The sequence below is a fragment of the Streptomyces sp. NPDC002623 genome, from assembly GCF_053592635.1.
Genome location: NZ_JBSFWB010000003.1, coordinates 168,403 through 224,800 on the forward strand (window position 1 = coordinate 168,403; position 56,398 = coordinate 224,800).

Annotated in this window: 52 protein-coding genes and 1 riboswitch (2 of these 53 running past the window's edge); of the genes, 18 read left to right on the forward strand and 34 right to left on the reverse strand. The window is 71.3% G+C overall.

Features of this window, described 5'->3' with window-relative positions:
* The 4 genes from ACWD4O_RS06480 to ACWD4O_RS06495 form a co-directional block, all read right to left on the reverse strand.
* On the reverse strand, positions 1-307 hold the 5' portion of the coding sequence (locus tag ACWD4O_RS06480) for a GNAT family N-acetyltransferase (RefSeq protein WP_451278013.1). 185 nt of this gene lie to the left of the window's left edge; 307 of the gene's 492 nt are visible here — the first part of the coding sequence; the start codon lies at positions 305-307; its stop codon lies off the left edge, out of view.
* A complete protein-coding gene (locus tag ACWD4O_RS06485) occupies positions 304-1,248 on the reverse strand; it encodes an RluA family pseudouridine synthase (protein ID WP_451278015.1) in 945 nt (314 codons plus the stop codon). The genes ACWD4O_RS06480 and ACWD4O_RS06485 overlap by 4 nt, the downstream gene beginning before the upstream one ends.
* Positions 1,249-1,338: 90 nt before the next feature.
* Positions 1,339-1,935, reverse strand: a complete 597-nt coding sequence (gene lspA / locus ACWD4O_RS06490; protein ID WP_451278017.1) for a signal peptidase II — start codon at positions 1,933-1,935, stop codon at positions 1,339-1,341.
* A 67-nt stretch (positions 1,936-2,002) separates the two neighbouring features.
* A complete protein-coding gene (locus ACWD4O_RS06495; protein ID WP_451278019.1) occupies positions 2,003-2,968 on the reverse strand; it encodes a TraR/DksA family transcriptional regulator in 966 nt (321 codons plus the stop codon).
* 603 nt (positions 2,969-3,571) lie between these two features.
* On the opposite strand from ACWD4O_RS06495, the gene ileS reads away from it, so the two are divergent.
* Positions 3,572-6,715 (forward strand): isoleucine--tRNA ligase, encoded by a 3,144-nt coding sequence (gene ileS / locus ACWD4O_RS06500; RefSeq protein ID WP_451278021.1) that lies wholly within the window; start codon positions 3,572-3,574, stop codon positions 6,713-6,715.
* A 267-nt stretch (positions 6,716-6,982) separates the two neighbouring features.
* Here ileS and ACWD4O_RS06505 read toward each other — a convergent pair whose 3' ends face one another.
* The 16 genes from ACWD4O_RS06505 to rsmH all read right to left on the reverse strand — a co-directional run bounded on the left by ACWD4O_RS06505 (position 6,983) and on the right by rsmH (position 25,030).
* A complete protein-coding gene (locus tag ACWD4O_RS06505; protein ID WP_451278023.1) occupies positions 6,983-8,305 on the reverse strand; it encodes a DivIVA domain-containing protein in 1,323 nt (440 codons plus the stop codon).
* Positions 8,306-8,357: 52 nt separating this feature from the next.
* Positions 8,358-8,642 (reverse strand): YggT family protein, encoded by a 285-nt coding sequence (locus ACWD4O_RS06510; RefSeq protein WP_037668845.1) that lies wholly within the window; start codon positions 8,640-8,642, stop codon positions 8,358-8,360.
* Positions 8,643-8,712: 70 nt separating this feature from the next.
* Positions 8,713-9,354, reverse strand: coding sequence for a cell division protein SepF (locus ACWD4O_RS06515; protein WP_351910992.1), 642 nt, complete (start codon positions 9,352-9,354; stop codon positions 8,713-8,715).
* A 127-nt stretch (positions 9,355-9,481) separates the two neighbouring features.
* Positions 9,482-10,201 carry a YggS family pyridoxal phosphate-dependent enzyme gene (locus ACWD4O_RS06520; RefSeq protein ID WP_451278026.1) on the reverse strand — a complete coding sequence of 240 codons (720 nt, stop codon included), beginning with the start codon at positions 10,199-10,201 and terminating at the stop codon, positions 9,482-9,484.
* A 6-nt stretch (positions 10,202-10,207) separates the two neighbouring features.
* On the reverse strand, positions 10,208-10,936 hold the full coding sequence (gene pgeF / locus ACWD4O_RS06525) for a peptidoglycan editing factor PgeF (protein WP_451278028.1): 729 nt from the start codon (positions 10,934-10,936) through the stop codon (positions 10,208-10,210).
* Complete coding sequence (gene ftsZ, locus ACWD4O_RS06530) at positions 10,933-12,129, reverse strand: cell division protein FtsZ (RefSeq protein ID WP_451278030.1); 1,197 nt, start codon at positions 12,127-12,129, stop codon at positions 10,933-10,935. The genes pgeF and ftsZ overlap by 4 nt, the downstream gene beginning before the upstream one ends.
* A 278-nt stretch (positions 12,130-12,407) precedes the next feature.
* A complete protein-coding gene (locus ACWD4O_RS06535; RefSeq protein WP_451278032.1) occupies positions 12,408-13,211 on the reverse strand; it encodes a cell division protein FtsQ/DivIB in 804 nt (267 codons plus the stop codon).
* A 27-nt stretch (positions 13,212-13,238) separates the two neighbouring features.
* Entirely contained in the window at positions 13,239-14,336 is a 1,098-nt protein-coding gene (gene murG, locus ACWD4O_RS06540; protein ID WP_351910997.1) for an undecaprenyldiphospho-muramoylpentapeptide beta-N-acetylglucosaminyltransferase, read from the reverse strand.
* A 6-nt stretch (positions 14,337-14,342) separates the two neighbouring features.
* Positions 14,343-15,713 carry a putative lipid II flippase FtsW gene (ftsW, locus tag ACWD4O_RS06545; RefSeq protein WP_451278034.1) on the reverse strand — a complete coding sequence of 457 codons (1,371 nt, stop codon included), beginning with the start codon at positions 15,711-15,713 and terminating at the stop codon, positions 14,343-14,345.
* A 93-nt stretch (positions 15,714-15,806) separates the two neighbouring features.
* Complete coding sequence (gene murD, locus ACWD4O_RS06550) at positions 15,807-17,225, reverse strand: UDP-N-acetylmuramoyl-L-alanine--D-glutamate ligase (RefSeq protein WP_451278036.1); 1,419 nt, start codon at positions 17,223-17,225, stop codon at positions 15,807-15,809.
* Positions 17,207-18,280, reverse strand: a complete 1,074-nt coding sequence (mraY, locus tag ACWD4O_RS06555; protein WP_451278038.1) for a phospho-N-acetylmuramoyl-pentapeptide-transferase — start codon at positions 18,278-18,280, stop codon at positions 17,207-17,209. Before mraY ends, murD begins: the two co-directional genes overlap by 19 nt.
* Complete coding sequence (locus ACWD4O_RS06560) at positions 18,277-19,692, reverse strand: UDP-N-acetylmuramoyl-tripeptide--D-alanyl-D-alanine ligase (protein WP_451278040.1); 1,416 nt, start codon at positions 19,690-19,692, stop codon at positions 18,277-18,279. Before ACWD4O_RS06560 ends, mraY begins: the two co-directional genes overlap by 4 nt.
* 4 nt (positions 19,693-19,696) lie before the next feature.
* Positions 19,697-21,379, reverse strand: a complete 1,683-nt coding sequence (locus tag ACWD4O_RS06565) for a UDP-N-acetylmuramoyl-L-alanyl-D-glutamate--2,6-diaminopimelate ligase (protein WP_451278042.1) — start codon at positions 21,377-21,379, stop codon at positions 19,697-19,699.
* Between the two features lie 95 nt (positions 21,380-21,474).
* Positions 21,475-23,442, reverse strand: a complete 1,968-nt coding sequence (locus ACWD4O_RS06570; RefSeq protein WP_451278044.1) for a peptidoglycan D,D-transpeptidase FtsI family protein — start codon at positions 23,440-23,442, stop codon at positions 21,475-21,477.
* Positions 23,443-23,447: 5 nt separating this feature from the next.
* Positions 23,448-24,029, reverse strand: coding sequence for a septum formation initiator family protein (locus tag ACWD4O_RS06575; RefSeq protein WP_451278046.1), 582 nt, complete (start codon positions 24,027-24,029; stop codon positions 23,448-23,450).
* Positions 24,030-24,073: 44 nt separating this feature from the next.
* A complete protein-coding gene (gene rsmH / locus ACWD4O_RS06580; protein WP_451278048.1) occupies positions 24,074-25,030 on the reverse strand; it encodes a 16S rRNA (cytosine(1402)-N(4))-methyltransferase RsmH in 957 nt (318 codons plus the stop codon).
* Positions 25,031-25,261: 231 nt separating this feature from the next.
* Between rsmH and ACWD4O_RS06585 the strand changes: the two genes are divergently transcribed.
* The 4 genes from ACWD4O_RS06585 (at position 25,262) to ACWD4O_RS06600 (ending at position 31,029) form a co-directional block, all read left to right on the forward strand.
* Positions 25,262-25,870, forward strand: a complete 609-nt coding sequence (locus tag ACWD4O_RS06585; protein WP_398418400.1) for a beta-class carbonic anhydrase — start codon at positions 25,262-25,264, stop codon at positions 25,868-25,870.
* A 271-nt stretch (positions 25,871-26,141) separates the two neighbouring features.
* Complete coding sequence (locus tag ACWD4O_RS06590; RefSeq protein WP_451278051.1) at positions 26,142-27,176, forward strand: AAA family ATPase; 1,035 nt, start codon at positions 26,142-26,144, stop codon at positions 27,174-27,176.
* Positions 27,176-28,558 carry a DUF58 domain-containing protein gene (locus ACWD4O_RS06595; protein WP_451278053.1) on the forward strand — a complete coding sequence of 461 codons (1,383 nt, stop codon included), beginning with the start codon at positions 27,176-27,178 and terminating at the stop codon, positions 28,556-28,558. The genes ACWD4O_RS06590 and ACWD4O_RS06595 overlap by 1 nt, the downstream gene beginning before the upstream one ends.
* On the forward strand, positions 28,555-31,029 hold the full coding sequence (locus ACWD4O_RS06600; RefSeq protein WP_451278055.1) for a transglutaminase TgpA family protein: 2,475 nt from the start codon (positions 28,555-28,557) through the stop codon (positions 31,027-31,029). Before ACWD4O_RS06595 ends, ACWD4O_RS06600 begins: the two co-directional genes overlap by 4 nt.
* 262 nt (positions 31,030-31,291) lie before the next feature.
* On the opposite strand, the gene ACWD4O_RS06605 is transcribed toward ACWD4O_RS06600, so the two are convergent.
* The 3 genes from ACWD4O_RS06605 to ACWD4O_RS06615 form a co-directional block, all read right to left on the reverse strand.
* Entirely contained in the window at positions 31,292-31,702 is a 411-nt protein-coding gene (locus ACWD4O_RS06605; RefSeq protein WP_351912509.1) for a DUF3040 domain-containing protein, read from the reverse strand.
* 275 nt (positions 31,703-31,977) lie between these two features.
* The gene (locus tag ACWD4O_RS06610) at positions 31,978-32,748 is read right to left on the reverse strand and encodes a methyltransferase (protein ID WP_451278057.1); all 771 of its coding nucleotides are present in this window, start codon (positions 32,746-32,748) and stop codon (positions 31,978-31,980) included.
* Between the two features lie 211 nt (positions 32,749-32,959).
* The gene (locus ACWD4O_RS06615; RefSeq protein WP_450946708.1) at positions 32,960-33,523 is read right to left on the reverse strand and encodes an SAV_6107 family HEPN domain-containing protein; all 564 of its coding nucleotides are present in this window, start codon (positions 33,521-33,523) and stop codon (positions 32,960-32,962) included.
* 177 nt (positions 33,524-33,700) lie between these two features.
* On the opposite strand from ACWD4O_RS06615, the gene ACWD4O_RS06620 reads away from it, so the two are divergent.
* From ACWD4O_RS06620 to ACWD4O_RS06640, 5 genes are all read left to right on the forward strand, one after another.
* Positions 33,701-34,489, forward strand: a complete 789-nt coding sequence (locus tag ACWD4O_RS06620; RefSeq protein WP_451278060.1) for an ATP-binding cassette domain-containing protein — start codon at positions 33,701-33,703, stop codon at positions 34,487-34,489.
* A complete protein-coding gene (locus tag ACWD4O_RS06625; protein ID WP_451278062.1) occupies positions 34,461-36,545 on the forward strand; it encodes a YhgE/Pip family protein in 2,085 nt (694 codons plus the stop codon). The genes ACWD4O_RS06620 and ACWD4O_RS06625 overlap by 29 nt, the downstream gene beginning before the upstream one ends.
* Positions 36,546-36,589: 44 nt before the next feature.
* Positions 36,590-37,216: a TetR/AcrR family transcriptional regulator gene (locus ACWD4O_RS06630; RefSeq protein WP_351912500.1), complete on the forward strand. Its 627-nt coding sequence runs from the start codon at positions 36,590-36,592 to the stop codon at positions 37,214-37,216.
* A gap of 486 nt (positions 37,217-37,702) precedes the next feature.
* Entirely contained in the window at positions 37,703-38,317 is a 615-nt protein-coding gene (locus ACWD4O_RS06635) for a DUF4126 domain-containing protein (protein WP_451278064.1), read from the forward strand.
* 38 nt (positions 38,318-38,355) lie between these two features.
* Positions 38,356-39,891, forward strand: a complete 1,536-nt coding sequence (locus tag ACWD4O_RS06640) for a phytoene desaturase family protein (protein ID WP_451278066.1) — start codon at positions 38,356-38,358, stop codon at positions 39,889-39,891.
* 69 nt (positions 39,892-39,960) lie between these two features.
* On the opposite strand, the gene ACWD4O_RS06645 is transcribed toward ACWD4O_RS06640, so the two are convergent.
* From ACWD4O_RS06645 to ACWD4O_RS06670, 6 genes are all read right to left on the reverse strand, one after another.
* The gene (locus ACWD4O_RS06645) at positions 39,961-41,004 is read right to left on the reverse strand and encodes an SCO2102 family sporulation regulator (protein ID WP_451278068.1); all 1,044 of its coding nucleotides are present in this window, start codon (positions 41,002-41,004) and stop codon (positions 39,961-39,963) included.
* A gap of 56 nt (positions 41,005-41,060) precedes the next feature.
* The gene (gene metF, locus ACWD4O_RS06650) at positions 41,061-41,984 is read right to left on the reverse strand and encodes a methylenetetrahydrofolate reductase [NAD(P)H] (RefSeq protein ID WP_451278070.1); all 924 of its coding nucleotides are present in this window, start codon (positions 41,982-41,984) and stop codon (positions 41,061-41,063) included.
* A gap of 113 nt (positions 41,985-42,097) precedes the next feature.
* Positions 42,098-42,745 carry a thiamine phosphate synthase gene (thiE, locus tag ACWD4O_RS06655; protein WP_451278072.1) on the reverse strand — a complete coding sequence of 216 codons (648 nt, stop codon included), beginning with the start codon at positions 42,743-42,745 and terminating at the stop codon, positions 42,098-42,100.
* Between the two features lie 160 nt (positions 42,746-42,905).
* Positions 42,906-43,271 (reverse strand): Rv2175c family DNA-binding protein, encoded by a 366-nt coding sequence (locus ACWD4O_RS06660; protein ID WP_450946716.1) that lies wholly within the window; start codon positions 43,269-43,271, stop codon positions 42,906-42,908.
* 116 nt (positions 43,272-43,387) lie between these two features.
* Complete coding sequence (locus ACWD4O_RS06665) at positions 43,388-44,632, reverse strand: NAD(P)/FAD-dependent oxidoreductase (RefSeq protein WP_451278074.1); 1,245 nt, start codon at positions 44,630-44,632, stop codon at positions 43,388-43,390.
* A 46-nt stretch (positions 44,633-44,678) separates the two neighbouring features.
* Positions 44,679-45,029, reverse strand: a complete 351-nt coding sequence (locus ACWD4O_RS06670) for a hypothetical protein (protein ID WP_451278076.1) — start codon at positions 45,027-45,029, stop codon at positions 44,679-44,681.
* Positions 45,030-45,081: 52 nt separating this feature from the next.
* A riboswitch (TPP riboswitch) is annotated at positions 45,082-45,193 on the forward strand.
* On the opposite strand from ACWD4O_RS06670, the gene thiO reads away from it, so the two are divergent.
* The 5 genes from thiO to ACWD4O_RS06695 all read left to right on the forward strand — a co-directional run bounded on the left by thiO (position 45,191) and on the right by ACWD4O_RS06695 (position 50,443).
* Positions 45,191-46,366, forward strand: coding sequence for a glycine oxidase ThiO (gene thiO / locus ACWD4O_RS06675; protein WP_451278078.1), 1,176 nt, complete (start codon positions 45,191-45,193; stop codon positions 46,364-46,366). (Overlaps the previous riboswitch by 3 nt.)
* On the forward strand, positions 46,363-46,563 hold the full coding sequence (thiS, locus tag ACWD4O_RS06680; protein WP_351912485.1) for a sulfur carrier protein ThiS: 201 nt from the start codon (positions 46,363-46,365) through the stop codon (positions 46,561-46,563). The genes thiO and thiS overlap by 4 nt, the downstream gene beginning before the upstream one ends.
* Before the next feature lie 3 nt (positions 46,564-46,566).
* Positions 46,567-47,361: a thiazole synthase gene (locus tag ACWD4O_RS06685; protein WP_451278080.1), complete on the forward strand. Its 795-nt coding sequence runs from the start codon at positions 46,567-46,569 to the stop codon at positions 47,359-47,361.
* 216 nt (positions 47,362-47,577) lie between these two features.
* Complete coding sequence (gene pknB, locus ACWD4O_RS06690) at positions 47,578-49,530, forward strand: Stk1 family PASTA domain-containing Ser/Thr kinase (protein ID WP_451278082.1); 1,953 nt, start codon at positions 47,578-47,580, stop codon at positions 49,528-49,530.
* A gap of 34 nt (positions 49,531-49,564) precedes the next feature.
* The gene (locus tag ACWD4O_RS06695) at positions 49,565-50,443 is read left to right on the forward strand and encodes a deoxyribonuclease IV (protein ID WP_358807148.1); all 879 of its coding nucleotides are present in this window, start codon (positions 49,565-49,567) and stop codon (positions 50,441-50,443) included.
* Between the two features lie 8 nt (positions 50,444-50,451).
* Here ACWD4O_RS06695 and ACWD4O_RS06700 read toward each other — a convergent pair whose 3' ends face one another.
* Together ACWD4O_RS06700 and ACWD4O_RS06705 are read right to left on the reverse strand one after the other, a co-directional pair.
* On the reverse strand, positions 50,452-50,727 hold the full coding sequence (locus tag ACWD4O_RS06700) for a hypothetical protein (RefSeq protein WP_451278084.1): 276 nt from the start codon (positions 50,725-50,727) through the stop codon (positions 50,452-50,454).
* 71 nt (positions 50,728-50,798) lie between these two features.
* Complete coding sequence (locus tag ACWD4O_RS06705) at positions 50,799-51,431, reverse strand: sulfite oxidase-like oxidoreductase (RefSeq protein ID WP_451278086.1); 633 nt, start codon at positions 51,429-51,431, stop codon at positions 50,799-50,801.
* 198 nt (positions 51,432-51,629) lie between these two features.
* Between ACWD4O_RS06705 and bfr the strand changes: the two genes are divergently transcribed.
* A complete protein-coding gene (bfr, locus tag ACWD4O_RS06710) occupies positions 51,630-52,109 on the forward strand; it encodes a bacterioferritin (protein WP_351912475.1) in 480 nt (159 codons plus the stop codon).
* Positions 52,110-52,128: 19 nt separating this feature from the next.
* On the opposite strand, the gene ACWD4O_RS06715 is transcribed toward bfr, so the two are convergent.
* Both ACWD4O_RS06715 and ACWD4O_RS06720 read right to left on the reverse strand, forming a co-directional pair.
* Positions 52,129-52,353 (reverse strand): (2Fe-2S)-binding protein, encoded by a 225-nt coding sequence (locus ACWD4O_RS06715; RefSeq protein ID WP_351912473.1) that lies wholly within the window; start codon positions 52,351-52,353, stop codon positions 52,129-52,131.
* A gap of 133 nt (positions 52,354-52,486) precedes the next feature.
* On the reverse strand, positions 52,487-53,839 hold the full coding sequence (locus ACWD4O_RS06720) for a class II 3-deoxy-7-phosphoheptulonate synthase (RefSeq protein WP_451278089.1): 1,353 nt from the start codon (positions 53,837-53,839) through the stop codon (positions 52,487-52,489).
* 107 nt (positions 53,840-53,946) lie between these two features.
* Between ACWD4O_RS06720 and ACWD4O_RS06725 the strand changes: the two genes are divergently transcribed.
* Both ACWD4O_RS06725 and ACWD4O_RS06730 read left to right on the forward strand, forming a co-directional pair.
* The gene (locus tag ACWD4O_RS06725; RefSeq protein ID WP_078912442.1) at positions 53,947-54,003 is read left to right on the forward strand and encodes a trp operon leader peptide; all 57 of its coding nucleotides are present in this window, start codon (positions 53,947-53,949) and stop codon (positions 54,001-54,003) included.
* 104 nt (positions 54,004-54,107) lie between these two features.
* Positions 54,108-55,967 carry an anthranilate synthase family protein gene (locus ACWD4O_RS06730; RefSeq protein WP_451278091.1) on the forward strand — a complete coding sequence of 620 codons (1,860 nt, stop codon included), beginning with the start codon at positions 54,108-54,110 and terminating at the stop codon, positions 55,965-55,967.
* Positions 55,968-56,017: 50 nt separating this feature from the next.
* On the opposite strand, the gene ACWD4O_RS06735 is transcribed toward ACWD4O_RS06730, so the two are convergent.
* A protein-coding gene (locus ACWD4O_RS06735; protein ID WP_451278093.1) for a hypothetical protein crosses the window boundary here: on the reverse strand, positions 56,018-56,398 show its 3' end. Its footprint extends 477 nt past the window's final position; the window shows 381 of its 858 coding nt (coding positions 478-858); its start codon lies beyond the right edge, outside the window; it ends in the stop codon at positions 56,018-56,020.

A 56,398-nucleotide genomic window follows, 5' to 3' on the forward strand; every position in this document is an offset into this window, starting at 1 on the left:
GCCCGCGCGCCTCGCGGGTCACGGCGAGCCGCCCCAGCGAGCCCACCGACAGATCGCCGGCGGTCCTGGCCGCGGCCGCCTCGCCGAACAGCAGCCGCCCGGTGCCGAGCGGCACGCCGTCCTCCCGGACCGCCAGCACATGCACCGCGTCGGCGTCGTGCGTGTCGTACTCCAGGTCCTCGGGCACGCCCTGCTCGCCGACGAAGACCTCCTTGCGCACCGCGAAGCAGGCCTCCCGGTCGGCGAGGTCGTCGGCGACGCGCACCGCGTACGCGCGCGTGCCGCTCGTCCGACCCGTCCCGCTCATCCGTAGGTCTCCTCGCGGACCTGGTCCAGGGCCTTCTGCAGGTCCTCGGGGTACTCGCTGGCGAACTCCGCCCACTGCCCGTCCCCGGGGTGCTCGAAGCCCAGCCGCACGGCGTGCAGCCACTGCCGGGTCAGGTGCAGCCGCTTGGAGAGCGTCGGGTCGGCGCCGTACGTGAGGTCGCCGACGCAGGGGTGGCGGTGGGCGGCCATGTGGACGCGGATCTGGTGGGTGCGGCCGGTCTCCAGCTTGACGTCCAGGAGAGAGGCCGCACGGAAGGCCTCTATCAGGTCGTAGTGCGTGACCGACGGCTTGCCCTCGGCCGTGACCGCCCACTTGTAGTCGTGCTGGGGGTGCCGGCCGATGGGCGCGTCGATGGTGCCGCTGGTCGGGTCGGGGTGGCCCTGGACGAGCGTGTGGTAGCGCTTGTCGACCGTGCGCTCCTTGAACTGGCGCTTCAGCGACGTGTACGCCCGCTCCGACTTGGCGACGACCATCAGCCCGGACGTGCCCACGTCGAGCCGGTGCACGATGCCCTGGCGCTCGGCGGCGCCGGAGGTCGAGATGCGGTAGCCGGCCGCGGCCAGCCCGCCGATGACGGTGGGGCCGCTCCAGCCGGGCGACGGGTGCGCGGCCACGCCGACCGGCTTGACGATCACGACGATGTCGTCGTCGTCGTGCACGATCTCCATGCCCTCGACCGGTTCGGCGACGATCTGCACGGGTGCCGGGGCCTGCGGCATCTCGACCTCCAGCCAGGCCCCGCCGCTCACCCGCTCGGACTTTCCGACCACCGAGCCGTCGACCGAGACCTTCCCCGCCGCGGCGAGCTCCGCGGCCTTGGTGCGGGAGAAGCCGAACATGCGGGAGATGGCGGCGTCTACGCGCTCGCCCTCCAGGCCGTCCGGCACGGGCAGGGTACGGATCTCGGGAATCGTGCTCACCCGTCGAGTATGCCGGACAGCTCCGACACCCCCGGCCACTCGCCGCCCGGCCGGCCGTCCGCCGCTCGCCCACGAGCCCTCGGCGAGCCCTCAGTCCTTGTGGACGGTCCCGTCCGGGTCCAGGCCCTTGAAGGACAGCAGCACGATCAGGATGCCGCCGCAGACGATCGCCGAGTCCGCGAGGTTGAAGACCGCGAAGTGCTTGGGCGCGATGAAGTCCACGACCGCGCCCTCGAAGACGCCCGGCGCACGGAAGATCCGGTCGGTGAGGTTGCCCAGCGCGCCGCCCAGCAGCAGACCCAGCGCGATCGCCCAGGGCAGGCTGTAGAGCTTGCGGGCCAGCCGGGCGATCACCACGATCACGGCCGAGGCGATCACCGTGAAGATGATGGTGAAGGCCTCCCCGAAGCCGAAGGCCGCGCCCGCGTTGCGGATGGCCTCGAACCGCAGCCAGTCCCCAATGATCTCGATCGGCGCGTGGTGCTCCAGCTTGGCGACCACGATCATCTTGCTGACCAGGTCGAGCACGTACGCGAACGCGGCCACGGTGAACAGCACGGCGATACGGCGCTTGCCCTTGGGCCGTGCCCCGCTGCCCTCCTGCTCGCCCGCGCCGGACGACTCCTCCGGCTCGGAACCCGCTTCTGGGGTGTCCGGCGTACCGATGACGCGCTCCGCCTCTGCCACGTGAGTCCCTCAACCTAGGTACCTGACTGAGGACGAGGGTACGGCACGCCCCCCGGCAGCCAGGAGATCAGTACCGGCGCTCCTGCTTCTGCTTGCACTCGACGCAGAGCGTGGCCCTCGGGAAGGCCAGCATCCGGGCCTTGCCGATGGCGTTGCCGCAGTTCTCGCACAGCCCGTAGGTGCCCGCGTCCAGCCGCTCCAGGGCGTGCTCGGTCTGGATCAGCATCTCGCGCGCGTTGGCGGCCAGCGACAGTTCGTGCTCGCGCGTGATGTTCTTGGTGCCGGTGTCGGCCTGGTCGTCGCCGGCCCCGTCCCCCGAGTCCCGCATCAGGCCGACCAGGGCCGTCTCGGACGAGGCCAGCTCCGCCCGCAGCCGCTCCATCTCGGAGCTCAACTGTGCGCGGGCCTCCTCGACCTCCTCCTGCGTCCACGGCTCCTCACCGGGGCGCACCGCGAGCTCGCCCGGCTCCACCGCGGCGAGGCGTGCCTTGGGAACGGCGGTCTTCGCCGCCGTGGCCGTACCCGGAGTCTTCTTCGCAACCACCGTCGTGGCTCCCGTCTGCTCCGCGGCCGAGGCCGCGCCCACCTTCTTGGCCGTGTTCTTCCTGCCCGCACCCGTAGCGGCCACGCCCTTGGCACCGGCGACCTTCGCGGCCGCCGCCTTCCTGCCGGTGACCTTCGCGGCCGCCGCCTTCTTCCCGGTCGCCTTCTTCGCAGCCGGTTCCTTGACGGCCGCCTTCCTGGGACCCGCCTTCTTGGCGACCGTCCCCTCGACGACCGTCTCCTTGACGACCGTCTCCTTGACGACCGTCTCCTTGACGACCGTCTTCCTGGCGACCGCTTTCTCCTCGCTCGCCTTCTTCGCAGCGGTCTTCTTCACGACGGTCTTCTTCGTAGTGGCCGCCTTCTCGGCCTTCGCCCGCTTCCCCGCATTCCCCGCACTCCCGGCGGTCGCATCCCTGGCCGCGCCGCCGGAGGCACTCGGGGACCTGCCGGACGCCGACTGCTGTACGGCGGTCTTCTTCGCCACCATGGCCGCGGCCCCTTCACATATTGTGATCTTGCACGCGAATCGTGCTGGGACGATAAATCGACTTGGGGCCCGCGGCAACGGGGCACACCGCCCGATTCGCCCGCCTCGCGCACGCGACGCGGCAAGCCTGCATCCGTTGTGCCCAGCTCCCCGCCGGGTAATCCGCCGGGCCGGACGTCCCGGAATGCGAACACGCGTACCTCCGCATCCAACCACCATTCGGGGCATCTCGACCCCTGTCGCCCGCCTCGCCGGGAGGCCCCGTAAACCGGTCGGCCGCCGTCGTCGTGGAGCCGTACACTGGGCGCAGCGAAAAGCATGGATGGGGACGAGTAGCGGCGCACGCAGCCCAGAGCGACCCGGGGACGGTGGAAGCCCGGGGGCCTGCACGACGCGAAGATCACCCCGGAGCCGCCGGAAGAAGACCCGTCGAGGGTTGGTAGAACCGGCATCGCGACCCCAATGAGGGGGCTCACCGGCGCGCAGGGCGCACCGGAGGGCCAAGGAGGGTGGTACCGCGGGAGCGCGCCGCAGAAGGCGTAGACAGGCAACAAGGCTCTCGTCCCTCCGACGGAAGGCAGTACGTCCGCCGGAGGAAGATCGATGACGCAGTACCGCCAGGTGCCCGCCCAGGTCGACCTGCCCGCCCTCGAGCACGCGGTGCTCGACTTCTGGCGCGAGCAGAAGATCTTTGCCAAGAGCCTGGAGCAGTCCGAGGGCCGCCCCGAATGGGTGTTCTACGAGGGCCCGCCCACCGCCAACGGCATGCCGGGCGCCCACCACATCGAGGCACGCGTCTTCAAGGACGTCTTCCCCCGCTTCCGCACCATGCGCGGCTACCACGTGGCCCGCAAGGCCGGCTGGGACTGCCACGGCCTGCCGGTGGAGCTCGCGGTGGAGAAGGAGCTCGGCTTCTCCGGCAAGCAGGACATCGAGGCCTACGGCATCGCGGAGTTCAACGCCAAGTGCCGGGAGTCCGTGACCCGGCACACCGACGCCTTCACCGACCTGACGACCCGCATGGGCTACTGGGTCGACCTCGACGACGCGTACCGGACCATGGACCCGGAGTACGTCGAGTCCGTCTGGTGGTCGCTCAAGGAGATCTTCGACAAGGGCCTGCTGGTCCAAGACCACCGCGTCGCCCCCTGGTGTCCCCGCTGCGGCACCGGCCTCTCCGACCACGAGCTGGCGCAGGGCTACGAGACGGTCGTCGACCCTTCCGTGTACGTCCGTTTCCCGCTCACCTCCGGTCCGCTCGCCGGCGAAGCCTCCCTGGTCGTCTGGACGACGACCCCCTGGACGCTGGTCTCCAACACGGCCGTGGCCGCGCACCCCGAGGTCACCTACGTCGTCGTGACCGACGGCGAGGAGAAGCTCGTCGTGGCCGAGCCGCTGGTCGCCAAGGCGCTCGGCGAGGGCTGGGAGACCACCGGTCAGAGCTTCACCGGCGCCGAAATGGAGCGTTGGTCCTATCAACGTCCGTTCGAGCTGGTCGAGTTCCCGGCGGACGTGAAAACCCACTACGTGGTCAACGCCGAGTACGTGACGACCGAGGACGGCACGGGTCTGGTCCACCAGTCCCCCGCCTTCGGCGAGGACGACCTCAAGGTCTGCCGCGCCTACGGCCTGCCGGTCGTCAACCCGGTCCGCCCCGACGGCACCTTCGAGGAATCCGTCCCCCTGGTCGGCGGCGTCTTCTTCAAGAAGGCGGACGAAAAGCTCACCGAGGACCTCCAGCAGCGCGGCCTCCTGTTCAAGCACATCCCGTACGAGCACAGCTACCCGCACTGCTGGCGCTGCCACACCGCGCTCCTCTACTACGCGCAGCCGTCCTGGTACATCCGCACGACGGCCGTCAAGGACCGTCTGCTCCAGGAGAACGAGAAGACCAACTGGTTCCCGGACACGGTCAAGCACGGCCGCTTCGGCGACTGGCTGAACAACAACATCGACTGGGCGCTGTCCCGCAGCCGCTACTGGGGCACCCCGCTGCCGATCTGGCGCTGCGAGGACGACCACCTCACGGTCGTCGGCTCGCGCGCGGAGCTCACCGCGCTGACCGGCGAGGACCAGTCCGAGCTGGACCCGCACCGGCCGTACGTCGACGCCGTCACCTTCGACTGCCCGCAGGATGACTGCGGCAAGACGGCCACGCGCGTGCCGGAGGTCATCGACGCCTGGTACGACTCGGGTTCGATGCCGTTCGCGCAGTGGGGCTACCCGTACAAGAACAAGGACCTGTTCGAGTCTCGCTACCCGGCGCAGTTCATCTCTGAGGCGATCGACCAGACCCGCGGCTGGTTCTACACACTGATGGCCGTCGGCACGCTGGTCTTCGACAGGTCGTCGTACGAGAACGTCGTCTGTCTCGGTCACATCCTGGCCGAGGACGGCCGCAAGATGTCCAAGCACCTGGGCAACACCCTGGATCCGATCCCGCTGATGGACCGGCACGGCGCCGACGCCGTCCGCTGGTTCATGGCGGCCGGCGGCTCCCCGTGGGCGGCCCGCCGGGTGGGCCACGGCACCATCCAGGAGGTCGTCCGCAAGACGCTCCTCACGTACTGGAACACGGTCGCCTTCCAGGCGCTGTACGCGCGCACGTCCGACTGGGCGCCGAGCGAGGCCGACCCGGCCCCGGCCGACCGCCCCGTCCTGGACCGCTGGCTGCTCTCCGAACTCCACGCGCTCACCGACCAGGTGACGCAGGCTCTGGAGGCGTACGACACCCAGCGCGCCGGCAAGCTGCTCTCGGCGTTCGTGGACGACCTGTCCAACTGGTACGTCCGCCGCTCCCGGCGCCGCTTCTGGCAGGGCGACAAGGCCGCGCTGCGCACCCTGCACGAGGTCGTCGAGACGGTCACCAAGCTGATGGCCCCGCTGACCCCGTTCATCACCGAGCGGGTCTGGCAGGACCTCGTCGTGCCGGTCACCCCGGGCGCCCCGGACTCCGTCCATCTGGCCGCCTGGCCGGAGGCGGACCTGTCCGCGATCGACCCGGAGCTGTCGCGGCAGATGGTCCTGGTCCGCCGTCTGGTGGAGCTGGGCCGCGCCACGCGCGCGGAGTCGGGCGTCAAGACCCGCCAGCCGCTGCGCCGCGCCCTGATCGCCGCCACGGGCTTCGACGGCCTCGACCGCGAGCTGCACGCGCAGATCACCGAGGAGCTCAACGTCGAGTCCCTGGCGTCCCTCTCCGAGGTGGGCGGCAGCCTGGTCGACACGACCGCGAAGGCCAACTTCCGCGCCCTGGGCAAGCGTTTCGGCAAGCGCGTCCAGGACGTGGCCAAGGCCGTCGCGAACGCCGACGCGGCCGCGCTGTCCCTCGCCCTGCGCGAGGGCACGGCGTCGGTGGAGATCGACGGCGAGACGATCGTCCTCGCCCCCGACGAGGTGATCATCACGGAGACCCCGCGCGAGGGCTGGTCGGTCGCCTCCGACTCCGGCGCCACGGTCGCGCTGGACCTGGAGATCACCGAGGAGCTGCGCCGCGCGGGCCTGGCCCGTGACGCGATCCGACTGATCCAGGAGGCCCGCAAGAACAGCGGCCTCGACGTCGCCGACCGCATCGCGCTGCGCTGGACCGCGACCGACCCGGGAGCCGTCGAGGCCCTGTCCGGTCACGCCGGCCTCATCGCCGACGAGGTCCTCGCCACGGACTTCGCCCAGGGCGAGGCGGACGACACGTACGGCGCCCCGTTCACGGACGAGGGCCTGACGCTGACCTTCCGCCTGCGCAAGGCGTAAGGCCACTAGGGCGCAAGGGCGCAAGGGCGCAAGGGCGCAAGGGCGCAAGGGCGCAAGGGCGCAAGGGCGCAAGGGCGCAAGAACGGAGGGCCCGGTTCCCCCAAGGGGAGCCGGGCCCTCCGCGTTGTGCCGCCCAGGTCTCCCACTGGACACCGTCGTCACCGCTGTCAACATCGTCAACACGCGTAAAAAGGGCGGGACCCCGGATCAAAAATCCGGGGTCCCGCCCTTTGAACGCTGCCGACGCCTAAGGCGTACTAGTGGCCGTCAGTTGTCGTCCTCGTCGATGAGGAAACCGCGCATCGGCGAGGGGGCCTGGCCCATCGGCGACGGGCCCTGCGGCCGCACCGGAGCCATCGGCTGGGTCATCGCCGGGGACATCTGCTGCTGCTGACCGCCGTAGGACGGAGCGGCCGGGCTCGGAGCGCCCATGCCCGGGTTGCCGCCGTAGGACGGGGCACTCGCGCCGGCCGGAGCCATGGAAGGCGCCGGGGACGGCGGCAGCGAAGCCGCGGCCGGAGTACGCGGCGGAGCGAGCGAGTCGTCGGCCTGGGTCTCCAACTGACGCAGCTGGGACTCGAGGTAGGACTTCAGACGCGTCCGGTACTCGCGCTCGAAGCCACGCAGGTCCTCGACCTTGCGCTCCAGCGTCGCGCGGGCGGACTCCAGGGAGCCCATCGCCACGCGGTGCTTCTCCTGCGCGTCCCGCTCCAGGGCATCGGCCTTGGCACGGGCGTCGCGCTCGAGACCCTCGGCACGCGAACGCGCCTCACCGACGATCTTGTTGGCTTCGGAACGGGCCTCGGCGATCGCCTGGTCGGCGGTCTGCTGGGCCAGCGAGAGGACACGGGCGGCGCTGTCGCCACCGGGGCCCTGACCGGGGCCGCCCATCGGACCGCCCATGGGGCCGCCCATCGGGCCACCCATCTGCTGCTGCATGGGCTGGCCGCCCATCGGACCCTGGCCCATCGGACCCTGACCCATGGGGCCCTGGCCCATCGGACCCTGACCCATCGGGCCCTGGCCCATGGGGCCACCCATCTGACCGGGACCCTGCGGGCCACCCTGGCCACCGCCGGGACCTGCGGGCAGCTGCGGCGCACCGCTAGGCAGCTGGGGCGGGCCACCCATGGGGCCACCCATCTGCTGCTGCGGCGGGCCCGATATGCCGGCGGGCACCGGAGCGCCGGGACCGCGCATGCCCTGCGGAGGCATGCCCTGGGGAGGCATCCCCTGCTGCGGCATGCCCTGCTGGGGCATTCCGCCCTGCTGCATCCCGCCTTGCTGCATGCCGCCTTGCTGCATGCCGCCTTGCTGCATCCCGCCCTGCTGCTGCATCCCGCCCTGCTGCGGCATGCCACCCTGCTGCTGGTCCTGCTCCGGCGGCTTGCGCATGTTCTGCTGGTTCTGGGCAGCAGCGCGCGTGGCAGCGGCCAGCTTGGCGCGCAGATCCTCGTTCTCGCGGAGCAGGCGGGTCAGTTCGGCTTCGACCTCGTCGAGGAAGGCATCGACCTCGTCCTCGTCATAGCCTTCTCGGAGGCGGACGGTCGTGAACTGCTTGTTCCGCACGTCCTCGGGGGTCAACGGCATCTCTTCACCTCAACGTAGTCGTCGGCATCGGCAAGACGGTAGTTCACATCGCTCACAGCCGGCTCACGATCGAGATCAGGATGTAGACGATGATCATCAGTACGAAGAAGGACAGGTCGAGCGCCACGCCCCCGAGACGCAACGGCGGGATTACCCGCCGCAGAAGCTTGAGCGGTGGATCGGTGACAGTGTAGGTGGCCTCCAGAACGACCACCATCGCCTTGCCGGGCTGCCATGAGCGGGCGAACTGGAAGACGTAGTCCATGACCAACCGGAAGATGAGCACGATGAGGAAGACCATCAGCGCGATGTAGATGACATCAAGGACCACGCTCATGTTCGGTGTTTCCCTCTCCCCTGTTCCGTGCCGCTCTGTACTGCTCTGTACTGCTTTCCGGTCTTACGTCTCAGCTCTGGTTGAAGAACCCGCCCTCTGCGATGCGGGCCTTGTCCTCCGCCGTGACATCGACGTTAGCAGGCGACAACAGGAACACCTTCTGCGTCACCCGCTCGATGCTGCCGTGAAGACCAAACACCAAACCGGCCGCAAAGTCGACAAGTCGCTTCGCGTCTGTGTCATCCATCTCAGTCAGATTCATGATCACCGGGGTGCCCTCACGGAAGTGTTCCCCGATGGTACGGGCCTCGTTGTAGGTCCGGGGGTGGAGTGTGGTGATCCGGTACGGCTCTCGTTCCGACACGACCTTGGGCATGATCACCGGTGCGTTCTTCTCCAGGGACTGACGTTCTTGTGTGATGGATGCCACGGGCGCGATGCGCGCCGGACGCCCGGATTCCGCGGCTAGCGAAGCAGATCGGGCCACCGGCTCACGCGGAGCGGGCGGCTGTACGATTCGCACCTCTTCATCCCTTTGGGACTGATGTGCACCGTGAGACTGGTGCACCGGCTCGTGACGCCGGTGGTCCCGCTCGGGCTCAGGGTCGAGCTCGGGTTCGAAGTCGTCGTCGGGGTCGAAGCCCCGGCCGTCGTACCCATCGTCCTCCACGAGGCCGAGGTAGACCGCCATCTTGCGCATCGCGCCGGCCATGCTCTGAGTCCTCCGCTCTGTGGTGGATCGACTTTCGACTGCCAAGTCCCGCGATCCACGTGGCCCTTGTGCCGCCTCGCGGCGGTAATGACCATATTTTCTGCTGTGGTCCGACTTCCTGGCGACGTTACCCGAGCCTGGGGCGGACGCCGAGTACCGCGGTGCCGACGCGTACATGTGTCGCTCCGGCCGCCACGGCCTCCTCGAGGTCCGCACTCATCCCTGCCGACACCATGTTCGCAGCCGGACGGTCTCTGCGCAGGTCGGTCGACAAATCCATCAACCGCCCGAATGCTGCCCGTTGACGCCCGGCGTACTCCCCGGTCAGAGGTGCGACGGTCATCAGTCCGTCAAGCCGCAACCCCGGGGAGCCGGCGACCAGCTCGGCCAACTCCTCGATGCCGCCCGGGGCCACTCCGCCGCGCTCCCCCCGCTCGCTCAGCCCGGCGTCCAGGGCCACCTGGATCAGGCAGCCCAGTTCCCGGCCGGCCCGCACGGCCTCCTTGGACAGGGCCGTCACCAGCCTCGCGCGGTCGACCGACTGCACGACGTCCGCGTAACCGACCACGGAGCGCACCTTGTTGGTCTGCAGCTGGCCGACGAAGTGCCATCGAAGCGGCAGGTCGGCGCAGTCGGCCGCCTTGGGCGCCGCGTCCTGGTCCTTGTTCTCGGCGACGTCCTGCACGCCGAGTTCGGCGAGGATCCGCACATCGCTGGCCGGGTAGGTCTTGGTGACCACGATCAGGGTCACCTCCTCCCGCTTGCGACTGGCGGCCGCGCACGCGGCGGCGATGCGCTCCTCCACCTTCGCCAGGTTTCCGGCGATTTCGTCCCTACGGTCCGTCATGCCCCATCAGTCCAGCCAGACATATCCCGCGAGTCGCCCCGTGGAGCGGTCGCGGCGATACGAGAAGTGATCCTTCGACTCCCGAGTGCACACCGGCGACTGCTCCCGGTCGTGCACCCCGAGCCGGTCGAGCTGCGCATGCACCCCGGCGGTCACGTCGACCGCGGGAGTGCCCCAGCTCGTCTCGGCGTGCGCCGCCGGCTCGACGGCGGCCACCTCGGCGCGCATCTCCTCCGGCACCTCGTAGCACCGGCCGCACACGGCGGGTCCGGTGCGGGCGACGATCCGGGCGGGGTCGGCGCCGAGCGACTCCATCGCGTCGACGGCGGCGGGCACGATCCCCTTGACCATGCCGGGCCGTCCCGCGTGAGCGGCGGCGACGACACCGGCGACGGGGTCGGCGAGCAGCACCGGCACGCAGTCCGCCGTCAGCACGGCGAGGGCGAGTCCGCGGGTCGCGGTCACCAGGCCGTCGACCGGCGGGGTCAGCCGGGTGGTCCAGGGTCCTTCGACCTCGGCCACGTCGTTGCCGTGCACCTGGTTCATCCAGACGACCCGGCCCGGATCCAGCCCCAGCGACTTGGCGGCCAGCTCACGGTTGACGCGTACGGCGTCGGGGTCGTCGCCGACCGCCCCGCCGAGGTTGAGCTCCTCATACGGAGCGGCGCTCACCCCGCCCCACCGGTCGGTGAAGGCGAAGTGCGCGCCGCTCACGCTCTCGCGCTGTCCTATCACTTCAGGAAGTCCGGCACGTCCAGCTCCTCGGCCGCGCTGTCCGAGTACGACCGCGACGGCGGCACCGGCGGGGAGACCGGGAGGTCGGCCACCGGCTCGGGGGCCGGCTCCGGCTCCTCCTTCGGCGTGACGCTGCCGAGCGAGCCGAAGGACGGACGGCTGTCGGACTGCCGTACCGGAGTGGGCTCGTCGCGGCGGGCCGAGGCCGAGGACGAGCCGATGACGGTCTCCCGGCGGGCCGGGGGCTGCCCCCCGTCGAAGCCGGCCGCGATGACGGTGACCCGGACCTCGTCGCCGAGCGCGTCGTCGATGACCGCGCCGAAGATGATGTTGGCCTCGGGGTGGGCCGCCTCGCTGACCAGCTGGGCGGCCTCGTTGATCTCGAACAGGCCGAGGTCGGAGCCGCCGGAGATGGAGAGCAGGACGCCCCGGGCGCCGTCGATGGAGGCCTCCAGCAGCGGCGAGGAGATCGCCATCTCGGCGGCGGCCACCGCGCGGTCGTCGCCGCGGGCCGAGCCGATGCCCATGAGGGCCGAGCCGGCCTCGGACATGACCGACTTGACGTCGGCGAAGTCGAGGTTGATCAGACCGGGGGTGGTGATCAGGTCGGTGATGCCCTGAACGCCGGAGAGCAGGACCTGGTCGGCCGACTTGAAGGCGTCGAGGACCGAGACCTGGCGGTCCGAGATGGACAGCAGCCGGTCGTTGGGGATGACGATGAGGGTGTCGACCTCTTCGCGGAGTTCGGCGATGCCGTCCTCGGCCTGGTTGGCGCGGCGCCGTCCCTCGAAGGTGAACGGGCGGGTGACCACGCCGATGGTGAGGGCGCCGAGGTTGCGGGCGATGTTGGCCACGACGGGCGCGCCGCCGGTGCCGGTGCCGCCTCCCTCGCCGGCCGTCACGAAGACCATGTCGGCCCCCTTGAGGACCTCCTCGATCTCCTCGCGGTGGTCCTCGGCGGCCTTGCGGCCGACGGCCGGGTTGGCGCCGGCGCCGAGTCCGCGGGTCAGTTCGCGGCCGACGTCGAGCTTGACGTCGGCGTCGCTCATCAACAGCGCCTGCGCGTCGGTGTTGATGGCGATGAACTCGACGCCCTTGAGACCGACCTCGATCATCCGGTTGATGGCATTGACACCACCGCCGCCGACACCGATGACTTTGATGACTGCGAGGTAGTTCTGCGGTGCTGCCACGTCGAAGGCCTCTCGCCTCGAGTTACGTGTCGTCGCCTCACATGGTGATGCGATCCGACGACTGATGCCGAATGGGACGGTCCGTTTCGCCGACCCGAACCCTAACGCTGAAGTTTAGGGTTACCAGTGTGTCTGTTCCTTGAAGTCTTCTGAACAGGACACTAAGTCGACAAGTGGCGCCCGTTCAACGAACACGCCGAACCTCCCGTTTTTCTTTTCACCCTATGTGATCAGCCGTGTCAGTGCCCAACCAGGGTGCTGGCCTGCGCTGATGTGCGTCAACTCCCCGATGACGCAGGGGCGGTGGGAGCGCTGACATCGAAGTGCCGCGCGTCCGGGGCGGCTTTCATGAGAGCGGTGAGTGCACGGCCCTTCGCGGCGCCCTGCTCGGCGCTCCCCCACGCGACCGTGCGGCCGGCGGTCAACTCCAGCGAGATGTCGTCGTAGGAAAGGACCTTGACGAGGCGGGTGTCGCGGGCGACGGCGGCCGGGAGGGAGCCGGCCGCCTCGACCGCCTCCCGCACCAGCCGGCCCTCGCCGAAGCGGCGCAGGCTCGCGGCGGCGGAACGCGAGGACGAAACGGCCATTTCCAGAAGAGGAACACCTTTCGGAGCCTCGGAAACCGTGGCGAAACGGACGCCGTCGTCGTCCACTTCCACGAACTTCGACCCCTTTTGCACAAGCAGAACCGGAGTCCGCTCGGTCACTTTCAGACCGATTCCATGAGGCCAGGAACGGACCACGTCGACGGAGTCGATTCGGGGCAATTCCGTACGCAATCGCGCCTCGATCGCATCCGTGTCGACGGAAATCATCGGCGATCCGACCGGTACGGCGGCGGCTTCGCGCACCTGCTGCGGTGTCAGCACGCCCGTGCCGGAGACGGTGACGCGCTGAACCCGCAGCCACTGTGAGCCGTACAACACCCAGCCGACGCCCGCCCCGAGGAGCGCGACGACCAGCACAAGGATGATGATCACACGAAGTCTGCGCGGCCCCAACCGGCCCAACCGCCGGACGAGGGGCGGGCCGGAGGACTCCTGCTGACGTGCACCGCGCTCGGCGGTGGCGGATCCGGCCACGCTCCCCTGTCCTTTCGTCAAACGTGCCTATCGGTGTGCACGGGAGGCGGCGATCGCCTCGTACACCATGCCGACGAGCAGGTCGTCGGCGTCACGGCGGCCGAACTCGCTGGCGGCGCGGGACATCTCGTACAGCCGGTGCGGGTCGGCGAGCACGGGCAGGACGGTCTCCCGGACCCACTCGGGGGTCAGTTCCGCGTCGTCGACCAGCAGTCCGCCGCCCGCCTTGACCACCGGCTGGGCGTTCAGCCGCTGTTCGCCGTTGCCGATGGGCAGCGGGACATAGGCGGCCGGGAGCCCGACGGCGGAGAGTTCGGCGACGGTCATCGCGCCCGCGCGGCAGAGCATCATGTCGGCGGCGGCGTACGCGAGGTCCATCCGGTCCACGTACGGTACCGGGATGTAGGGGGGCATCCCCGGCATCTGCTGCACATGCGGCAGTTCGTTCTTCGGGCCGACGGCGTGCAGGATCTGGATGCCGGCCTGCTGCAGCCAGGGCGCGACCTGCTGGACGACCTCGTTGAGACGCCGGGCGCCCTGCGAGCCGCCGGAGACCAGCAGCGTGGGCAGGTTCGGGTCGAGCCCGAACATCGCGCGGGCTTCGGGGCGCGCGGCCGCGCGGTCCAGGGTGGCGATGGAGCGGCGCAGCGGGATGCCGATGTAGCGGGCGTCGCGCAGCTTGCTGTCGGGCGTGGAGACGGCGACCCGGGCCGCGTAGCGCGAGCCGATCTTGTTGGCCAGCCCGGGGCGGGCGTTGGCCTCGTGGACCACGATCGGCACGCCGAGGCGCTTGGCGGCGAGGTAGCCGGGCAGGGCCACATAACCGCCGAAGCCGACGACGCAGTCCGCCTTGGTGCGCTCCAGGATCTGCTCGGCGGCCTTGATCGTGCCGCGCAGCCGGCCCGGGACGGTGATCAGTTCAGGGGTGGGCTTGCGCGGCAGGGGCACGGCGGGGATCAGCGCGAGCTCGTAGCCCCGCTGCGGAACGAGCGTGGTCTCCAGGCCGCGCTCCGTGCCCAGGGCCGTGATCCCCACAGTGGGGTCCTGCCTGCGCAGGGCGTCCGCGAGGGCGAGCGCGGGCTCGATGTGGCCGGCGGTCCCCCCACCAGCGAGTACGACATGCACCGAAATTCACCGCTCTCCGGACGGGCGCGCCGCCGAGGCACGCCGTCGCATCGTGTTCCATCTCCGGAGGCTCCGAACGAACGCAGAGCTCCCGGTCCCCCGCTTTCTACCAAAACGGGGGTGGCGCATCGCAAGCGCCGCCCGCGCAGCGGGCTCATCGCGTGCGAAGGCGATCAGCAGCCCGATGGCGAACATGGTCGGCAGCAGGGCGGAGCCCCCGTAGGAGAACAGCGGGAGGGGCACGCCGGCGATCGGCAGCAGGCCGAGCACCGCACCGATGTTGATCACCGCCTGAGCGGTGATCCACGTGGTCACGCCTCCCGCGGCATACCTCACGAAGGGGTCCTCCGTGCGTCCGGCCACGCGGATACCCGCATAGCCTAGAGCCGCGAAGAGGGCGAGTACCGACAGCGTCCCCGCGAGGCCCAGTTCCTCACCGGTCACGGCGAAGATGAAGTCGGTGTGCGCTTCGGGGAGTTGCCCCCATTTCTCCACACTCGCACCGAGTCCCGAGCCGAAGATCCCGCCGGAGGCCAGGGCGTAGATCCCGTGCACGGCCTGCCAGCAGGCGTCGCCCGGACCGGGGTCGGTCGCGCCGATGCACTGCAGCCGGGCCATGCGGTTCGGGCTGGTCTTGATGAGGATCACGCCGATCGTGGCGGCGACCGCGAGCACCCCGGCGAACAGCCGGGTGGGCGCCCCCGCCAGCCACAGCAGGCCGAACAGGATCGCCGTCAGGATGATCGCCGTGCCCATGTCACCGCCGAGCATGATCAGCCCGAGCAGCATGAAGGCGACCGGCACCAGCGGCACCAGCATGTGCTTCCACTGGGTCAGCAGCTTCTTGTCCTGCTTGCGGGCGAGCAGATCAGCGCCCCACAGCACCAGCGCGAGCTTGCCGAACTCGCTGGGCTGGATCTGGAAGGAGCCGCCGAGCGAGATCCAGTTCTGGTTGCCGTTGACCGACAGCCCTATCCCCGGCACCTGCACCAGCGCCATCATGAAGACGGCGCCGGCCAGGATCGGGTAGGCCAGAGCGCGGTGCAGCTTCACCGGCATCCGGGACGCGACCAGCAGCAGCACGCCGCCGATGGAGGCGGCCAGGAACTGCTTGCGGAAGAAGAAGGAACCCGGCAGCGACATCTGCAGCGCGGTGATCTGGGAGGCGGAGTAGACCATCACGAGGCCCAGCACGGTGATCAGCAGGCTGCCGCCGAAGATCAGGTAATAGGCGGTCAGCGGCCGGTCCCAGGCCTTGCGGGCACGCGTGTACAGGCGTCGCAGCGGGTTGTCGCGGCGCGGCCGGGCGGTGGCGGAGGCTCCCCGGACGGTCCGGGTCCGCTGGACGGGCGGACGCCCGGTGCGGCTACCGGGCATCGGGTGCTCCGCTGCACACGGCTCGTCCGCTGCATGTCGGCCCTGACGGTCCCACGCGTCCCTCCCAAGGTCGCCCGGCAGGCGGCGGCCGGGTCAGGCGCCGAGTTCGCGAGCCGCAGATGCGAACGCGTCACCGCGCTGGTTGTAATCGGCGAACATGTCCATGGAGGCGCAGGCCGGGGCGAGAAGCACCGTGTCGCCTTCGACGGCGAGGCGCCGAGCCTCCTGGACAGCCGCGAGCATCGCCCCAGTGTCGGTCCGTTCGACGTCGACGACGGGTACTTCCGGGGCGTGTCGCGTCAGGGCTTCTCGGATCAGGGCGCGATCGGCGCCGATGAGCACGACCCCGCGAAGTCGCTTCGCCGACTTGGCGACGAGCTCGTCGAAGGTCGCGCCCTTGGCCAGTCCGCCCGCGATCCAGACGATCGACTCGTAGGCCGCCAACGAGGCTTCCGCCGCATGCGTGTTGGTCGCCTTGGAGTCGTCGACGTACGCGACGCCGTCCACGTCCGTCACATGGGAGATGCGGTGGGCGTCCGGGGTGAAGGCCCGCAGACCGTCCCGGACGGCCTTTGCGGGCACCCCGAAGGCGCGGGCGAGGGCCGCCGCGGCAAGGGCGTTGGCGATGTTGTGCGGGGCGGGCGGGTCGACGTCGGAGACGGAGGCGAGCTCCTGGGCGTTCTTCTGCCGGTTCTCGACGAAGGCGCGGTCGACCAGGATGCCGTCGACGACACCGAGTTGGGAGGGCGCGGGCGCGGCCAGGGTGAAGCCGACGGCCCGGCAGCCCTCCTCGACGTCCGCCTCGCGCACCAGGTCCTCGGTGGCCTTGTCGGCGACGTTGTAGACGCAGGCGACCCGGTTGCCCTCGTAGACGCGCCCCTTGTCCTTGGCGTACGCCTCCATGGAGCCGTGCCAGTCGAGGTGGTCGGGGGCGAGGTTGAGGACGGCGGCCGAGTGGGCGCGCAGCGAGGGCGCCCAGTGCAGCTGGTAGCTGGAGAGCTCCACGGCGAGGACGTCGTACTGCTCCTCGCCGAGCACCGCGTCCAGGAGCGAGACGCCGATGTTGCCGACGGCGGCCGTGCGCAGGCCGGCCGCCTTCAGGATCGACGTCAGCATCTGGGTGGTGGTCGTCTTGCCGTTGGTGCCGGTGACGCACAGCCAGGGAGCCGCGTCGGGTCCCCGCAGCCGCCAGGCGAGTTCGACGTCGCCCCAGACCGGCACACCGGCTTCGCGCGCCGCGGTGAAGAGCGGCTTGTCGGGCTTCCAGCCGGGTGCGGTGACGATGAGTTCGGTGCCCGCGGGCAGGGTCGCCCCGTCGCCGAGGCGCACGGTGACGCCCAGGGCCCGCAGCTCGGCGGCCTGTTCACGCGCGCGTGCGTCGTCGCCGTCGTTGACGACCGTGACCTTCGCGCCGAGCCCGTGCAGCACCTTGGCCGCCGGGATGCCGGAGACGCCGAGCCCGGCGACGGTGACGTTCTTCCCCTGCCAGTCGGTCACTTTTCTGCTGCCCATCCCGCGTAGAAGAGACCCAGTCCGACGATCACACAGATGCCCTGGATGATCCAGAAGCGGACCACGACAAGGACTTCGGACCAACCCTTGAGTTCGAAGTGGTGCTGCAGTGGCGCCATCCGGAAGACCCGCTTGCCGGTGAGCTTGAAGGAGCCGACCTGGATGACGACCGACATGGTGATGAGGACGAACAGTCCGCCCAGGAGCGCGATGAGCAGCTCGGTGCGGGAGCAGATCGCGAGGCCCGCGAGGACACCGCCGAGCGCCAGCGAACCGGTGTCGCCCATGAAGATCTTGGCCGGTGACGTGTTCCACCACAGGAAGCCGAGGCAGGCGCCCATCAGCGCGGAGGCGATGACCGCGAGGTCCAGCGGATCGCGCACCTCGTAACAGGCGTTGGGGTTGGTCAGGGTCTCGCCGTTGGCGCAGGACTCCTGGAACTGCCAGACGCCGATGAACGTGTACGCGCCGAAGACGAGGACGGAGGCGCCGGTGGCGAGGCCGTCCAGACCGTCCGTCAGGTTCACGCCGTTGGACATCGCGAGAATCATGAACAGCGCCCAGACGACGAACAGCACCGGGCCGATCGTCCAGCCGAAGTCCGTGATGAACGACAGCTTCGTGGAGGCCGGGGTGTTGCCGCGCGAGTCGGAGAACTGCAGCGAGAGCACCGCGAAGGCGATGCCGACGATCAGCTGGCCGGCCATCTTCGCCTTGGCCCGCAGACCCAGCGAACGCCGCTTGACGATCTTGATGTAGTCGTCCAGGAAGCCGACCAGGCCCATGCCGCACATCAGGCCGAGCACCAGCAGACCCGAGTAGGTCGGCGGCTTGCCCGTGATCACCTTGGACAGGAAGTACGCGGCGACGGTCGCGATGATGAAGGCGATGCCGCCCATGGTGGGCGTACCGCGCTTGCTGCCGTGCGTGCGCGGACCGTCGTCGCGGATGTACTGGCCGTAGCCCTTGCGCGCCAGCAGCTTGATCAGCAGCGGGGTCCCGATCAGCGTCAGGAAGAGGCCGATGACGCCCGCGAACAGGATCTGATTCATCATCGGGCGGCGACCTCACCCTCGGTGCCGGTCGCGAGCAGCGCCTGCGCGACGCTCTCGAGGCCGACCGAACGGGACGCCTTCACGAGCACGACGTCCCCCGGGCGCAACTCGCTGCGCAACAGGTCGACCGCCGCCTGTGCGTCGGACACGTGCACCGACTCCTCACCCCACGAACCCTCGTTATATGCGCCCAATTGCAGCCAGGCGGCTTCTCTGCCCCCGACCGCGACGAGCTTGCCGACATTGAGCCGGACGGCGAGCCGTCCGACCGCGTCGTGCTCGGCGAGCGCCTCGTCCCCGAGCTCGGCCATCTTGCCGAGCACCGCCCAGGTCCGCCGCCCCTTGCCCATGGCCGCGAGCGCGCGCAGAGCGGCTCGCATGGACTCGGGGTTCGCGTTGTAGGCGTCGTTGACGATCGTCACGCCGTCCGGGCGCTCGGTGACCTCCATCCGCCAGCGGGAGAGGGAGCCCGCCTCGGAGAGTGCGGTGGCGATCTCTTCCGCGGACATGCCCAGCTCATGAGCGACGGCGGCCGCGGCGAGCGCGTTCGACACGTGGTGCTCACCGTACAGGCGCATGGTCACGTCGCTGCACCCGGAGGGTGTGTGAAGGCTGAAGGCAGGCTGTCCGCTGTCCGTGAGTCGCACGTTCTCGGCCCGTACGTCCGCTTCGCCGGACTCTCCGAAAAAGACCACCTTCGCCTTCGTACGGGAGGCCATGGCCCGGACCAACGGGTCGTCGGCGTTGAGGATCGCCGTGCCGCCGTCGCTTTCCGGGGGCAGGCTCTCGACGAGCTCGCCCTTTGCCTGTGCGATCTGTTCGCGGCCGCCGAACTCGCCGATGTGGGCGGTGCCGACGTTCAGCACGAGGCCGATCCTCGGCGGCGTCAGATCGGCGAGGTAGCGGATGTGGCCGATCCCGCGGGCGCCCATCTCCAGCACGAGGAACTTGGTCTCCTCGGTGGCGGACAGGGCCGTCAGCGGCAGCCCGATCTCGTTGTTGAGCGAGCCGGGCGTGAAGACGGTCGGCGCCTTGCGCCTCAGCACCTGGGCGATGAGGTCCTTGGTGCTGGTCTTGCCGGCCGAGCCGGTGAGCGCGACGAGGGTCGCGCCGAGCTTGTGCACGACATGCCGGGCGAGGGCGCCGAGCGCCGTCTGGACGTCGTCCACGACGATCGCGGGGACGCCGACCGGGCGCGAGGCCAACACGGCCGCCGCACCCGCCTCGACGACCGCGGCCGCGTAGTCGTGGCCGTCCACCCGTTCGCCCACGAAGGCTACGAAGAGGCTGCCGGGCTCCACCTCGCGGGAGTCCCGGACGACCGGTCCGGTGACCTCCGCGGAGGGATCCGGTATGTCGTGCGTCTGCCCGCCGACGACTGCTGCGATCTCGGCGAGGGAGAGGGCGATCACAAGTTCATCCCTGGGTCTGCTGGATAGCTTCGCGAAGCACCTGGCGGTCGTCGAACGGACGGACGACGCCGGCGATGTCCTGGCCCTGCTCATGGCCCTTGCCCGCGACCAGCACGGTGTCCCCGGCGTGCGCGCGGGCGACGACCGCGGCGATCGCGGCGGCCCGGTCCTCGAACAGGAGGACCTCGCCGCGCTCGTGCGCGGGCACGGACGCCGCGCCCTCGAGCATGGTCGCGAGGATCGCGAGGGGGTCCTCGGAGCGGGGGTTGTCGGAGGTCAGCACGGCGGTGTCGGCGAGCCGGGCCGCCGCGGCGCCCATCGGGGCGCGCTTGGTGCGGTCCCGGTCGCCGCCGCAGCCGAGGACGACGTGCAGCCGGCCCTTGGTGACCTTGCGCAGCGCTCTGAGGACCGATTCGACGGCGTCCGTCTTGTGGGCGTAGTCGACGACCGCGAGGTAGGGCTGCCCGGCGTCCACGCGCTCCAGCCGGCCCGGCACGCCCGGCACGGCGGCGACGCCGTCGGCGGCGGTCTGCGCGTCGATGCCGGCGGCGGCGAGGGAGACGATCGCGGCGAGGGTGTTCGCCACGTTGAAGGAGCCCGGCAGCGGCGCCTTGGCGGCGACCCGCACACCGTCGGGGCCCACGACGGCGAACGTCGAGTCCATGGGGCCGATCTCGACGTCGACGGCGCGCCAGTCGGCGTCCGGGTGGCCCTCGGCGGAGAAGGTGACGACCGGGATCGTGGCCTCGCCCGCGAGCCTGCGCCCGTACTCGTCGTCGAGGTTGACCACACCGAGTTTGCTGCGTTGCGGTGTGAACAGCTGCGCCTTGGCCCGGAAGTAGTCCTCCATGTCGGAGTGGAACTCCATGTGCTCCGGGCTGAGGTTGTTGAACACGGCGACGTCGAAGACACAGCCGTCGACCCGGCCGAGGACCAGGGCGTGGCTGGAGACCTCCATGGCGACCGCCTCGACACCGCGCTCGCGCATGACGGCGAACAGGGCCTGGAGGTCGGTGGCCTCGGGGGTGGTGCGCTCGGACTTGATGCGCGTCTCGCCGATGCGCGTCTCGACGGTGCCGATGAGCCCGGTGGACCGGAGCGGCTTGAGCCCGCCCTCGACGAGGTACGCGGTGGTGGTCTTGCCGGAGGTGCCGGTGATGCCGATCTGGAGCAGTTCGCGGCCCGGCCGGCCGTAGATCGTGGCCGCCAGCTCGCCCATCCGCCCGCGCGGGTCGTCGGCCACCAGGACCGGCAGGCCGGTCGCGGCGGCGCGTCCGGCGCCGGTGGGGTCGGTCAGCACGGCGACCGCGCCGAGGCCCGCGGCCTGCGCGACGAAGTCGGCGCCGTGCAGACGGGCGCCCGGGAGGGCGGCGTACAGGTCGCCGGGGCGGACCGCGCGTGAGTCGTGGGTGATGCCCGTGACCTCGACGGCGGCGCTCCGCGGCTGCTCGGCGCCCAGCTGATCGGCGAGTTCCGCGAGGGGTGTGGCGGAGACCTGGGCCGGTCGCGGCGGTCCCGGATATGTCACGGAAGCGCCCTTCTGGGTGGTTTGGGACTGATCAGCGTGTGGCACGGCGGTGAGCGTACCGGGCGCACCCGCCCGCGGGCCAAGCGAGGGCGAAGGCGGGGGCCCGGGCGGCGACGCGGGCAGTACGTGGTTCCCGGGGTCGGGAGTGATCATGGTCACGGGCTCGGTTCCTGGCTTGTTCGGCGCTGAACAGTGGCGGACGGGGGTCGTGGGCGGACGGGGCGGACGGGGCTGGGCGGTCAAGGGCTGGGCGGTCAGGGCGAGAAGGAGACCGGGAGGTTCGCGGCCTTCGCGCCGGTCGGCGGGACCTGCAGGGTCTTCAGGGCGAACTCCATGACCTGCTTGAAGACGGGACCGCAGATCTGCCCGCCGAAGTAGCTGCCCTGGGTGGCGTTCTGGATGGCGCAGTAGACGGTGACCCGGGGGTTGTCGGCGGGCGCGAACCCGGCGAACGACGAGGTGTAGCCCTTGTAGGTGCCGGTGGCCGGATCCACGCGGTTGGCGGTACCGGTCTTGCCCGCGACGCGGTAGCCGGGGATGCGCGCCTTGCCGCCCGTGCCCTCCTCGTCGTCCACCACCGACTCCAGCATCTGGGCGAGGGTCTTCGCCGTCTTCTGGCTGACGACCCGGCTCTTCGCGGGAGCCTCGGCGGGCGTGAAACGGCCGTCCGGTCCCTTGGTGCCGCGTACCAGGGTGGGCTCCACGCGGACCCCGCCGTTGGCGATCGTCGAGTACACGGAGGCCGCCTGGAGCGCGTTGAGGGACATGCCCTGGCCGAAGGGGATCGTGTACTGCTGCGAGGTCGACCACTTGTCGGGCACGGCGAGGATGCCCTTGGTCTCGCCGGGGAAGCCGAGCCCGGTGTGGCTGCCGAGGCCGAACTTGCGCAGATAGGAGTAGAGGACCTGGTTGGCCTGGGGCTGCGTCTTGCCGAGCTGGCCGGTGGCCAGAATGGTGCCGATGTTGCTGGACTTGGCGAGCACGCCGTTGAGCGTGAGGTACCAGGTGGCGTGGTCGATGTCGTCCTGGAAGAGCCGGTCGCCGCGGTGCAGCCGGTTGGGCACGGTGACGTGCGTCAGCGGGGTGGCGGCGTTCTCCTCCAGCACGGCGGCCATCGACATGACCTTGGCGGTCGAGCCGGGCTCGTAGGCGTCCTGGACGGACGGGTTGCCCAGGTCCGCCGAGTTGGCCCGGGAGAGGTCGTTGGGGTCGAAGCCCGGCGAGTTGGCCATGGCGAGGATCTCGCCGGTCTGCGTGTCCTGGACGATGACGTAGCCGCGGTCCGCCTTGGACTCCTCCACCTGCTCGGTGATGGCGTTCTGCGCGGCCCACTGGATGTCGCGGTCGATGGTCAGCTCGACGTCGGAGCCGGGCACCGCCGGGGTCTCGGTGGAGCCCGCGGTGGGCACCTGGCGGCCGCCGGACTGGGCGTAGCGGATCTTGCCGTCCTTGCCGGCCAGGGTCGCGTTCAGCTGCTGCTCGATGCCGCCGCCGCCCTTGCCGTCGGCGTTGACCCAGCCCAGTATCCCGGCGGCGAGCTCGCCGTTGGGGTACACGCGCTTGCTGCTGGGCACCGAGAACAGGCCGGCCAGGACGTTGACCGTGCTGCGGTCCGTCTCCGCCTTGTCGGAGAGCGCGGACCGCAGATCCCTGATCTGCTTCCAGACCTGCGGGGTCTGCCGCCCGGCGAGCTTGACGTAGCGCAGGCCCTTGTCCTTGGGCCGCAGCTTCGTGACGAGCGCGGACTGCTCCTGGCCGAGGATCGGCGCGAGGAGGGCGGCCGCCCGCTCGGGCCCGTCGTCGATCTTCAACTGCGCGCGGGTGAACATCGTCGGGTCGGCCGTGATGTCGTAGGCGTCCTCGCTGGTCGCGAAGGCCACGCCGGTGCGGTCGGTGATCTCGCCGCGCTCGGCGGCCAGCACCTGGCCGACGTACCGGTTCTGCTCGGCCTTGGCGGCGTAGGTGCTCGCGTCGACGGCCTGCACCTGGAGGAGGCGGACGACGAAGGCGAGGAGCACCAGCGTCAGCGCCAGGCCGACCATGCGCAGCCGGGGCCGGGGGCTGCCGAGCCGGATGACGCGCGGGGCGGCGTCGCGGGGGGCGGGCGCCGACGGGCGGCGGGCCGGGCGGGCGCCGGGCCCCGGGCGCCGCTGGGCGGACGCGGGGCGGGAGGGCCGGGCGGGGCCGGGCACGCGCCGGCGCGGCTGTTCCCTGTCGGACACTTCCGTCACCTGCCGGGGGTCTCGGGGTCGGCTGCGGTCGGGGCGAGGGCGGCCGGGTCCGGTACGGGAGAGTCGCTCGGCACCGGATCGGCGCCGGGTACGGGTGAGGCGTCAGATACGGGCGAGGCGCTCGGATCGGGCGTCGTCGAGGACTCGATCGTCTGGGAGAACAGGATGGCCTCGGGCGGCCGTACGACGACGGGAGCGTCCGGCACGGACTGCCGGGCGGCGGGCGACGGAACGCCCTTCACACTGCCGTCGGGGTTCAGGAAGGCCGGGTCCCCGCCCGGGACCATGCCCAGTTCGCGTGCGCGGCGCTGGAGGGCGTCGGGGGCCGAGTAGGAGTCGATGTCCCGTTGGAGGGCCTGCTCCTCGTCGGTAAGGCTCTTGGTGTCCTTCTGGAGGTCGTCCATCCTGAACGAGCCCTCGCTCAGAGCGGAGTTCAGCACGAGCAGTCCGATGAGACCGCCGCCGAGGAGGAGGACCACAAGGAGGACGAACGGCGTGCGGGCCGCCTGCCGTGGGCCGGCCGGGAAGAGCCGCGCGAGCCGTGCGGCCCTCCCCTTCAGCTCGGGTTTCCTGGCCACACGCCCTCCCCCAGGTGGAATTCCGGACCCTCGGCTCACGCCCGTCATTCGATGGACTCCCTGATTCGCTCGGCCCCGCGCAGCCGCGCCGGGGCGGCGCGCCTGTTCTCGGCGACCTCTTCCTCGGTGGGAAGTTCGGCACCACGGGTGAGCAGCTTGAGTCGCGGCTGGTAGCGCTCGGGGACGACCGGCAGCCCGGGCGGTGCGGTGTTGGCGGCGCCTGCCGCGAACACCTGCTTGACCAGCCGGTCTTCGAGCGAGTGATACGACAGGACGGCGATCCGCCCGCCCACGGCGATCGACTGCACCGCGGCCGGGATCGCCCGCTCCAGGACGGAGAGTTCGCCGTTGACCTCGATGCGCAGCGCCTGGAAGGTGCGCTTGGCGGGGTTGCCGCCGGTGCGCTTGGCGGCCTGCGGAAGCGCGTCCCGGATCAGCGCGACGAGCCGGGCGCTGTTGGTGAACGGCTCCTGGCCGCGCTCGCGCACGATCGCGGAGACGATCCGCTTGGCCTGCTTCTCCTCGCCGTACGCCCGCAGGATCCGGACGAGTTCACCGGGCGGGTAGGTGTTGAGGACCTCGGCGGCGCTGACGCCGGTCGTCTGGTCCATGCGCATGTCGAGCGGGGCGTCCTGGGCGTAGGCGAAGCCGCGGTCGGCCTCGTCGAGCTGCATGGAGGAGACGCCGAGGTCGAACAGGACGCCCTGCACGCGCGCGATGCCGAGCCGGTCCAGTACCTCGGGGAGTTCGTCGTAGACGGCGTGCACGAGGGCAGCGCGCTCACCGAAGGGGGCGAGGCGCTCGCCGGACAGGCGCAGGGCCTCCTTGTCCCGGTCGAGGGCGACGAGCCTGGCCTCGGGGAACTGCGTCAGCAGGGCCTCGCTGTGCCCGCCGAGACCGAGCGTGCAGTCGACGACCACCGCTCCCGGCTCCTGGAGCGCGGGGGCCAACAGGTCCAGGCACCGCTGGAGCATCACCGGGACGTGTCGACTCTGGCTCAAGGGGCCCTCTCAGATCCGGCAGGAAGACGCACCGCCGGGTCCCCGCCCTCTCGTATGGGGAAGGCCTGCCGCGGCACGCGGGGAAGTTCAGTCCAGCAGGGAGATCGTCGCCTCCCGCTTCGCGTCACTTTAGTCCACGCTGTCTCGCGGTCAATCAACCGGCCTGCGCGGCGCGGCCCGGCACGCACACCCCTCCCGCACCCTTGTGGCTTACCTCACAAACAAGACGTGATGACGCTCTTTTTCCCTTCTCACACCAGGACCGGAACGGCCGTGACCAGTACCGTCATGGATATGACGACTTCCGCATCCGTACCCACCGAGTCCGAGGGCGCCATACGCGGCGGCACCGTGACCGACCGCCTGGTGGAGGCGAACGCGCGGTATGCCGCCGCCTTCTCCGACCCCGGCATGGACGCCCGCCCCGTTCTGCACGTCGCGGTCGTGGCCTGCATGGACGCCCGGCTCGACCTGCACGCGGCGCTCGGCCTGGAGCTCGGCGACTGTCACACGATCCGTAACGCGGGCGGTGTGGTCACCGACGACGTGATCCGCTCGCTCACCATCAGCCAGCGCAAGCTGGGCACGCGCAGCATCGTTCTCATCCACCACACCGGCTGCGGCCTGGAGGCGATCACCGAGGACTTCCGCACCGAGCTGGAGATGGAGGTCGGCCAGCGTCCGGCCTGGGCGGTGGAGGCCTTCCGGGACGTCGACCAGGACGTCCGGCAGTCGATGCAGCGGGTGCGCACCTCGCCGTTCCTGGTGCACGCCGACGATGTGCGCGGCTTCGTGTTCGACGTGAAGACGGGTCTGCTGCGCGAGATCGACCCCGCGTAATCGCTCCCGAAACCGCGCGTAACCGCTCGCGGGCGGTGTCGTTCACTGTCGTTTCGCTGTTGATTTCCGCCTCCAGGATGCCCAAATGGTCATAACACCGACATATCGCGGACAGTTGTCCACAGGCGAGTGACACGAATCGGTAACGGCAGCAAGAATGCGGGTGTGACGTCGCGCTGAGCAGTTCGCGAGTGGCGTCCGTGATTCGGGGTGGGCCGGTTTGCCGCACAGAGCGACGGCCCGGAGAAAGTTTTGGGCCGAGGAGGGCCGGGTGACGACCTATGACGAGCGAGCGAGCCTCACAGATCTGACCGCCACTGTGGAGCGTGTCCGCAGTTCGGTGGAGGGAGTGATCGAGGGCAAGCCCGAGGTCGTACGGCTTTCGCTGACCGTGCTCCTCGCCGAGGGGCATCTGCTGATCGAGGACGTGCCGGGCGTCGGCAAGACGATGCTCGCCAAGGCGCTGGCGAAGTCCATCGACTGCTCGGTGCGCCGGATCCAGTTCACGCCCGACCTGCTGCCCTCGGACATCACCGGGGTGTCCATCTGGGACCAGCAGCGCCGGGAGTTCGAGTTCAAGCCGGGCGCGATCTTCTCGCAGATCGTGATCGGCGACGAGATCAACCGCGCCTCGCCGAAGACGCAGTCGGCGCTTCTGGAGTCGCTGGAGGAGGGTCAGGTCACCATCGACGGGCAGACCTACGAGCTGCCCAGCCCGTTCATGGTGGTGGCCACGCAGAACCCGGTCGAGATGGAGGGCACCTACCCGCTGCCCGAGGCCCAGCGCGACCGCTTCATGGCCCGGGTCTCCATCGGCTACCCGAGCCCCGAGGCCGAGCTGCAGATGCTCGACGTCCACGGCGGGATCAGCCCCCTGGACGACCTCCAGCCGGTCGCGCACGCACATGAGATCGTCAAGCTGATCGACGCCGTCCGCGGGGTCCACGTCGCCGAATCCGTGCGCCGCTACGCGGTCGACCTGGTCTCCGCCACGCGCACCCACCCCGATCTCAGACTCGGCGCCTCCCCGCGCGCGACGCTGCATCTGGTGCGCGCGGCGAAAGCGACGGCGGCCCTCAGCGGCCGGGACTACGCACTGCCGGACGACGTGCAGAACCTCGCCGTGGCCGTCCTGGCCCACCGGCTGCTGCCCACCGCGCAGGCCCAGCTCAACCGCCGCACGGCGGAGCAGGTCGTCGAGGAGATCATCCAGCGCACCCCGGTGCCCTCCTCCCCCCAGCGGCACGGGTACGGGCTGGGCCACGGCACGCAGGCGTACGGCCAGCAGCAGTCGCGGAGGCTGTGATGACGACCGGGGCGGCCGGGCAGCCGTCCACCGCCCGGGGCGAGCAGAGCGACAAGGGCGGTGCGCGCACGGCCCTGGCCGGTCTGACCACCCGCGGCCGTTCCTTCCTGGCCGCCGGCATCGCGGCCGCCATCTGCGCCTATGTGCTCGGCCAGCCCGACCTGCTGCGGGTCGGGCTGCTGCTGGCCGCCCTGCCGCTGATCTGCGCGGCCGTCGTCTACCGCACCCGCTACCGGGTCGCCGGCAGCCGCCGGCTCGCCCCCGCGCGCGTGCCCGCCGGCAGCGAGGCCCGCGTCCATCTGCGGATGGACAACGTCTCCCGGCTGCCCACCGGCCTGCTGATGCTCCAGGACAAGGTGCCCTACGTCCTCGGCCCGCGGCCCCGCTTCGTCCTGGACCGGGTCGAGGCGGGCGGCCGCCGCGAGGTGTCCTACCGGGTCCGTTCCGACCTGCGCGGCCGCTACCCGCTGGGCCCGCTCCAGCTGCGCCTGAGCGACCCCTTCGGCATGTGCGAGCTCACCAGGGCCTTCTCCACGTTCGACACGCTGACGGTGATACCGCGCGTGGAGCCGCTGCCCCCGGTCCGCCTCACCGGCGAGGCCAAGGGCTACGGCGACGGACGGCAGCGCTCGCTGGCCCTGGCCGGCGAGGACGACGTGATACCGCGCGGCTACCGCTACGGCGACGACCTGCGCCGCGTGCACTGGCGCCTCACCGCCCGCTACGGCGAGCTGATGGTGCGCCGCGAGGAGCAGCCCCAGCGCTCACGCTGCACGGTGCTCCTGGACACCCGGGCCCTGGCCTACCAGGGCGCCGGCCCGGACGCCGGCTTCGAATGGGCGGTCTCGGGCGCCGCGTCCGTGCTCGTGCACATGCTGGAGCGGGGCTTCTCCGTACGGCTGCTGACGGACACGGGCGACTCGGTGCCGGGCGAGGGCTCCGACGGGTTCGCCGGGCCGAGCCAGGAGTCGGCGGACGCGGCCGGACTGATGATGGACACCCTCGCCGTGGTCGACCACTCCGACGGCACGGGCCTGTCCCGGTCGTACGACGTGCTGCGCGGCGGCAACGAGGGGCTGCTGGTGGCCTTCCTCGGCGATCTCGACGAGGAGCAGGCCGCGGTGGCCGCGAAGATGCGCCAGCGCAGCGGAGGCGCGGTCGCCTTCCTGCTGGACGGCGACAGCTGGGTGCGTGAACCGAACGCCGTGCCCGATCCGATGAACAGGCAGGAGGAGCGGCTGCGCATGCTGCGTGAGGCGGGCTGGACGGCCGTGAGCGTGCCGCGGGGCGCTTCGCTGAACGAGCTGTGGCGCCAGGCGGACCGCGACGGGGCGGGCATGGTGGCCGCGAGCGGGGCGAGCGGTGGGGAGGGAAGATCATGAGCGGGCGGGCTCGACTGACGCTGTGCTCGGCGGCGGCGACGCTGATGGCGTCGTGCGCCCTGCTGCCCCTGGTGGAACCGGCGACGTGGCTGCTCCAGGCGGCGTTCCTGCTGGCGATCCAGTCCGGGGTGGGCGTGGCGACCCGGCGGGTGCCGTTGGCCCGGCCGCTGACCGTGGCCGTCCAGGCCCTGGTCACGCTGGTGCTGCTGACCCTGGTCTTCGCCCGGGAGCACGCCTTCGCCGGCGTCGTCCCGGGCCCGGAGGCCTTCCGCCACTTCGGCGACCTGCTCCAGACGGGCGCCGACGACGTGGGGCGGTACGCGATCCCGGCCCCGCTGTCCGACGGCATCCGGCTGATGGTGATCGGCGGGGTGCTGGTGATCGGCCTGGCCGTGGACACCCTGGCGGTGACCTACCGCAACGCCGCGCCGGCCGGCCTGCCGCTGCTGGCGCTGTACTCGGTCGCCGCGGGCCTGTCGGACGGGGTGGCCGACTGGCTGTGGTTCCTGGTCGCCGCCGCGGGCTATCTGCTGCTGCTGCTCGCCGAGGGCCGGGAGCGGCTCTCCCAGTGGGGCCGGGTCTTCGGCGGGGCCCCGCGCGGCCCGGGCGAGCAGCCCGGTCCGGTGGCCCCGGTGCGCACCGGCCGACGCATCGGCGTGGCCGCGCTGGGCGTCGCCCTCGTGGTGCCGCTGCTGCCCCTGCCGGCCATACAGGGCGGCCTGCTGGACGGGGCGGGCGCAGGCGTGGGCGCGGGCAACGGCAGCGGGGGCACGATCTCCGCGGTGAACCCGCTGGTGTCCCTGCGCGACAGCCTGAACGTGGACGAGGACCGCACGGTCCTGACCCTGCGCACCAACACCAGCAACACCTCGGACATGTACCTGCGGATCGTGTCCCTGGACGACTTCGACGGCACCACCTGGAAGCCGTCCAAGCGCCACATCGTCGCCGTGCCGGACGACTTCCCCTCGCCCACCGGGCTGGGCGCCACCGTGAAGCGCACGGAGATCACGACCCGGATCGCGGCCGCCGAGGGGTACTCCCAGGACTGGCTGCCGATGCCGTACCCGCCCAGCGGCGTGCAGATCAACGGCAACTGGCGGTACGAGCCGGTCGGCATGACCCTGGTCGGCGACCACGGCCAGAACACCAGCGGCAAGACGTACCAGGTGACCAGCCTCGACGTGCAGCCGACGGCGGAGCAGCTGGCCTCGGCGCCCGAGCCGCCCGGCTCGATCGAGCGTGACTTCACGAAGGTCCCGGACTCCCTGCCTGCGGTGGTGGCCCAGCGGGCCGAGGAGATCACCAAGGGCGCCACGAGCGACTACGAGAAGGCGGTCAAGCTCCAGGACTACTTCGCGGTGACGGGCGGCTTCGAGTACGACACCGAGGTCGAGGTCGGCAGCGGTCCAGGCGCGATCGCCCGCTTCCTGCGGGACAAGCAGGGCTTCTGCGTGCACTTCTCCTTCGCGATGGCGGCGATGGCCCGCACGCTGGGCATACCGGCGCGGGTCGCGGTGGGCTTCGCGCCGGGTTCCCCGCAGGCGGACGGCTCGGTGGCGGTCGGTCTGAAGGACGCGCACGCCTGGCCCGAGCTGTACTTCGAGGGCGTCGGCTGGACCCGCTTCGAGCCGACCCCGACCCGTGGCACGACGCCCACGTACACGCTCCCGGAGACCTCGGGCGACGCCCTCCCCGAGCTGCCGCAGGCCACGCGCTCGGCGGACGCCGCGCCGTCGACCGAGCCCTCGGCGAGCACCAGCTGCTCGGCGGACGACAAGAAGCTCGAGGGCTGCGCGGGCGCGCTGCCGCTGGACCCGACCGAGCAGGACGGCGGCGGCATCCCCTGGTACCAGCTCGCCGGCTGGTCGCTGCTGGGCTTCGCGGCGCTCGCCGTGCCCCTGCTGCCGATGCTGTGGCGGCTGAGACGGCGTTCGGTGCGTCTGGCGTCCGCCCAGCACTCCGCGGCGGCCGGGCCGCCTCCGGGCCGGCAGGCGGACGACTCCGGCGGTCCGGCGGTGCTGCTGGACGTGCCGCCGCAGGAAGCCGGTACGGCGGCCGCCGGACATGTCCTGGCGGTGTGGCGCGAGCTCACCGACACGGCCTGGGACTACGGCATCGAGCCGGACGAGGCGCTGACCCCGCGGCGGGCGGCGGCACGGATCGTCCGGATCGGCGAGTTGGACGACACGGTGGCCCGTTCGGTGCACCGGGTCGCCGGCGCCGTGGAACAGGTGCTGTACGCGCCTGAGCCCAGGGCCGAGACCGGGCTGGCCGACGAGGTCCGCGCGGTGCGGGCGGCCCTGCGGGAGAGGGTCGGCTGGCGTACGCGCGTGCGGGCCGTCGTGGCGCCGCGTTCGGCCGTCCGCGCGATCTGGGACCTCTCCGACCGCTGGACGGCCCTCAAGGCGTCCTGGACGGCCCGTCTGACCACTCTGGTTCGCCGACCGTCGGGCCAGCAGAGCGGCTGAGGAGCAGAAGAGGGGCTGAGGCGGGGCTGAGGAGGAGCTGGGGAGGAGCTGAGGAGGAGCAGCCGACGCGGAACGGCCGTCCGAGAATGGCCGAAGAGCGTCGGCTGCTCCTCTGCGTGGCCCCGACGCCCGGGCGACAACGCCTGGGCGACAGCGTCTCCGCCACAACATCTGCGCCACAACGCTCGAGGAACGAACGCCTGAGGGGGCGACCACCCGGCCGGGTGGTCGCCCCCTCATCGTTGTTCGTGTGTGGGCGGTGTCAGTGGCCGCCCTGTTCATCACGGCGGCGCTGCCAGCGCTGTTCGATCCGGTCCATCATCGAGCGCTTCTGCCGAGTCTGACCGCGGGCGGGCTGGGCGCCCGGGGCTCCGGTTCCCGCCGCGGGTTGTTCACCCGGCTTGGGAGCCTTGCGCCAGCCGGTCACTGCGAGCACCGCGCAGCCCAGCATGACGAGGAAGCCCACCACGCTCAGCCAGACCTGTTTGGCGACCATACCGGCCATGAGGAGCGCGATTCCCACGAGGAAGCCAGCGACCGCCTGGTAGACCCGCCGCCGGGTGTACGTACGCAGCCCGCTTCCCTCGAGCGCCGACGCGAACTTGGGATCTTCGGCGTACAGCGCTCGCTCCATCTGCTCGAGCATGCGCTGCTCGTGCTCCGAGAGCGGCACGGAGTCCTCCTCATCGTGCAGTCGCCGGGGCGACCCGGGGGGTCCCTTCAGGATAGGCAGGGAATCGCCCCCGTGAAACCCGCCCCTCTACGCCAATTGGCCAACCGGAGCCCGTCATGGACGTCCCGGCTGCTGAGGTGTCCATTCCCCGACAGCCGACCCGTCATGCCGGGCGGTCTCCCTCGATCATACGGCGCGCTGCGCCCGAACGGGGGGCCTGTGGCGTACTCCATCCGCAGCCAAGGCCCTGATCAGCGGTGCGCCTCGGGAGGCGCTTAGCTCCCGTCGGTCCCCCGCGTCTCCCCGAGCACATGAAGCTGGGTGGCGACGGAGTGGAAGGCGGGGAGCTCGGCAGCGGCCTCCTCCAGCTTGAGGAGGGCCTCCAGGGCGCCGGGCTCGGTGTCCACGAGGACGCCGGGGACGAGGTCGGCGAAGATCCGCACGCCGTGCACGGCACCGACCCGAAGGCCCGCGCCCTCGACCAGGGCGGTGAGCTGATCGGCGGTGAAGCGGCGCGGCACGGGGTCGCCGGAGCCCCAGCGCCCGTCCGGACCGGTGAGGGCCTGCCGGGCCTCCTTGAAGTGGCCGGCGAGAGCGCGCGCGAGCACGGCTCCGCCGAGGCCGGCGGCGAGGAGGCTGAGGACGCCTTCGGGGCGCAGCGCGGCCACCGCGTTGCGGACGCCCTCGGCCGGGTCGTCGACGTACTCCAGGACGCCGTGGCACAGGACGGCGTCGTAGCCGCCGCGCTCGACGACGTCGAAGAGGCCGTGGGCATCGCCCTGGACGCCCTTCACCCGGTCGGCGACGCCGGCCTCGGCGGTGCGGCGCTCCAGGGCGAACAGCGCGTTGGGGCTGGGGTCGACGACGGTGACCCGGTGCCCGAGGAGGGCGACGGGCACGGCGAAGTTGCCGCTGCCGCCTCCGGTGTCGAGGACGTCCAGCGACTCACGGCCGGTCGCCTTGACCCGGCGTTCGAGGGCGTCCTGGAGGACCTCCCAGACCACGGCGGTACGGAGAGAGGCGCGGGGTCGCATCGGGTCCGACACGGCAGTTGACTCCTCGGCGCGGCGCCGCCCCTTCCGGGGCGGAGCGAACGGGCTGCCTCCCCGGCCCCGACCGGCCCGGCCGGGAAGGCGAGGGACGGGCGGGCGGAGGGAAGGCTTCAGGCGACTTCCACCCTATTGCCTCCGACGCCTTGCCCGATCCCGGCGGTACACCGGGTCGCCCCGGCCGTCGGCCGGTGTCCGGCCGGGCACGTCAGCCCGTGTCCGGCAGGTCGCGGTTCGGGTGGGAGCCGTCCGGGGCGTCCGCATCCTGGCGGGGCTGAGGCAGGACCGGCTGGAGTACCAGCATGCGTTCGACGAGGCGGAGGAACATCGCCACGTCGCGTATCAGGTCGTCGGCGTCCCGGCGGGTGGCCGCGCCCTGGATGCCCGCTTCGGCCCGGGCGCGACGCCGGGCCCCGGAGGCGAACAGCGCGCTCCACTCGGTGAGTTCGGGCGCTATCTCGGGGAGCACTTCCCAGGCGCTCCGGATGCGGGCCCGCCGACGGGGCGAGGGATCCGGGCGCCCACGGGCGGCGAGCACGGCGGCGGCGGTGCGCAGGGCCGCGAGATGGGCCGTGGCGTAGCGCTCGTTGGGGGTTTCGAGGACGGCCGCCTCTTCCAGCCCGGCGCGGGCCTGGGAGAGCAGGTCGAGGGCGGCGGGCGGGGCCGTGGTGCGACGGAGCACGGGGTGCACATCGCTCGCCGGGCCGGTCAGTGAGGGGGCAGGGCCGGTGGCGCGGCGCCGGTTTGCGGCGGCTGCGTGGTGGGTGGCCATGACGAACCTCCTGTCGTCTGTGTGACGGCATGCCCCATACGGGGATGCCGTATGTGCTCATCGTGCGGTATGCCACTGACAATCCGTTCTGACCTGGCCTTTTGCTTCGATCGAAGGTTCGGGCTAGCTTTTGCACTGACCAGTCAGTTCAAAACGTTCCAACTCAGGGGGGAACCTGTGGACGGAGTTGGTGTGACCGCCGACGGCTTCGGACTGCGAGGCCCGCGCGGATGGGCGTTCCGAGGCATCGGCGTCGACGCGGGGCCGGGCTCGCTGATCGCGGTCGAGGGGCCCTCCGGCTCCGGCCGGACGAGCCTGCTGCTCGCGCTCACCGGACGGATGAAGGCCACCGAGGGGACGGCGACCGTGGGCGGAGCGCGGCTGCCCAAGCAACTGGCGGCCGTACGTCGGGTCGGCGCGCTCGCGCACGTCGCCGGGGTGACCGACCTGGACCCGGCCCTGACCGTCGGCGAGCACCTGCGCGAACGGGCGCTGCTGCAACGGCGGTTCGGCGGCTCCCTACGGGAGTTGCTGCGCCCGCGCGCGGAGCGGACGGCGCAGACGAAGCTGCGGATCGACACCGCGCTCACCGCCGCCGGGCTCGACCCCGAGGCCCTGCCCAAGGGCGCGCGGACCGCCGTCCGCGACCTGGAGCGCCTCGAAGCCCTGCGGCTGTCCGTGGCGCTGGCGCTCGTCGGGCGTCCCGCACTGCTCGGCGTCGACGACGTCGACCTGAAGCTGACGGAGGCCGAGCGGGCGGAGGTCTGGGCGCTGCTCAAGTCCCTCGCCGAGGCGGGGACGACGGTCCTCGCGGTGTGCGCCGAGGCCCCCGAGGACACGGCCACCGTCGCCGTCTCCACGCGCGCGGACACGGATGCCGGCACGTCAACCGAGGCCCCGGAAGAGGCCGACACCGAGCACGAAGAGGAGACGGCGCATGCGCTCGCCGAGACTGGCCGCGCTTGAACTGCGGCGCTTCGGCCGGGGCAAGCTCCCCCGGGCCGCCCTCGTCGCACTCCTGCTGCTGCCCCTGCTGTACGGCGCGCTGTACCTGTGGTCCTTCTGGGACCCGTACGGCAGGCTCGACCGCATCCCCGTGGCGCTGGTGAACGACGACCGAGGGGCGACCGCCGACGGGCAGCGGATCACCGCCGGGGACGAGATCACCGAGGGCCTGCGCGACAGCGAGGTCTTCGACTGGCACGAGGTGAGCGCCGCCGAGGCACGCGCGGGCGTGGAGGACGGCACGTACTACCTGTCGCTCACCATGCCGGCCGACTTCAGCAGGCGGATCGCCTCCAGTGCGGGCGACTCCCCCGAGACGAGCGCCCTTCAGGTGCGCACGAACGACGCGAACAACTACATCGTCGGGCAGATCTCGCGGACGGTCTTCAGCGAGGTGCGCACGGCCGCCTCCACGAAGGCCTCGCGGTCCTTCCTGGACAAGATCTTCGTCTCGTTCTCCGACATCCACGGCGCGACCGCCGAGGCCGCCGACGGGGCCGACGACCTCGAGGAGGGCGTCGGGAAGGCCGAGAAGGGCTCCAAGGACCTCGCCGACGGGCTGACCGACGCCAAGGACGGCAGCGGCAAGCTGGCGAAGGGCCTGGAGAAGCTCGACACGGGCGCCGACAGCCTTCAGGACGGCTCGCAGAGCGTCGCGGACGGCACCCAGGCGCTCGCCGACAAGGTCAACGGGTTCTCCGCCGCGGTGGGGCCCTTCCTGAAGGACAACGAGAAGAGCATCGGGGACACCGCCCAGCTGGTCGCCGACTCCGCCAAGGTGATCCGCGACAACCTCGCGACCCTGGTGAAGGCGGCCCCGACCGCCGCCGAGGGCGCCCACACGGCCTCGGACACCCTCGCCGCCGTCCACAAGGCGCGCTGCGAGGCTCAGGTGCTGCCCGACCCCGCCTGCGCCGACCTGGCGAAGGCCAAGGACGCGGCCGCCGACGTGGCGAAGGTCGCCGACGACGTCAACACGCTGATCGCCGACCAGGACGGCGACCTGACGACGCTCAGCACGAACCTCGCCGCCCTCCAGACGCAGGCGCAGTCGCTCGCCGACAGCGCCCCGCATCTCTCCGAGGACCTCGCCGACGCCGTGACCAAGGTCAACGCGCTGAACACGGGCGCCGGGAAGGTCGCCAAGGGCGCCAAGAAGCTGAACACCGGGCTCGGCACGGCCAAGACGGGTTCCGTCGACCTCGACGAGGGCGTCGGCAAGCTGGAGACGGGCGCCGAGGACCTCAACGGCGGCATGTTCAAGCTCTCCGACGGCTCCGGCAAGCTCGCCGACGGTCTGCACGACGGCGCCGAGCAGATCCCCGACTACGACGAGCAGCAGCGCGACGCGCGCACCGCGGTCATGGCCGACCCCGTGCGACTCGCCTCCCAGGATCTGCACAAGGCGCCCAACTACGGCACGGGTTTCGCCCCGTACTTCATCCCGCTGTCGCTGTGGGTGGGCGCGATGGTGGCGTACATGCTGATCGCGCCGATGAACCGGCGCGCGCTCGCCACGGGCGGCTCGGCGTGGCGGATCGCGCTGGCGGGCTGGCTGCCGGTGGTCGCGATCGGGGTGCTGCAGACGACGGCTCTGATGGCCGTGCTGCACTGGGCGATCGGCCTTCAGCCGGCGCGGGCGGCCGGCACGGTGGGCTTCCTGTTCCTGGTGACGGCGTGCTTCGCGGCCCTCGTGCAGTGGCTCAACGCCCGCTTCGGAGCGGCGGGGCGGATTCTCGTCCTCGCGCTGCTGATGCTGCAGTTGACGTCCGCGGGCGGCACCTATCCCGTACAGACCAGCCCGGACTTCTTCAACGCGATCCACCCCTACCTGCCGATGAGTTACGTGGTCGAGGCGCTCCGGCGGCTCATCACGGGCGGCGGCCTGGAACCGGTGTGGCACGCGTGCGTGGTGCTCGTCGCGTTCACCGCGGGCGCCCTCGCGCTGACCGCCCTGTCGGCACGCCGCCGCCAGGTGTGGACGCTGGACCGGCTGCACCCGGAACTGAGCCTGTGAAGATCCGGCGCCCCGGGGGCCGGGTTCCTGTGACAATCAGGACCATGGAAAGCAGCACCACCCCGGGCGGCCGCACCCGCCGCGAGGCCACCCGGCAGAAGCTCTACGAAGCCGCCGTCACACTCATCGCCGAACAGGGCTTCTCCGCGACCACGGTGGACGAGATCGCCGAACGGGCCGGCGTCGCGAAAGGCACGGTCTACTACAACTTCGCGAGCAAGTCGGTCCTCTTCGAGGAGTTGCTGAGGCACGGCGTGGGCCTCCTCACCGCCTCGCTGCGGGAGGCGGCCGAGCGCACGGCACGGGAGGGCGGCGACAAGGTCGACGCGCTGGACGCGATGATCCGCGCGGGCCTCGTCTTCATCGACCGCTACCCGTCCTTCACCCAGCTCTACGTGGCCGAGCTGTGGCGCACCAACCGGGCCTGGCAGTCGACGCTCATGGTGGTCCGGCAGCAGGCGGTGGCCGTCGTCGAGACCGTGCTGCGCGAGGGCGTCGAGAACGGCGAGTTCAGCGACGAGATCGACGTACCGCTGACGGCGGCCGCGCTGGTCGGCATGGTCCTGGTGGCCGCTCTGGACTGGCAGGCCTTCCAGCCGGAACGGTCCCTGGACGACGTCCACTCGGCGCTGTCGCGGCTGTTGCAGGGGCGGGTGAGCGGTCGCCGCTAGGGAGACCGACCCGTCAGGGAGACCGCCCCGTCAGGGAGGTCGCCGTCAGGCTGGTCGCCGTCGACGAGCGTCCACGCGCGTGTGCATGAACACGAAAGCGCCGGTCCGCGGTGGCCACGTCCCCCGTGGGCCGCCTCGAACCGGCGCTTCCTCGTGCTCCCCCGTTCCCCTGTCTCCCCCGTTGTTCCCCCGTTCGGTCGTTCCCCCGGGGTACCCCCCGTGCCTCGCTCCCGCCGAACTGGTCGGCGGAAGGAGCGGATCGAGGGCCGCTCCGTTCCGGAGCCCCGTGTCGCCGGTGCCGGAGCCGCGCCTCTTTCCGTGCCTCTACTCTCCCGTTCGCGCAGGTCGGTCCCCATCCGCGCGCGTACTCAACTCACCCCCTAGGTACGTGTACTCAGGGCTGCGCACTCATCCTCAGGACGCTGCGCGGTCGACTGGTTACGATCGCGTCCGTGTCCGTACTCCCCTTGGCCGGGGGTCTGGGGGATGTCCCCCAGAAGACACAGCACCAGCGGCTGGGCCAGCGGCATCAACGCCTACGCGGTGGTGCTGCTCCTCGGCGTCTTCGGCGCGGCCGGCCTGAGCGACGACGTCCCGGAGACGTTGCAGCGCCCCGAGGTGCTCGCCGTCGCGGGCTTCCTGTTCCTGTGCGAGGCGGTGGCCGACAAGATCCCGTACGTGGACTCGGCGTGGGACTCGGTGCACACGGTGGTCCGGCCGTCGGCCGGCGCCTGGGTGGGCGCGCTGCTCGCCGGGCAGAGCGGTTCGCTCTCCGACGTCGCGGCCGGTCTGCTCGGCGGTTCGACGGCGCTGGCCAGCCACGTGGTCAAGGCGGGGACCCGGATGGCGGTCAACACCTCGCCGGAGCCGTTCAGCAACGTGATCGTGAGCCTCGCGGAGGATCTCGGGGTCGCCGGGATCGTGACGTTCGCGATGTTCCACCCGGGGGCGGCGGCGATCATCGCGGCCGTTCTGCTGCTGGCCGGACTGCTGGTTCTGTTCTTCCTCGTCTCACGGATCCGCCGGTTCCTGCGGCGCAGGGCGCAGCGGCGCGAGGAACGGCGCGTGGCCCGGCACCCCTGGCCGCCCCCACCGGGCTGACGGCGTGACTGTCAGTGGCGGCCGATAAAGTCGCAGGCATGGCAGGGATTGCAGTGATCGGCGCCGGGATGGGCGCGCTGACGGCGGCCGCCCGGCTGGCCGTGGCGGGCCACCGGGTGACGGTCTACGAGCGCACGGGGACGTACGGCGGAGCGGTGCGCCGCTTCGAGCGCGAGGGATTCGGCTTCGACACCGGTCCCGGGCTGCTCCCTCTCCCCGCCGTCTACCGCGACCTGTTCGTCAAGACGGGCAAGGAGCCGCTGGAGGCCTGTGTCGAGCTGGTCCAGGTCGCCCCGTCCGCCCGGCACCTGTTCGCCGACGGCACCGGGGTGTCGCTGCCGAACGCCTCGCGCGCGGGCGTCGTCTCGGCTCTGGACGAAGCACTCGGGGCGCAGGCCGGTCAGCGTTGGGGCGACTTCCTGGTCCGGGCCCGCGAGGCCTGGGACCGCACGCGTCGCCCGCTCCTGGAGGAGCCGCTGTGGCCGAACTGGTCGGTGCTGGCCGGCAACGAGCCCTATCCTGCGGTCCCCCACAAGCGCCTGCTGCGCACCCGCCGGGCGGGCACCCTCGCCGAGGTCGGCGCCTGGGAGCTGCGCGATCCGCGGCTCGCCGCGCTGCTGGAGGGCCACGCGCTCGCGTACGGCCTCGATCCTCGGGTCACCCCGGCGAGCGCGGCCGTCCTGCCGTACCTGGAGCACGCGTTCGGCACCTGGTACGTGCGAGGCGGGCTGCGGGAGCTGGCCCGCGCGGTGTACGAGCGGTGCCTGGCCCGCCGGGTCGAGTTCGTCTTCGACGCCGAGGTCACGCGGGTCCTGGAGAAGGACGGCCGGGCGGCGGGCGTGGAACTGGCCGGGGGCGCAGTGGCGGAGGCGGACTTCGTGGTCGCCCCCGGCGGCGTTGCCCATGGTCCTGGCGGCGTCTCCGGTGGTCGCGGGAGCGTCTCCGGTGGTCCCGGGAGCATCGCCGGTCTTCCCGGCCGCGGTGAGGGCGAGATCGCGCCCCAGCAGGGCCTGCCGAGTCGTCTGACCGTGCTGCTGGCGCTGCGCGGTGCCCGGCCGGAGGGTGCCGCACACCGCACGGTGGTGCACACGGCGGACCGCGAGGCCGAGTTGGAGAGCCTCTTCGGTACGACGCCGTCCGTGCCCGCACAGCCGACGGTCACGGTTCTACGGCCCGACGACACGCGACTGGCGCCGGACGGCGACCACGAGTCGGTCACGCTCTCTGCCGTGGTCCCCGCCGGTGCGGAGATCCGCGACGAGCACGTGGAAGCGCTGCTCGCCGCCGCCGAGCGGGCCGTTCCCGGCCTGCAGGACCGCGTCCTGTGGCGCGAGGTCCGCACCCCCGCCGACGTCGAGCGGGAGACGGGCGCGGCGGGCGGGGCCGTACCGGCGCCGGCGCTCGCGGCGGCCGGGGGGCGGCTGCTGCATCCCGCCAACTCCACCGGACTGCAGGGCCTGTTCACCGTCGGCGGCTGGTCGCACCCGGGCGGCGGACTCCCGCATGCGGGCATGTCGGGCGCGCTGGTGTCCGGCCTGATCGTGGAGGGTCCGGAGTTCCGGGGCTCCCAGTGAGCCCCCGGTGTTCATGGTGAGCCGACGGCAAGTCGGCCCGGCGGGCGGGCTCCCAGGGGAACGCGGCCGTCAGAACCGATACTGCTCGTCGTAGCCGTTGCCCTGGCCCTGGCCCGGCTGCTGTCCGTCGCCCTGGTACGGGTACTGCTGCTGCTCGGGCGGGAGTTCGCCGCCGAGCGGGTCGTCGGTGTTGCGCTGCTGCGGGACCCAGACGCCGCCGGCCGGGGTCTCCCCGTAGCCGCCGCCGTTGCCGTACTGGTCCTGGCCGTAGCCCTGCTGCCCGTACTGCTGCTGGCCGTAGCCGGCGTCGTAGGAGCCGCCGCCGTAGGTCTGGGTGCCGATGTACGGGTCGGAGTAGGCGGCGTACTGCTGCTCGCCCGTGGCGTCGTAGCCGTACTGCTGCTGGTGGTACCCGGAGTAGGTGTTGTCGTACCCGTAGTTCTGGTCCGCGCCCTGGGCGGCCGTCGCGTACTGGTCCTGGGGCTGGCCCTGCGGCTGACCCTGGCCGGTTGCGGCCGCGTACGCGGCGTCGCTGTACACGCCGTAGGAGCCGGTGTCGTCGGGCAGCGGCTGCGGCTCGTAGACGGAGGTGGTCTCGGCGGCCGTGAGGTCGCCGCCCCGGGCGGCGGGCGTGAAGACGTCGTCGCGGTCGTAGTCGTCGTCGCCGTAGGCGTGCTTGTCCTGACCGAACGCCATGTCGTCGCTGCCGTAGGGCGCGCCGGCGTCGAATCCGGCCTCGGCCGTCTGCAGGTCGGAGACCTCGAGGGTCGGGTCCTGGTGCTCGGCCTTGCCACGGCGGCGCCTGGGGAGGATGCCGCGGCCGCCCTCCGGGTCCGCGCCCTCGTCCTCCTCCGCGTCTGCGCGCCGGAAGGCCCAGCCTTCGGCGAAGCCGCGACGGAACGACAGCGTGACGTAGGTCTGGCCGACCGCGAAGGCGATCGCGCCCAGCGCGATGACGACGACCGACGGGATCAGGACACCGAGGACGACGCCGAGGAAGCCGACGAAGGCCAGCAGTCGCCAGCGCAGTCGCGCCTTGTACTGCAGCAGCACCTCGCCCAGCAGCCACAGCGCGACGATGCCGAACGCGATGTAGAGGACCGTCCAGCCCATGTACGCCCCTCTCCCAGTGGCCGCTACGCAGTGTGTCGTATGTGGGTGCGACCGGTCTATGCCTGCGGCGGGTGGTGCAGACCCAGGTTCTCGTAGATTTCCAGCGTCGCCGTGGAGTTGTTGAGCGTGATGAAGTGCAGTCCGGGCACTCCCTCGGCCAGCAGCCGTGCGCAGAACTCCGTGGCGAAGTCGATGCCAATGGAGCGTACAGCGGCCGGATCGTCTTTGGCTGTGAGGATCCGCTCTTTCAGGGCGGCCGGGAAGTGGGCGTTGCTGAGCCTGGGCAGGCTTTCCAGCATCTTCACACTCGTCACCGGCAGGACCTCGGGGATGACCGGAGTCACACAACCGGCCGCCTCGACCCGGTCGCGCAGGCGCAGATAGGACTCGGGCTCGAAGAACATCTGCGTGATGGCGTAGTCGGCGCCGGCCCGGCACTTGTCGACGAAGTGCGCGACGTCCGTGTCCCAGTCGTCGGAGCGCGGGTGCATCTCCGGAAAGGCGGCGACGCCCACGCAGAAGTCGCCCGACTCCTTGATGAGCCGGACGAGTTCGGCGGCGTACGTCAGGCCCTGCGGGTGCGGCACCCATGCACCCATGGGGTCGCCGGGCGGGTCGCCGCGCACCGCGAGCATGTTGCGGATCCCGGCGTCGGCGTACTGGCCGATGATGTTGCGGAGTTCGGCGATGGAGTGGTCCACGGCGGTGAGGTGCGCGACCGGCGTCAGGGTGGTGTCGACGACGATCTGCTGGGTCTCCTTGACCGTGGTCGCCCGGGTGGAGCCGCCGGCGCCGTACGTCACCGACACGAAGTCGGGTGCGACCGCCTCGACCCTGCGCAGCGCGTTCCACAGGCTTCGCTCACCCTTGGGCGTCTTCGGCGCGTAGAACTCGAACGAGTACGTCTTCTTGCCGGTCGCGAGGATGTCGCGCACGGTGCGCGCGCGGTCCGTCCTGGTGGATGCGGTTCCTAGGGCCATACCCGCAGGTTAGCCAGGGGCTGGCGGTCCCCCAACCGAATGCCGGAAATTTGCCCGAATTGTCGACTTGTTGTCCACCCCTTGGACGCGTGGCCGAGGCCGGCCCGACCGGGTCACGCCTCGCTCAGCCGCTTCGCGAACTCCGCCGCCGCGGCGCCGGGGTCGTCCGCCTCGGTGATCGCCCGGACGACGACGACCCGGCGGGCGCCCGCCGCCAGCACCTCGTCGAGGTTGCCGAGGCCGATGCCCCCGATCGCGAACCAGGGGCGGTCGGCGCCGAGGGCGGCCGTGTGCCGCACCAGGTCGAGGCCGGGCGCGTGCCGGCCGGGCTTGGTGGGGGTGGGCCAGCACGGTCCGGTGCAGAAGTAGTCCACGCCCTCCTGACCGGCCGCGGCCTCCGCCTCCGCCGCGGCGTGCGTGGAGCGGCCTATGAGGACGTCGGCGCCGAGGATCGCGCGGGCCGCGGGGACCGGCAGGTCGCCCTGGCCCAGATGGAGGACGTCGGCCCCGACGGCGTGGGCGACGTCCGCGCGGTCGTTGACCGCGAGCAGCCTGCCGTGCCGGGCGCAGGCGTCGGCGAACACCCTGAGGTGCTCCAGCTCCTCCGCCGCCTCCATGCCCTTGTCCCGCAGTTGGACGATGTCGACGCCGCCCGCGAGGACGGCGTCCAGGAACTCCGGGAGGTCGCCCTGTCGGGTGCGGGCGTCCGTGCAGAGGTACAGCCGGGCGTCGCCGAGCCGGGCGCGGGCGGTGTCGGGCATGCGAAAGTCCCCCCAGGGTGGTGGTGTACGAGGGCCGGCGGCCCCCGTACACCGGGTCATTCGGTTCGAATCCGCAGGTCGGACGCCAGGCGTCGAATCCGCAGGCCGGACGCCAGGCGTCGGACCGCAGGCCGGACGCGGGGCGTCGGGCGTCGGCGGGTCAGACGGCGAGCGCCTGGGCGCGGCGCTTCACCTCCGTGCCGCGATTCTCACTCAGGGCCTGCGCCGGGGTGCCGGGGAGGGTCGGGTCGGGGGTGAAGAGCCACTCCAGCATCTCTTCGTCCGTGAAGCCGTCGTCCCGCAGCAGGGTCAGGGTCCCGGACAGGCCCTTGACCACCTTGTCCTCGTCGATGAAGGCGGCGGGGACGTGCAGTGCGCGGTTCTCGCCACGGCGTACGGCGATGAGCTGGCCGTCCTTGACCAGCTGCCGGACGCGCGTCACCTCGACATCGAGCATTTCTGCGATGTCGGGCAGGGTGAGCCAGGCGGGGACGAGAACATCGGTCTTTGCGTCAATCTCGGTCACGGGAACAAGCCTGCCATCTGCCACCGACAGTCGGAAGTCGGGCCGGTCCGACCAGGGCGTTCCGACCGGGGGACCCGGGGCGTTCGGACCGGGCCGACCGGGGCGGACCGGGCCGTTCAGGCCGGGGTCGTCGCCGTCTTCAGCGGTCTCGCCGGGTCGGCGAGGAGCAACGGGTCCATGGCCGCGCCCGCCTCGATCAGCCGCCTGCCCTGGGCCAGGTCGCGCGGGCGCCCCACCGCCAGCAGGGCGACCAGGCGGTCCTCGCGCAGCCAGCAGACCGTCCAGGCCGGTCCGGACGGGTCGCCGCGCCACAGGGTGCGGTCGGCGTCGGCGTGATGCCCGGCGTACTGGACGAAACGGCCGAACTGCTCGGACCAGAAGTACGGGACGGGGTCGTAGACGGCCAAGGGCTCGTCGGTGCTCGCGCCGACGATGTTCGCCGCGACCGTGCGCGGCCCATGGAGGGCGTTGTCCCAGTGGTGGACGAGAAGCCGCTCGCCATACCTTCCCGAAGGGAAGGAGGCGCAGTCGCCGACCGCGTACACGTCCGGCACCGAGGTGCGCAGACTCGCGTCGGCCACGACCTCGCGGTGCGCGCCCAGCTCGACGCCGGAGCCGGCCAGCCAGGCGGTGGCGGGGCGGGCGCCGATGCCGACCACGACGGCGCCGGCGGGCAGCCGCGAGCCGTCGTCGAGGACGACCGCGCCGGGCTCGACGCGCGCCACACGCGCGTGGGTGCGCAGAACGGCGCCGCTCTCGGCGTACCAGGCGGTCATCGGGGCGGCGACCTCGGCAGGCAGGGCCCCGGCCAGCGGCCGGTCGGCGGCCTCGACGACGGTGACCGCGCAGCCTGCCTCGCGCGCGGCCGTGGCGAACTCCGCGCCGATCCAGCCGGCGCCGACGACCACGACGTCGTGCTGTCGGGCGAGCACGGGACGTAGCCGTTCGGCGTCGTCCAGGGTGCGCAGCAGATGCACCCCGGGCACGCCCTCGGCGCCGGGCAGCCGGATCGGTTCGGCACCGGTGGCGAGCACGAGGACGTCGTACGGGACCGGGCCGCGCTCGGTGTCCAGCTCGTGGTCGGCGGGGCGCAGGCCGAGGACCTCGCGGCCGAGCTCCAGTTCGATGCCGAGGCCCTCGAAGTCGACGTCGAAGGCGGAGCCCTCGGACGTGCCGAGCAGGACGGCCTTGGACAGCGGGGGCCGGTCGTAGGGCTGGTGGGGTTCCGCTCCGATGAGCGTCACCGTGCCGTCGAAGCCCTGGTCGCGCAGGGCGACCGCGGTCTGCACGCCGGCCATGCCCGCGCCGACGACGACCACGCGCCGCGTCGTGGGCCTGCCTTCCCGGGTCTGCTCGCTCACCTGATCACCATAGTCGGATCACCATAGCCAGCTGACGTCCTGTCAGTCAGCCTTCCTGCGCTGTGACCTGCTCCACGACGCTCGTGCCGCTGCCCTGCTGCGACTCCCACTCCCAGGTCTCGTCGAGGCGCACCCGGCCGTCGGGCAGCTCCACGACGGTCGACGCGCAGTGGCCCGAGGACGTCGTCCCGTCGTACTTGAGCTGTACGTAGCGGAAGTCGAGCCGGTCTCCCTCCCGGGTACCCACCAGATGCCCCCGTACGACGTCGCCGCCCGCGTACTCGGCCCAGATCGCGCCGTCCTTCTCGTGGTACGTGAAGCGGGTGCGGGTGCCGACCTGGCCGGGGGCCTGGTCGGCGACCGGGGCGAGGACCAGGCCGTCGAGCGACCGTGCCATGGGCGCAGGCTCCCTTACTGAGGTGTGCGGGGTCGGGCTAGGGTGGCCAACGTAGAGCACTCGCGGGAGCCCGGACGCACCGGGCTGAGAGGGAGGCTGGCGGCCTCCGACCGTACGAACCTGATCCGGGTCATGCCGGCGAAGGGAGGGGCTGGACGCCCATGTCGTCTCCACTGTCACCGTCGTCTCCACGTACGTCGGACGTCCTCGTCATCGGGGGCGGGATCATCGGGCTGGTCACGGCCTGGCGGGCCGCGCAGCGCGGCTTCGCCACGGCGGTGGTGGACCCGGAGCCGGGCGGCGGGGCCGCCCGGGTGGCCGCCGGAATGCTGGCCGCCGTCACCGAACTGCACCACGGCGAGCAGACCCTGCTCGGCCTCAACCTCGCCTCGGCCCGCCGCTATCCGGACTTCGTGGCCGAGCTGAGCGAGCTGACCGGACACGACCTCGGCTATCGGCGCTGCGGCACGCTCGCGGTCGCGCTGGACGCCGACGACCGTGCCCACCTGCGTGAACTGCACGCCCTGCAGCGGCAGTCGGGGCTGGAGTCGGAGTGGCTGTCCGGGCGGGAGTGCCGGCGCCTGGAGCCGCTGCTCGCGCCCGGCGTGCGCGGCGGCTTGCGGGTGGACGGCGATCACCAGATCGATCCGCGGCGGCTGGCCGGGGCGCTGCTGGCCGGATGCGAGCGGGCGGGCGTGGTCTTCCACCGCGCCTGGGCCGAGCGGCTGTCCGTCGTGGACGGACGGGCCGTGGGGATCGTCACACGGGACGGCACGGCGCTGGGGGCGGGGCAGGTGGTGCTCGCCGGGGGCAGCCTGAGCGGGCGGCTCGGCGGGGTTCCGGAGGACGTCCTGCCTCCCGTACGGCCCGTGAAGGGGCAGGTGCTGCGGCTGACCGTGCCGCAGCCGTACGCGCCGTTCCTGAGCCGGACCGTGCGGGCCGTGGTGCGCGGCAGCCAGGTCTACCTGGTGCCGCGGGAGAACGGCGAGCTCGTCGTGGGCGCGACCAGCGAGGAACTGGGCTGGGACACGACGGTGACGGCGGGCGGCGTGTACGAGCTGCTGCGCGACGCCCATGAGCTGGTCCCGGGGATCACCGAGCTGCCGCTCACGGAGACCCGCGCGGGGCTGCGGCCCGGGTCCCCGGACAACGCGCCGCTGCTCGGGCCGACGGAGCTGGAGGGGCTGCTGCTGGCCACCGGGCACTATCGCAACGGCGTGCTGCTGACGCCGGTGACCGGTGACGCGATGGCGCATGCCCTGGCCACCGGGGAGCTCCCGGACGAGGCCCGTCCCTTCACGCCCAGGCGTTTCGCGCTCCAGGAGCAGCCCGTATGAACATCTCGGTCAATGGAGAGCGCCGGGAGTTCGCGCCCGGCACTGCTCTCGACAGCGTCGTGCGCGCGCTGACCCCGGCCCCCTCGGGAGTGGCCGCCGCCCTGAACGAAACCGTCGTCCCGCGCGCGCAGTGGCCGTCGACGTCCCTCTCCGAGGGGGACCGCGTCGAGGTCCTCACCGCCGTTCAAGGAGGCTGAACCATGGCCGACGATCCCTTCGTCCTCGCAGGCATGTCCTTCTCGTCCCGGCTGATCATGGGCACGGGGGGTGCGCCCAGCCTGGAGGTGCTGGAGCGGGCGCTGGTGGCGTCCGGGACCGAGCTGACGACGGTCGCGATGCGCCGGGTCGACCCTTCGGTGCGGGGTTCCGTGCTGTCGGTGCTGGAGCGGCTGGGCATCCGGGTGCTGCCGAACACGGCGGGGTGCTTCACCGCCGGGGAGGCCGTGCTGACGGCTCGGCTGGCGCGGGAGGCGCTGGGGACGTCCCTGGTCAAGCTGGAGGTCATCGCCGACGAGCGGACGCTGCTGCCGGATCCGATCGAGTTGCTGGACGCGGCGGAGACGCTGGTGGACGACGGGTTCACGGTGCTGCCTTACACGAACGACGATCCGGTGCTGGCCAGGAAGCTGGAGGACGTGGGGTGCGCCGCGGTGATGCCGCTGGGGTCGCCGATCGGCTCCGGCCTGGGCATCCGCAACCCGCACAACTTCCAGCTGATCGTGGAGCACGCGCGGGTGCCGGTGATTCTCGACGCGGGGGCCGGTACGGCCTCGGACGTGGCGTTGGCGATGGAGCTGGGGTGTGCGGGGGTGATGCTGGCATCGGCGGTGACGCGGTCCCCGGACCCTGAGCGGATGGCGTCCGCCATGCGGGCCGGGGTCGAGGCGGGAAGGCTGGCCCGCCTCGCCGGGCGGATCCCCCGCCGCTACTTCGCCGAGGCGTCCTCGCCCGCGGCGGGCCTCGCGGCGCTGGACCCGGAGCGGCCTGCCTTCTGACCGCCGGTCCACCCCCGAAAAAGACATCGCCCACCCACGCACCACCTGTTGCAGTCGGCCGAGAAGCGGGCCTCGCCCGTGGGGGCTCAGCGCCGTCGGCGGCCGAACCTCCATGGGCCCCTCCGGCCACCACTCGCGTCACAGGTCGGCTGCAGTCGGGGACCGATCGTGGTGGGCGCGGGGATCGTGTCAGTGGCTGCTCGTAGACTCGCCTGCGTGGACACGACCCTTCAGGACCCTCTGGTCGGGCAGGTGCTCGACGGCCGCTATCGCGTCGAGGCGCGGATCGCGGTCGGCGGGATGGCCACGGTCTACCGGGCCGTGGACACCCGCCTCGACCGCGTGCTCGCGCTCAAGGTGATGCACCCGGCGCTCGCCGCCGACGGGGCGTTCGTCGATCGGTTCATCCGGGAGGCGAAGTCCGTGGCCCGGCTCGCCCACCCGAATGTCGTTCAGGTGTTCGATCAGGGTGCCGACGCGTCGTACGTCTATCTCGCCATGGAGTACATCGCCGGATGCACCCTGCGTGATGTGCTGCGCGAGCGCGGGGCGCTGCAGCCGCGGGCCGCGCTCGACATCCTGGAGCCGGTGCTCGCCGCGCTGGGGGCCGCGCACCGCGCCGGGTTCGTGCACCGGGACATGAAGCCCGAGAACGTGTTGATAGGGGACGACGGGCGGGTCAAGGTCGCCGACTTCGGGCTCGTGCGGTCCGTGGACACCGTGACCAGCACCACCGGGGCCGTGCTCGGCACCGTCGCCTATCTCGCTCCCGAGCAGATCGAGCAGCCCGGCACCGCCGATCCCCGGGTCGACGTGTACGCGTGCGGGGTCGTGCTCTACGAGATGCTCACCGGCGAGAAGCCGCACGACGGCGACTCCCCCGCGATCGTGCTCTACAAGCACCTCCACGAGGACGTTCCGCCGCCGTCGGCCGCCGTCCCCGGTCTGCCGTTCGAGCTGGACGAGCTGGTGGCCACCGCCACCGCCCGCACGCCCGGCGTCCGGCCGCACGACGCCGTCGCGCTGCTCGGGCAGGTGCGGGAGGCGCGCGCTCCGCTCAGCGAGGCGCAGCTGGACGCGCTGCCGCCGCAGGCCGTCTCCGCCGGGCACGACATCGCCGAGGACCGCACCAGCGTCATCCCGCGCTCGCTGACGGTGCCGCGCCCGCTGCCCGTCAACGAGGACGACCCGTTCGACCCCGCGCACGACGACGGCTCGGTCGACCGGACCTCCCGGTTCCAGAGCCCGCCGCCGCTGCCGCCGCGACGGCGGACCGTGCGCCCGCCCCGGCGTGGGGTGCTCGCGCTCATCACCGTCGTCCTGCTGGTGTTCGGCGTGGGCGCGGGCGTCTGGTACATCAACTCCGGCCAGTTCACCAAGGTCCCCGCGGTGCTGACGCAGAAGGAGGCGGAGGCCAGGAGTCGGCTGGAGGCGGCCGGGCTCGAGGTCGGCAAGGTCCAGCACCGGTACAGCGACACCGCGAAGCGCGGCACGGTCATGGAGACGGACCCCGAGCCGGGTGCCAGGATCCGCAAGAACGACTCGGTGACGCTCACCGTCTCCGACGGCCCCGAGATCGTGAAGGTGCCGGATGTGACGGGCTCCCGGCTGGACAAGGCCGAGGAGCTGCTGAAGACGGACGGCCTGGAGCCGGGCCTGGTCACCAAGGCGTTCAGCGAGGACGTCATCAAGGGCTTCGTGATCAGCACCGACCCGAAGGCGGGCACGCAGCGGCGCGCGGGCACCGCAGTCGCGATCGTCGTCAGCAAGGGCAGCCCGGTCGACGTCCCGGACGTCACCGGGGAGTCCCTGGCCGACGCCAGGACGGAGCTGCAGGAGGCCGGCCTGAAGGTGAAGGTCGCCGCCGCGGCGGTGAACTCCGAGTTCGACAAGGGACAGGTCGCGGCGCAGACCCCGGAGGCCGACAGTGAGGCCGCCGACGGCGACACGGTGACGCTGACGCTGTCCAAGGGGCCGGTGCTGGTCGAGGTCCCGGACGTGGTCGGTGCGAGCGTCGACGACGCCACCTCGCTCCTGGAGCAGTCCGGGTTCAAGGTCGAGGAGGACCGTGGGCTGCTCGGGCTCTTCGGCGACAGCGTCAAGAAGCAGTCCGTGAAGGCCGGCGAGATGGCGCCCAAGGGGTCGACGATCACCATCACCATCCGGTGACCGGCGGGGCGGCCGGGCATGACACCCTGACCGGGTGAGTCCTCGATCCCCTTTCCCCTCCCGCAACCCCGTCGGCGGTCATGTCCCCGTGGCCGGCGGACTGCACGACGTGGGCATGTCGTACGCGCATGACCTCAAGGCCGAGACGGTCCAGGTGTTCGTCGCCAACCCGCGCGGCTGGGCGACGCCTGTCGGCAACCCGCGGCAGGACGAGGCGTTCCGCGAGGCGTGTGCGGCGGAGTCGGTCCCGGCGTATGTGCATGCGCCCTACCTGATCAACTTCGGCTCGCACACCGAGGCGACGGCCGAGAAGTCGGTGGAGTCGATGCGGCACTCGCTGCGCCGCGGGCGGGAGATCGGCGCGCTGGGCGTGGTCGTCCACACGGGGAGCGCGACGGGCGGGCGGGACCGGTCGGTGGCGCTGAAGCAGGTGCGCGAGTATCTGCTGCCGCTGCTGGACGAGCTGACGCACGACGACGACCCGTTCCTGCTGCTGGAGTCGACGGCCGGGCAGGGCGCCTCGCTCTGCTCCCGGACCTGGGACTTCGGACCGTACTTCGAGGCGCTGGACGCCCATCCCAAGCTCGGCGTCTGCCTGGACACCTGTCATATCTTCGCGGCCGGGCACGACCTGACCGGCCCGGCCGGGATGCACCAGACCCTCGATCTGCTGGTGGACACGGTCGGCGAGGGCCGGCTGAAACTGATCCACGCCAACGACTCCAAGGACGTGGTCGGCGCGCACAAGGACCGGCACGAGAACATCGGCGCCGGTCACATCGGCGAGGACCCGTTCCGGGCGCTGATGACCCACCCCGCGACCGAGGGCGTACCGCTGATCATCGAGACGCCCGGCGGCAAGGAGGGACACGCGGCGGACGTGGAACGGCTGAAGAAGCTCCGGGACGGCTGAGGCGCCGGTCAGTCCTCGTTCTCGAACAGCACCTGGGACGTGTCGACGATGTGCACCACGAGCACGACGAGCAAACCGTCGCTGACGAGGTACTCGATGGCCATCGTATGGGTCAGGGCGAGGGATCGGGTGTTCTCGTCACCCGAGATCGGCAACGAGATCTTGGTGCGGGGATCCGTGGCCACTATGGCGAGGCCACGCTGGAGCAGCTCACGGCGGTCGTCCGGAAGGCTGTCACGCACACGCCCCGCGGATTCCGAGTAGATCACGTTGAAGATGGCCATCAGTGGCTCCCCTGCACAGCTTTCGTAGCAACCCCCAAGGAGCCTACCGGCACAGCCGACGCCCCGGTGCCTCAGAGCTCAGGCCCGTCCCCCGGCACCTCCTGGTAGGAGTACCGCTGTTCCTTCCAGGGGTCGCCGATGTTGTGGTAGCCGCGCTCCTCCCAGAAGCCTCGGCGGTCGGCGGTCATGTACTCGATGCCGCGGACCCACTTGGGGCCCTTCCAGGCGTAGAGGTGCGGGACGACCAGGCGGAGCGGGAAGCCGTGTTCGGCGGTGAGCAGCTCGCCGTCCTTGTGGGTGGCGAAAATCGTGCGTTCGGCGGCGAAGTCCACGAGGCGCAGGTTCGAGCTGAAGCCGTACTCGGCCCACACCATCACATGGGTGACGTTGGGTGCGGGCGGCGCGATCTCCAGGATCGTCCGGGCGGGGATGCCGCCCCACTCGGCGCCGAGCATGCTGAACTTCGTCACGCAGTGCAGATCGGCCGTGACGGAGGCGTACGGAAGGGCCGTGAACTCCTCGTGGTTCCAGGAGCTCTTCTCACCGTCGGCGGTGGCGCCGAAGACCCTGAAGTCCCAGCGTTCGGGCCGGAACTTGGGCACCGGGCCGTAGTGGGTGACCGGCCAGCCGCGCTGCAGTCGCTGTCCCGGCGGAAGCTCTGACACTGCTTCTTCCCCAGATTCGCGCTCCACCGGCTGACCCATGACTCCATCCTGACAGACCCGCGACGGTGCACATGACCAGCCATGACCGCCCATATCCAGAATCGGGCAACTGCTACTAAGCATGCACTAACTTACTAAGTACGCACTTACTGGACGATCTTCGGCACCGGTGAAATCATGCGGCGGAACCTCCCCGAATTCCCCACCCCGAATTCCCATGCGGAAGGAGCCTCTGCGATGCAGGGCGACCCCGAGGTCATCGAGTTCCTCAACGAGCAGCTCACCGGTGAGCTGACCGCGATCAACCAGTACTTCCTCCACGCCAAGATGCAGGAGAACTTCGGCTGGACGAAGCTCGCGAAGTACACCCGGCACGAATCGTTCGACGAGATGAAGCACGCCGAGGTGCTCACCGACCGAATTCTGTTCCTGGACGGACTGCCGAACTATCAGCGGCTGTTCCATGTACGGATCGGCCAGACGGTCAAGGAGATGTTCGAGGCCGACCGGAAGATCGAGGTCGAGGCGATCGACCGCCTGAAGCGCGGCATCAAGGTGATGCGCGAAAAGGGCGATGTGACGTCCGCGAACATCTTCGAGTCGATCCTCGAGGACGAGGAGCACCACATCGACTACCTCGACACTCAGCTGGAGCTGGTGGAGAAGCTCGGAGAGGCGCTGTACATCGCACAGCTGATCGAGCAGCCGGAGAGCTGAGGCCCCGGTCGGCCGAAGGCTAAGCGGCTTCCTCGAGGTCGGTGAGGACCGGCCGGCCCTGGTCGGCCAGCTCACGGCGCGGGCATGCGCCTCGGCCGAGGATGGCCTGAATTCGACGTACGCACGAGCCGCAGTCCGTTCCGGCCTTGCAGGCGGAGGCGATCTGGCGGGGCGTGCAGGCACCGTCGTCCACGTGCTTCTGGACCTGCGCTTCAGTCACTCCGAAGCAGCTGCAGACGTACACGCGGACTCACCTCCCGTCGAGATCAATAAGGCTAACCTAACCTTACCCGGAGCCCGGCGAGCGCAAAAGTGCGGTGGGGCGCGGATCGTATGTGATCCGCGCCCCACCGCACAGGTAGGTAATAGGCCAGGACCTACTGGTCCCTGTACATCTCGGCCACGAGGAACGCCAGGTCCAGGGACTGGCTGCGGTTCAGGCGCGGGTCGCAGGCCGTCTCGTAGCGCTGGTGGAGATCGTCGACGAAGATCTCGTCGCCGCCGCCCACGCACTCGGTGACATCGTCGCCGGTCAGCTCGACATGGATGCCGCCCGGGTGGGTGCCGAGGCCCTTGTGGACCTCGAAGAAGCCCTTGACCTCGTCGAGCACATCGTCGAACCGGCGGGTCTTGTGACCCGAGGCCGCCTCGTAGGTGTTGCCGTGCATCGGGTCGGTGATCCAGGCGACGGTCGCGCCCGAGGCGCTGACCTTCTCGACCAGCTCGGGCAGCTTGTCGCGGACCTTGTCGGCGCCCATGCGGACGATGAAGGTCAGCCGACCCGGCTCGCGGTCGGGGTCGAGGCGCTCGATGTACTGCAGCGCCTCCTCGGCCGTGGTCGTCGGGCCGAGCTTGATGCCGATCGGGTTGCGGATCTTCGAGGCGAACTCGATGTGCGCGTGGTCCAGCTGCCGGGTGCGCTCGCCGATCCACACCATGTGCGCGGAGACGTCGTACAGCCGGCCGGTGCGGGAGTCGACGCGGGTGAGCGCGGACTCGTAGTCGAGCAGCAGCGCCTCGTGCGAGGAGTAGAACTCGACCGTCTTGAACTCCTCCGGGTCGGCCCCGCAGGCGTGCATGAAGTTGAGTGCCTGGTCGATCTCGCGCGCGAGCTGCTCGTAGCGCTGCCCGGACGGGGACGACTTCACGAAGTCCTGGTTCCAGGCGTGCACCTGGCGCAGGTCGGCGTAGCCGCCGGTGGTGAAGGCGCGCACCAGGTTGAGCGTGGAGGCGGACGCGTTGTACATCCGCTTCAGCCGCTCGGGGTCCGGGACACGGGACGCCTCGTCGAACGCGAAGCCGTTGACCGAGTCGCCCCGGTACGTCGGCAGGGTCACGCCGTCACGGGTCTCGGTGCCCTTGGAGCGCGGCTTGGAGTACTGGCCCGCGATCCGGCCGACCTTGACGACCGGCACGGAGGCCGCGTACGTCAGCACCGCGCCCATCTGCAGCAGCGTCTTCAGCTTGTTGCGGATGTGGTCGGCGGACACCGCGTCGAAGGCCTCGGCGCAGTCGCCGCCCTGGAGGAGGAACGCCTCTCCCTTGGCGACGGCCGCCATCCGGGCGCGCAGCTGGTCGCACTCGCCCGCGAAGACGAGCGGCGGATACGACTCGAGGTCCGCGATCACTGCGCGCAGAGCCTCGGTGTCGGGGTACTCGGGCTGCTGCGCCGCGGGCAGGTCTCGCCAGGTGTTGCCAGCGCTCGCGCTGGTCTTAGCGTTCACGGTCACGCCCTCAACATTACGGGGTCGTGTCGAGTCGTTTTCGCATCGGCTCGACAGGTGAGACGCAGGCTCGCTCAGGTGTGCGCGAGGTCGCGTGCGGTAGGGTGCGTCGCATGTTCGCGCTTTCGACCCAGAACTGGTGGTGGACCGCTCATCCGGCGGCCCACTGACTGCGCGTACGCAAGACTTCGCGAAGGCCGCCCGAGGGGCGGCCTTCGGTGTTTCCGGGGCCGTTCCCTCTCCGTCGACGAGATCGAGAAGGAATCCGAACCCGATGAACCTGCCGGACCTGCTGCACGACCCCCGCCCCTTCGCCCTGCTCCGCCGCCGCACCCCCGGCCGCGACGAGCACACCGTCGAACTGCTCCTCGGCCCGGTCGCCTCCTACGACCGCCTCGCCGACCTCCCCGACGAGGGCCTCGCGCTCGTCCCGTTCCGGCAGATCCGCGAGCGCGGCTTCGACGTCCGTGACGACGGGACGCCGCTGGCGGTGCTGACGCCCCAGGAGACCTACGAGATCCCGCTGGCCGAAGCCCTGGCCCAGCTCCCCTCCCATGACGTCCAGGTCCGCTCCGGCGGCTTCGACGTCGACGACGAGGAGTACGGCGAGATCGTCGGGTGGGTGCTGCGGGACGAGATCGGGCGGGGCGAGGGCGCCAACTTCGTGATCCGGCGGACGTACGAGGGGGAGATCCCGGGGTTCGGGCGGGCCGACGCCCTCGCGCTCTTCCGGCGGCTCCTCGAAGGCGAGCGCGGCGCCTACTGGACGTTCGTCGTGCACACCGGCGACCGGACCCTGGTGGGGGCCAGCCCCGAGGTGCATGTACGGATGTCCGGCGGCACGGTCGTCATGAACCCGATCAGCGGGACCTACCGGTATCCCGCCGAGGGTCCGACGCCCGAGCACCTGCTGGACTTCCTCGCCGACGGCAAGGAGATCGAGGAGCTGTCCATGGTCGTCGACGAGGAGCTCAAGATGATGTGCACCGTCGGCGACATGGGCGGGGTGGTGATCGGCCCCCGGCTCAAGGAGATGGCGCATCTCGCGCACACGGAGTACGAGCTGCGCGGCAGGTCCTCGCTGGATGTGCGGGAGGTCCTGAAGGAGACCATGTTCGCGGCGACCGTCACCGGCTCGCCCGTGCAGAACGCCTGCCGGGTCATCGAGCGGCACGAGGTCGGCGGGCGCGGCTACTACGCGGGCGCGCTGGCTTTGCTCGGCCGGGACTCCGGCGGCGCGCAGACCCTCGACTCCCCCATCCTCATCCGCACCGCCGACATCGACGCGGCCGGGCGACTGCGGGTGCCGGTCGGCGCCACGCTCGTCCGCGGTTCGGATCCGGCGGGCGAGGTCGCGGAGACGCACGCCAAGGCGGCGGGGGTGCTGGCCGCCCTGGGCGTACGGCCGTCCCGCCCGCGCGCGGAGCACACGCGCGTACGTCTCGCCGACGACCCACGCGTGCGTGCCGCGCTCGACGGACGCCGCGCCTCGCTCGCGCCGTTCTGGCTGCGGATGCAGGACCGCTCCGCGGAGCTCACCGGACACGCCCTGGTCGTCGACGGCGAGGACACCTTCACCGCGATGCTCGGGCACGTGCTGCGCTCCGGCGGGCTGGACGTGACCGTCCGGCGCTACGACGAGCCCGGGCTGCGGGAGGCGGTGCTCGAACACGAGGGGCCGGTGGTGCTGGGCCCCGGTCCCGGCGACCCGTCCGACCTGGCCGATCCCAAGATGCGGTTCCTGCGGGAGCTGACCGCCCGGGTGCTCGGGGAGCACCGGCACGGCGTCCTCGGCGTCTGCCTCGGGCACGAGCTGATCGCGGCGGAGCTGGGCCTGGACATCGTCCGCAAGGAGGTGCCGTATCAGGGGGCGCAGACGGCCGTGGACCTGTTCGGGCGGGCGGAGACCGTCGGGTTCTACAACAGCTTCGTCGCCTCCTGCGACGACGAGAGCGCCCGCGAGCTGGCCGCGCACGGCATCGAGGTGAGCCGGGCCGCGAACGGAGAGGTGCATGCCCTGCGGGGGCCCGGGGTCGCGGGTGTGCAGTTCCATCCGGAGTCGGTGCTGACGCTGAACGGGGCGGCGATCGTACGGGAGCTGATGGGCCGGGTGCGGCAGACGAGCGCCCTGTAGTCGACGAAGATCCGACGAAGGTTCGACGAGGTTTCGCGAAGGCTTCTCGGCTACAGGCCGCGGCGCAGGCGCTCCGTCAGTGCCCTGCCCTGCTGCGGTGCGGGGCGGGGTTCCGCGAGACGGGTGAGGAGGCGGTCGAGGTGGAGGTCGACGGTCGATTCGACGAGTTCGGCGTACGCCTCGGCCGCCAGCGCGGCCCGGTGCCGGGAGACGGCCGCCACGGCCAGCGCGATCAGCGCGGCCGGCCACCACAGGATCGCGAGCAGCAGGTACAGCAGCGCCCAGCCGCCCAGGGCGAACGCCGTGTCGAGGCGGGCCCGGGTGTCGGTGAGGGTGTCTCGGGTGGCCGTGGGGAGGATGAGCCAGAGGCGGGGCCAGACGGTGGCGAGGTCGATGCCGTACTCGTTGTCCAGGCGGACGGCGGGGGCGCG

What these genes read in the sequence shown, in the direction of transcription:
- ACWD4O_RS06520 (WP_451278026.1), bottom strand. Translation starts at nt 10,201, where the DNA reads ATGACGGACCGTAGGGACGAAATCGCCGGAAACCTGGCGAAGGTGGAG.
- murD (WP_451278036.1), bottom strand. Translation starts at nt 17,225, where the DNA reads ATGGGCAGCAGAAAAGTGACCGACTGGCAGGGGAAGAACGTCACCGTC.
- ACWD4O_RS06515 (WP_351910992.1), bottom strand. Translation starts at nt 9,354, where the DNA reads ATGGCCGGCGCGATGCGCAAGATGGCGGTCTACCTCGGCCTCGTGGAG.
- ACWD4O_RS06640 (WP_451278066.1), top strand. Translation starts at nt 38,356, where the DNA reads ATGGCAGGGATTGCAGTGATCGGCGCCGGGATGGGCGCGCTGACGGCG.
- ACWD4O_RS06705 (WP_451278086.1), bottom strand. Translation starts at nt 51,431, where the DNA reads ATGGGTCAGCCGGTGGAGCGCGAATCTGGGGAAGAAGCAGTGTCAGAG.
- bfr (WP_351912475.1), top strand. Translation starts at nt 51,630, where the DNA reads ATGCAGGGCGACCCCGAGGTCATCGAGTTCCTCAACGAGCAGCTCACC.
- ACWD4O_RS06635 (WP_451278064.1), top strand. Translation starts at nt 37,703, where the DNA reads ATGTCCCCCAGAAGACACAGCACCAGCGGCTGGGCCAGCGGCATCAAC.
- ACWD4O_RS06585 (WP_398418400.1), top strand. Translation starts at nt 25,262, where the DNA reads ATGACGCTCTTTTTCCCTTCTCACACCAGGACCGGAACGGCCGTGACC.
- thiE (WP_451278072.1), bottom strand. Translation starts at nt 42,745, where the DNA reads ATGCCCGACACCGCCCGCGCCCGGCTCGGCGACGCCCGGCTGTACCTC.
- ACWD4O_RS06670 (WP_451278076.1), bottom strand. Translation starts at nt 45,029, where the DNA reads ATGGCACGGTCGCTCGACGGCCTGGTCCTCGCCCCGGTCGCCGACCAG.
- ACWD4O_RS06510 (WP_037668845.1), bottom strand. Translation starts at nt 8,642, where the DNA reads ATGAGCGTGGTCCTTGATGTCATCTACATCGCGCTGATGGTCTTCCTC.
- ftsW (WP_451278034.1), bottom strand. Translation starts at nt 15,713, where the DNA reads ATGCCCGGTAGCCGCACCGGGCGTCCGCCCGTCCAGCGGACCCGGACC.
- metF (WP_451278070.1), bottom strand. Translation starts at nt 41,984, where the DNA reads ATGGCCCTAGGAACCGCATCCACCAGGACGGACCGCGCGCGCACCGTG.
- ACWD4O_RS06495 (WP_451278019.1), bottom strand. Translation starts at nt 2,968, where the DNA reads ATGGTGGCGAAGAAGACCGCCGTACAGCAGTCGGCGTCCGGCAGGTCC.
- ACWD4O_RS06505 (WP_451278023.1), bottom strand. Translation starts at nt 8,305, where the DNA reads ATGCCGTTGACCCCCGAGGACGTGCGGAACAAGCAGTTCACGACCGTC.
- ACWD4O_RS06600 (WP_451278055.1), top strand. Translation starts at nt 28,555, where the DNA reads ATGAGCGGGCGGGCTCGACTGACGCTGTGCTCGGCGGCGGCGACGCTG.
- ACWD4O_RS06700 (WP_451278084.1), bottom strand. Translation starts at nt 50,727, where the DNA reads ATGGCCATCTTCAACGTGATCTACTCGGAATCCGCGGGGCGTGTGCGT.
- thiS (WP_351912485.1), top strand. Translation starts at nt 46,363, where the DNA reads ATGAACATCTCGGTCAATGGAGAGCGCCGGGAGTTCGCGCCCGGCACT.
- ACWD4O_RS06595 (WP_451278053.1), top strand. Translation starts at nt 27,176, where the DNA reads ATGACGACCGGGGCGGCCGGGCAGCCGTCCACCGCCCGGGGCGAGCAG.
- ACWD4O_RS06615 (WP_450946708.1), bottom strand. Translation starts at nt 33,523, where the DNA reads ATGGCCACCCACCACGCAGCCGCCGCAAACCGGCGCCGCGCCACCGGC.
- ACWD4O_RS06645 (WP_451278068.1), bottom strand. Translation starts at nt 41,004, where the DNA reads ATGGGCTGGACGGTCCTCTACATCGCGTTCGGCATCGTCGCGCTGTGG.
- ACWD4O_RS06685 (WP_451278080.1), top strand. Translation starts at nt 46,567, where the DNA reads ATGGCCGACGATCCCTTCGTCCTCGCAGGCATGTCCTTCTCGTCCCGG.
- ACWD4O_RS06730 (WP_451278091.1), top strand. Translation starts at nt 54,108, where the DNA reads ATGAACCTGCCGGACCTGCTGCACGACCCCCGCCCCTTCGCCCTGCTC.
- ileS (WP_451278021.1), top strand. Translation starts at nt 3,572, where the DNA reads ATGACGCAGTACCGCCAGGTGCCCGCCCAGGTCGACCTGCCCGCCCTC.
- ACWD4O_RS06625 (WP_451278062.1), top strand. Translation starts at nt 34,461, where the DNA reads ATGCGCTCGCCGAGACTGGCCGCGCTTGAACTGCGGCGCTTCGGCCGG.
- thiO (WP_451278078.1), top strand. Translation starts at nt 45,191, where the DNA reads ATGTCGTCTCCACTGTCACCGTCGTCTCCACGTACGTCGGACGTCCTC.
- mraY (WP_451278038.1), bottom strand. Translation starts at nt 18,280, where the DNA reads ATGATGAATCAGATCCTGTTCGCGGGCGTCATCGGCCTCTTCCTGACG.
- ACWD4O_RS06630 (WP_351912500.1), top strand. Translation starts at nt 36,590, where the DNA reads ATGGAAAGCAGCACCACCCCGGGCGGCCGCACCCGCCGCGAGGCCACC.